Consider the following 53,342-nt stretch of genomic DNA (forward strand, 5'->3'; position numbering starts at 1 on the left):
GGTCATCCATATCAGACAAGTAACACTTAACCGAATATCTGGAAAGTCTCGTTTGTAAACGAGTATCTGGTGCTTCATTTATGAATGAGTTCAGAAATTCATATCCGAAAGGACGCCGCCATGCATGGTGCAACCGCCAATCCCGCAACCCGGTCCGCAATCGCGGAGGCGCATCAGGCGCGGGCGCGGGCGTTTCGCGCGATCCTCGCCCGGCTTATCCGCCCCGCCCGCCCTGATGCCGTCGCGACGGGCTGCCGGACCTGCCCGGCCTGACCGCGAAGAAAGGGCCGGCGCAGGCACCGGCCCTTTCCGAAAGGCGCCGAACCAGGTGTCAGGCGAAGAACTGCGCGCCGTTGGCGGAGATTGTTGAGCCGTTGATGAAGCTTGCGTCGTCGGCGGCGAGGAAGGTCACGCAGCGGGCGATCTCGTCGGCCTCGCCGAGGCGGCCGGCGGGGATCATCCCGATGATCGCCTCGCGCACCTTCTCGGGCACCGCCATGACCATTTCCGTGGCGATGTAGCCCGGACAGATCGCGTTGGCGGTGATGCCCTTGGCCGCGCCCTCCTGCGCCAGGCTCCTGACGATGCCCAGGTCGCCGGCCTTGGTGGCGGCATAGTTGGTCTGGCCGAACTGGCCCTTCTGCCCGTTGATCGACGAGATCACGATGACCCGGCCAAAGCCGCGGTCGCGCATGCCGGGCCAGACCGGGTGGACGGTGTTGAAGACGCCGGTGAGGTTGGTGTCGACCACCTCCTGCCATTGCTGGGGGGTCATCTTGTGGAACGGTGCGTCGCGGGTGATGCCGGCATTGGCGACCACCACTTCGACCGGGCCCAAATCGGCCTCGACCCTGGCGATGCCGGCCTTGCTGTCCTCGTAGTCGCCGACATTCCACTTGTAGGTCTTGATGCCGGTCTCCTCGGTGAATTTCGCGGCGGCCTCGTCATTGCCGGCATAGCTGGCGGCCACGCTGTAGCCCGCGGCCTGCAACGCCTTGGAAATCGCCGCGCCGATGCCGCGCGTGCCCCCGGTGACCAGTGCAACACGTCCCATATCTGTCTCCTCCTCATCGAATTACGTCTGTCCAGGTGATGAAAAAGGCGGGGTCAATGCCCCGCCCCGGTCTCGTCAGTCGCGCTCCAGGCACATGGCGACGCCCATGCCGCCGCCGATGCAGAGCGTGGCGAGGCCCTTCTTCGCGTCCCGCCGCTGCATCTCGAACAAAAGCGTGTTGAGGATGCGTGCGCCGCTGGCGCCGATCGGGTGGCCGATGGCGATCGCGCCGCCGTTCACGTTCACGATCGAAGGGTCCCAGCCCATGTCCTTGTTGACCGCGCAGGCCTGGGCCGCGAAGGCCTCGTTGGCCTCGACCAGGTCCAGGTCGTCGACCGTCCAGCCGGCCTTCTCCAGCGCCTTGCGGCTGGCATGGATCGGGCCGACGCCCATGATCGACGGGTCGACCCCGGCCGTGGCGTAGGCGGCGATGCGCGCCAGCGGGGCGATGCCCCGGCGCTCGGCCTCGGCGGCGCTCATCAGCAGGGCGCCGGCCGCGCCGTCATTGATGCCCGAGGCGTTGGCGGCGGTGACCGAGCCCTCCTTGTCGAAGGCCGGGCGCAGCTTGGCCATCGCGTCGAGCGTGGCGCCGTGGCGGATATACTCGTCCTGGTCGACCACGATGTCGCCCTTGCGGGTCTTGACGGTGAAGGCGACGATCTCGTCGGCGAAGCGGCCGGCCTTCTGCGCGGCCTCGGCCCTGTTCTGGCTGGCCACCGCGAATTCGTCCTGCTGGTCGCGGCCGATCTGCCATTGCCTGGCCACGTTCTCGGCCGTGTTGCCCATGTGATAGCCGTTGAACGCGTCCCACAGCCCGTCCCTGATCATCGAGTCGATGAATTTCATGTCGCCCATCTTGTGGCCCGCGCGCAGATTGGCGACATGCGGGCTCAGCGACATGTTCTCCTGCCCGCCGGCGCAGACGATATCCGCATCGCCAAGCTGGATGTGCTGCGCGGCGAGCGCGACCGCCCGCAGGCCCGAGCCGCAGACCTGGTTGATGCCCCAGGCCGCGCTCGTCAGAGGCAGCCCGGCATTTACATGCGCCTGCCGCGCCGGGTTCTGGCCCTGGCCGCCGGTCAGAACCTGGCCCAGGATGGTCTCCGACACTTCGGCCTTGTCGATCCCCGCACGCTCCACCAGCGCTTCGAGAACCGCCGAGCCCAGATCGTGGGCCGGCGTGTTGGCAAACGAGCCGCTGAAACTGCCCACAGCGGTGCGCGCGGCCGAGGCGATGACGACATTGGTCATGAGGGACTTCCTTTCACATGGCGTTCGGGCGATTCGACTGGGAAAAGGTTACGGTCTGGCGGACCGCATTGAAACCGGATCGAAGCGCCGTGCATTCTGCGAGTGCATAGAAAGATTTCTGCATTCGCGAAAGGGTCACGATGTCTCACATGGTCCGTGTGCGGCGCCGGGGCGCGGCGGCGAGGTGACGTTGTGTCGGCCTCAGGCCCGGAAAGGCGGGCGTTTCGATCCTGCCGCGGCCGGTCAGGCGCGCTGTTGCGCCGCCTGTTTCCAGGGCGGCAGGATCATCGGCGCACCGTGGTGGTAGCCTTGCAGGCAGTCGAAGCCCGCCGCGGCGAGCCAGGCGGATTCGGCCCCCGTCTCGACCGATTCGGCGACGGTCATCATGTCGAAATGCCGACCGATGGAAACCAGCGCGCTGGCCAGCACCTGATTGTTGGGGTCGCTGTCGATGCCGCGCACGAACTGGCCGTCGATCTTGAGAATGTCGAAATAGAAATCCTTGAAGTGACGGAAGGCGGTGAACCCGGCACCGAAATCGTCGAGCGCGAATGTGATGCCGCGGCGCGCCAGCCCCGCCATGAAGACCGAGACGATGTCGGGCATCACCATGGCCGAGGTTTCGGTGATTTCCAGGATCAGCCGTTCGGCCACCGTGGGGGCGCAGGCCAGGCCGCGCTCCAGCGTCTCCACCCAGGCGGGATAGCCGATGGAGCGCGCCGACATGTTGATCGAGAGCCGCAGGTCGGGCTGGTCGTGCAGATCCCGCAATCCCAGCCGAAGCGCGTGGCAGTCGATGATGCGACCCAACTCATGAGTTTCCGCCACGTCCATGAATTGCACGGCGGGGATTACCCGGCCGGTTTCGTCGGTGATACGGATCAGGGCCTCATGGAAGGCGGCCCGGTCGGGCTGGCGGGCGAGCACGACGGGCTGATAGGCGAGCATCACGTCCCCGCGGCGCAGCGCCTCCGCCACCATGCCGATCACGTTGCTGTCGCGCTGGGCCACGGCGGCGGAAAGCGGATCGGGCGATCCGTCGGCGACGTTGCTCTGGCTCATCATCGATATTCTGCCTTCCGCTGGGTCCTGGCCCGGTGAGCCTGCATCGGGAAGGCTTAAGACACTGTAAATGTTCCCATTTGGTTCCAATTCGACTAAACTCGCCACGAACCGGGTAAATTGTTGATATGGAGTGGATAATGTCCGAAAGATGCAGCTGGTGCGGGACTGATCCGCTCTATGTCGCGTATCACGACACGGAATGGGGCGTGCCCGAACGCGACAGCCGCGCATTGTGGGAAAAGCTGATTCTGGATGGGTTCCAGGCCGGGCTGTCCTGGATCACGATCCTGCGGAAGCGCGAGGCATTCCGCGCCGCTTTTGACGGGTTCGATCCCGCGCGCGTGGCGCGTTTCGGCGATGCGGACGTGGCGCGGCTGCTGGCCGATCCGGGCATCGTCCGGCACCGCGGCAAGATCGAGGCCACGATCGGCAACGCCCGCGCCTGGCTGGAGATCGAGGAACGCCAGGGCTTCGACCGGTTCCTGTGGGATTACGTGGACGGAACCCCGGTGCAGACCCGGCCCGGCTCGATGGCGGAGGTTCCGGCCTTTACGCCGCTTTCCGAGCAGATCTCCAAGGATCTCAAGCGCGCGGGGTTCCGCTTCTGCGGCCCGACGATCGTCTATGCCTTCATGCAGGCCACCGGCATGGTCAACGACCATGTCGTCACCTGTCCCCGACATGCCGAAGTCGCCGCGATGGCCTGACCGGGGCGGTCAGCCGCTGAAGCCGGGCGTGCCGCGGTCCTCGGGGTGCCTGACCAGATGCTTGCGCTTGATCGTCTCGGACGTGTCGCGGCTTCCGTCATGGCTCCAGCCCGGCGGCATGACGCAATACATCAGCCGTTCGCGCCAGGTCAGCCCCGGTTGGATCACGTCGCGGAAGATGCCCACCCATTCGTGGAAGGCCACGCGGAGCGGGTTGAACGTGCCCAGGTTGTGAACGAGCCCGTAATCGACCTTCTCGGCCTCGCGCTCGGGCACGAATGTGCCGAAGAGCTTGTCCCAGACGATGAACACACCCGCATAATTCGCATCCAGATAGCGCGGGTTGCGCCCGTGATGGACGCGATGATGCGACGGTGTGTTCATCACCGCCTCGAACCAGCGGGGCAGGCGGCCGATCGCCTCGGTGTGGATCCAGAACTGGTAGATCAGGTTCAGGCCGCCGCAAAAGAGCACCATCGCCGGGTGGAAGCCCAGCAGGATCAGTGGCGCACGCACGATCATCATGAAGGTGAAGGTCCCGGTCCAGGTCTGCCGGAGCGCGGTGGTCAGGTTGTAGTGCTGCGAGGAGTGGTGATTGACATGGCTGGCCCAGACCCAGCGGATGCGGTGTCCGAACCGGTGAACCCAGTAATACCGCAGGTCGTCGAGCACGAAGCACAGGACCACGACCCAGAGAGAGTGGCCCAGATCCAGCGGCGTGAGCGCCCAGAGCGTCATGAAGAACCCGTAGGCGACAAAGCCCAGAAGGATGCCCGAGGTGACGTTGCCCGCCCCCATGAGGAGCGAGGTCAGCGCGTCGCGCGTCTCGTAGCGCCCGCCGCGGCCCTTGAGCACGATCCACAGAAGTTCCGCCAGGATGGCGACGATGAAGAAGGGCACGGCGTAGTTGACGATATCGGGATAGGTCATCTGGTCGGTCATGCGGCGGCCCCATCGGCGGCGGCGCTCCAGCGGGCGCGGGACTCGGATGCGGCCAGACGCACATGCAGGCGGGGCGCGGCGAAATCGGGAAACCGGAAGATCAGGCCATCCTTGTCTTCGGTGATCCGGGCGCCGGCCAGAGGTCGCGCCGTGGTGTCGATGCCGATGGTCCAGGCCAGCCCCGGCCCGCTGCGCGCCAGGACCAGCGCCGCGCGGGCATCGTCGGAAAGCTGCACGTCCCGCACGCTATCCTCATCCTCCGGATACTGGCGCAGCCAGGCGGCCCTGGCGGCGGCCGCGTCCCGGAAGACGCGCGGCCGCGACAGGCCCATCAGATGGGTCAGAATGACGATGCCGGAGATGCCCAGCACCACCAATGGTATCAGCACATGGAGCGGCATGGCCGAATTTACTCATAGCCTGCCGGCGCGGACAAGACTGACCCTGCGTCGCGTGGTTTCCGGTCAGCTTCCCGCGGTGAGCGCGCCGATGATGGCGCGCGCGCTGTCGCTGTGCCAGTCGGCATCGCCCATGGCGCGGGCGATCTCCTGACCCTCGGGGTTCAGGATCATGGTGATTGGCAGGCCGAGCACCGACATCTCGCGCGCGAGCTGCTGTTTGGGGTCGAGATAGATGGTCAGGTTCTCCACACCCACCTCGTCGAAGAACTTGCGGATGCCGGTCAGCGAATTGCGTCCCGTGGCGACGATCACGACCTGGAAATCCTCGCTGCCGAATTCCGCCTCCAACGCGTCGAGGGTGGGCATTTCCTTGCGGCAGGGGGCGCACCATGTGGCCCAGAAATTCAGCACCACATGCTTGCCCCGGAAATCGGCGAGCGTGTGCGTCCCGCCTTCGGCATCGGTGAACTCGGCCTGCGAGACCTCGCGCGGCGCCTCGTGGAAGGAAAGCTTCTTCATGTCGCCTTCGCGCAGGGCTTCCAGCGCGGCGGTATCGGCCGCGGCGGTATTTGCACCGAATGCCAGAGCGACGTATAGGACGGCGAGGCGGAACCAACTCATTTTTTCGCGTCTCCTTTGCGAGGACAGCAGGCTATGACAGACGACACGGCATCGAACGCAATGTGGGGCGGGCGCTTCGCGTCCGGGCCGGATGCGATCATGGAGGCGATCAACGCCTCGATCGGCTTCGACAGGCGGCTCGCCCGGCAGGACATCGAAGGCTCCCGCGCCCACGCGCAGATGCTCGGCGCTCAAGCTATCGTGGATAGTGACGATGTCGAGGCCATTCGCAAAGGGCTCCTCACGGTCTTGTCAGAAATCGAGGCTGGAACATTTCAGTTTTCCGCCGCGCTGGAGGACATCCACATGAATGTGGAGGCCCGCCTGAAGGAGATCATCGGCGCGCCCGCGGGCCGTCTGCACACGGCCCGGTCGCGCAACGATCAGGTGGCCACCGATTTCCGGCTCTGGGTGCGCGAGCAATGCGATGCCGCGGTGACGGGGCTGGAGGCGCTGATGCGCGCGCTGCTGGCGCAGGCGGAGGCCGGGGCCGCCTGGGTGATGCCGGGCTTCACGCATCTGCAGACGGCGCAGCCGGTGACCTGGGGCCATCACATGATGGCCTATGTCGAGATGTTCGGCCGCGACGCCGGGCGCTTCCGCGACGCGCGGTCGCGGATGAACGAATGCCCGCTGGGGGCTGCGGCGCTGGCGGGCACGTCCTTTCCCATCGACCGGCACGCGACGGCCATCGCGCTGGGCTTCGACCGGCCCTGCGCCAACAGCCTCGACGCCGTGAGCGACCGGGATTTCGCGCTGGAATTCCTCGCCGCCGCGTCGATCTGCGCCATGCATCTGAGCCGCTTTGCCGAGGAGCTGGTGATCTGGTCCTCGGCGCAGTTCCGCTTCGTGGTGCTGAGTGACCGGTTCTCCACCGGTTCCTCGATCATGCCGCAAAAGAAGAACCCCGACGCGGCGGAGCTGATCCGCGCCAAGATCGGGCGTATCTTCGGCGCGAATGTCGCGCTGATGACGGTGATGAAGGGGCTGCCGCTGGCCTATTCCAAGGACATGCAGGAGGACAAGGAACAGGTCTTCGATGCCGCCGACAACCTGATGCTGGCGCTGGCGGCGATGGACGGCATGGTGCGCGACATGACCGCGAACCGCCCGGCGCTGGAAGCCGCCGCGGCGAGCGGATTTTCCACCGCCACCGACCTGGCCGACTGGCTGGTGCGCGAACTGAACCTGCCTTTCCGCGAGGCGCATCACGTCACCGGCGCGCTGGTCAAACTGGCCGAGGACAAGGGCTGCGATCTGCCAGATCTGTCGCTGGCGGACATGAAGTCGGGGCATGCGCGCATTGACGCAGGCGTATTCGACGTTCTTGGTGTACATAATTCGGTAGCGAGTCGCACGAGTTACGGCGGCACGGCGCCGGATCAGGTTCTGGCGCAGGTGGCGCGGTGGAAGGGGATACTGCGATGAGATACCTGTTCGCGGCAGCTTGCCTGCTGTCGCTTGCATCCTGCGGTGTGCCCGGCGAGCCGACGCATCCGGCGACGACCCGGCAGCTCGAGGTCGGCAGCAATAACTCCATTGTAATGGATAGCCGGCTCGGCAAGGCGGACGGCAAATACGGCGTCAGCGTCGGTTTCTGAAAGCGCCGCCGCGGCGCATCCGCCCACCCCTGCGGGTCTCCGGCCCCGACCGCGAATTGAAATTGCCGCGCAACCTGCTATGAGGCGGTCTGGCCGGGTTCCGGTCGGGGCGGATCGGGCGGAAAGGGCGCAATGGATCACTTCCTCTATCGCGATGGCGTGCTGCATGCCGAAGACGTCCCCCTGCCGGAGATTGCGGCGGCGGCGGGCACGCCCTTCTATGTCTATTCGACGGCCACGCTGACCCGGCATTTCCGGCTCTTCGACGAGGCGCTGGCGGGCATGGATCATCTGGTCTGCTATGCGATGAAGGCCAATTCCAACCTGGCAGTGCTGCGGGTTCTGGCCGATCTGGGCGCGGGCATGGACGTGGTTTCGGGGGGCGAGTACCGCCGGGCGCGCGCCGTTGGCGTGCCGGGCGACCGGATCGTGTTTTCAGGCGTCGGCAAGACCCGCGCGGAGATGCGTCTGGCGCTGGAGGGCGGCATCCGGCAGTTCAATGTCGAGAGCGAGCCGGAGCTTCTGGCACTGAGCGATGTGGCCTCCGGTCTGGGTCTGACCGCGCCCATCGCGCTGCGCGTCAACCCGGATGTGGACGCCCGCACCCATGCCAAGATCGCCACCGGCAAGTCCGAGAACAAGTTCGGCATCCCGATTGCCCGCGCCCGCGAAGTCTATGCCGAGGCCGCGGCGCTGCCGGGGATCGAGGTCGTGGGGATCGACGTGCATATCGGCAGCCAACTCACCGACCTGGCGCCGTTCGAGGCGGCCTATACCAAGGTCGCCGACCTGACCGCCGCGCTGCGCGCCGACGGCCACGACATAAGGCGGCTCGACCTGGGCGGGGGGCTGGGCATCCCCTATGCGCGCGACAATTCCGCGCCGCCGCTGCCCCTGGAATACGGCGAGGTGATCCGCCGCACCGTCGGCCATCTGGGCTGCGAGGTGGAGATCGAGCCGGGCCGGCTGATCGCCGGCAATGCCGGCCTGCTGGTGTCGGAAGTGATCTATCGCAAGGTGGGGGAGGGCCGCGATTTCCTGATCCTCGATGCGGCGATGAACGACCTGATCCGCCCGGCGATGTACGACGCCTGGCACGATATCGTTCCGGTCGCAGAGCCCGCGCCGGGGGCCGAGCGCGGGCCGGTCGATGTGGTCGGCCCGGTGTGCGAATCGGGCGATACATTCGCGGTGCAGCGTGACCTGCCGCATATGGTGGCGGGCGATCTGGTGGCCTTCCGATCCGCCGGGGCTTACGGCGCGGTCATGTCCTCGGAGTACAACTCGCGCCCACTGATCCCGGAAATTCTTGTCAAGGATGAGCAATTTGCCGTCATCCGCGCGCGGCCATCCTTTGACGAAATGCTCAAACGCGATACCATTCCGGAATGGCTCTAGGTCCGGCACAGTGCCGGACCGGGCCGGGATGGATGGATGAGACGCAAACCGGACACCGCCGGCGCAGGTAACAGCGATGCCGTCCTTGCACGGCTCAGGCGCCCGCTCGCGCTGACCCGCGCGGGCCTGGCGGCGGAGCGCGCGGCGCGCGCCTTCTGGCCGGTCTGGTCGCTGCTTTGCGTGGCAGCGGCGGCCTGGGCGACGGGGGTGCCGGGCGCAGTGCCGCTATCGGCCCTGATCGGACTGGCCCTGACCTGGGCCGCGCTGACGCTCTGGGGGCTTTACGCCGGGCTGCGCCGGTTCTCCTGGCCGGGGCGTGCCGCGGCGCTCGACCGGCTGGACCGCAGCCTCGATGGTCAGCCGATCGCCGCGCTGACCGACACACAGGCGATCGGGGCGGGCGACCCGGCCTCCGCCGCCGTCTGGCGCGCGCATCGCGAACGGATGGCGGCACGCGTGGCCGCAGTGCGCCCGGTCGCTCCCGATCTTCGGCTCGCCCGGCGCGACGCGTTCGGGCTGCGCTACATGGCGCTCGGGGCGCTGGCGGTGGGGCTGATCTTCGGCGGACCGTGGCGGCCGGAGGTTCTGCCAAGCGGTACCGGACCCGGCGCGGCAATCGCTGCCGGGCCGGCCTATGAGGGCTGGATCCAGCCGCCGGGCTATACCGGCAAACCCACGATCTATCTCAACGAGGCGGAAGGCCGTGACGACCTGACCGTGCCGCATGGCAGCCGCGTGACACTGCGCCTCTATGGCGCGGTGGGCGCGCTGACGCTGGAGGAAAGCGTCTCCGGCCGGCCAGCCGAGGGCCGCGACCCCACGGCGCCGGTGCAGGAATTCGACGTCACGCAGGACGGCCGAATCGCGATTGATGGCGCGCGTGAACAGGGCTGGGACATCGAGATGCTGCCCGACGCACCGCCCGAGGTCGCGCAGACCGAACCTGTCAACGGCGGGTTGCGCGGACAAATGACGCTGAAATTCCGCGCCGCCGACGATTACGGCGTGGAGACCGGCACGGTGCGCATCGCGCTCGATCTGGGTGCGGTGGACCGCCGCCACGGTCTCGCGGCCGCACCCGAGCCGCGCGCGCCGGTGGTGCTTGACCTGCCGATGCCCTTCGGCGGCGACCGCACCGAGTTCGAGGATCAGCTTGTCGAGGATCTCTCGCAGCATCCCTGGGCCGGGCTGCCGGTGCGCATGACGCTGGCGGCCGAGGACGCCGCCGGGCAGGAGGGCCGCTCGGCGCCGGTCGAGATGATCCTGCCCGCGCGCCGCTTTCTGGAGCCGATGGCGGCGGCCCTGGCCGAACAGCGGCGCGACCTGCTCTGGTCGCGGGAGAACGCGCGCCGCGTCGCGCAGGTGATCCGCGCGGTGACGCACCGGCCCGAGGGGGTGTTCGAGAACACGGCCGCATATCTGCTGGTGCGCATGGCGCTGCGCCGGCTCGAAGCCGCCACGCCCGGCGGTCTGGCGGAGGCCCCGCGCGACGAGGTGGCGGAGATGCTCTGGCACGCCGCGCTGATGATCGAGGAGGGCGATCTTTCGGACGCGCTGGAGCGTCTGCGTCGGGCGCAGGACCGGCTCTCCGAGGCCATCGAGCAAGGCGCCAGCGACGAGGAGATCGCCGAGCTGATGGACGAACTGCGCGAGGCCATGCAGGACTACATGGAGCAGATGGCGCGCGAGGCGCTGGAGAATCCCGACAGCCAGATGTCGGAAAACCAGCAGCAGGGCCAGCAGATTACCCAGGACCAGCTTCAGCAACTGCTCGACCGGATCGAGGAGTTGTCGCGGCAGGGCCGCACGGCCGAGGCGCAGGCGCTGCTCGACCAGCTTCGCCAGATGATGGAAAACATGCGCATGACGCAAGGCCAGGGCCAGAATCCGGGCGAACAGGCGATGCAGGGACTTCAGGACACGCTGCGTGAACAGCAGGGCCTGTCCGACGAAGCGTTCCGCGAGTTGCAGGAACAATTCAATCGCGGCGCGCAGGCGGGCGAGAGCCGCGAGAATGAGGGCCGCAGCGGCGGTCAGGGCCGCGGTCAGAGCCACGAAGGCCAGGGCGGCCGGCAGGGGCAGTCGGGCCCCGGCGAGGGCGGTGAGCCGGGTGCCGCGGAACTGGCCGAGCGCCAGCGCGCGTTGCGCGAGATGCTGCGCGAACAGCAGCAAGGGTTGCCCGGCGCGGGTACGCCGCAAGGCGACGCCGCGCGGGAGGAGCTGGACCGGGCGGGCCGCGCGATGGACCGCGCCGGCGACGATCTGGCCGAGGGCGATCTGAGCGGCGCGCTCGACAACCAGGCCGAAGCCATGCAGGCGCTGCGCGACGGCATGCAGGAACTGGGCGAGGCGATGGCCCGGCAGCAGCCCGGTCAGGGCCAGCAGGGCGAACGCTTCGGGTCCGGCAATCCGCGCGACCGTGACCCGCTGGGGCGGCGGTCGGGCAATACCGGCCGGATCGGCAGCGACCGCAACATGCTGCCCGGCAAAGACGTGTTCCAGCGTTCCCGCGAATTGCTGGACGAGATTCGCCGCCGCTCCGGCGACCGGACACGCCCGGAACTGGAACTCGACTACCTGGAACGCCTGCTCGACAGGTTCTGACCGGGCCGGTGCGGGTTCCGGTTCCGGGAGCGTGGCTTTCGCATGCCGTTTCGGCACAGGATTGCTTGGCGTGGTGCCCGATGCTCGACAAATCCGCAATCGCAAGCTAGCAGTTTTCGGACCAGATCCCTTGAGTACTGCCGAAGGTTGTCATGTTCTTCCGTAAAGTCCTCTCCGCGCTTGCACTTCTCGCGATGCTGACCGCGGCCGGCTGTGCCGCGAAAACCGGCCCCGAAGGTCCGCCGCCTGCAACGCAAAGCGATATTTCCGGGCTCGCGCAGGGCATTCGCGGGCTGGGCCCCGAGGTCGACCCGGAGGAGGCCGCCCGCGCCGCGCGCATCGCATACGAGTACACGCATCAACTCGCCCTGGAATACGAGATCACGGACCCGCCCATCGTCCACAACACCAAGGTCAATCTCGGGATGCGTCCGCGCGGGCTTTGCAAGGATTGGGCCGATGACATGGAGGCGCGCCTGCGGCAGGAGGATTTCGCCACGCTGGATCTGCACCGGGCGATCGGCAATGCCGGCATCCCGCTGCGGCTGGAACACAGCACCGTGGTCGTCAGCCGCCGTGGCGATTCGGTCTATGACGGGCTGGTGATCGACCCTTGGCGCAAGGGTGGCGTGCTGCACTGGACGCCGATCATGGAGGACGAGGATTACGTCTGGCGTGCGCGCCAGGAGGTCTTCCGCCAGAAAATCCGCCAGCGGCAGGCGCAGGCGATGGTCTCGCGCGACGGCTAGGCCCACGTCACGGAACCCTGGGCGGAAGCGGTGACGATGGCCTTGAGCGGTGCCTCGCCGGTCACCTCCGCGCGGCTCATCTCCGGACGTGCCGACGACCGCGCGGGCCGCATAGTGCAGATCGCAGGAAGGCCGCTCTTTAGCGTATCGCGCCAAGTCGGGTTCATGCACGCCCCGGCCCCCGAGCCGGGGCCCCGTTGCCGGATGGGCGAGGCCCCGGATCAAGTCTGGGGCAGGGGGCTCCGATCAAACGCGACAGGCTAACGCCCGCGGCGCTGGCGCACAGCCCGCAGGATGGCGCGGATGTCGAGCGCCATGACCATCAGGCCCAGCGGGATCATCCAGAACCCCAGCACCGGCAGCATTCCGAAAATGCCGCCGATCACCAGGACCACGCCCAGCAGCGTGCGCAGGCCCGGCGGCACCTTCCGGTCGATCCGCGCGAGCCAGCGCATGATCCATTGCCGCAGCCGCCTGGCGCGGCCGGGTTTGGGGGGCGGAGGGGGGCATCGGGTCATGCGCGCAGTCTCTGCCCGAAGGCGGGCGCGATCAAGTCCAGTCGAGCACCACCTTTCCGCTGGCCCCGCCGCGCATCTCCGCAAAGCCCTTCGCGAATTCGGCAGCGGGAAAGCGGTGGGTGATGACGGCCCGCACGTCGAGCCCGTTCTCCAGCATCGCGATCATCTTGTACCAGGTCTCGAATATCTCGCGCCCGTAGATGCCCTTGATGGTCAGCGCCTTGAAGACGATGCGCGTCCAGTCCACCGGGGCGGGTTTGGGCGGAATGCCCAGCATGGCGATGCGCCCGCCCATGACCATCGCCTCGACCATGCCGTCGAAGGCGCGCGGCGCGCCCGACATCTCCAGCCCCACATCGAAACCCTGCTTGAGCCCGAGGCGCGAGATCACCTCGGCCAGGTCGGTCTCGGCGGTGTTGACCGGCACCACGTCGGCAACCCGCGCGGCCAGTGCCAGCCGGTCGGGGTTCAGGTCGGTGATGACCACGTGGCGCGCGCCGATATGGCGGGCCACCGCGGCGGCCATGATCCCGATCGGCCCGGCGCCGGTGATCAGCACGTCCTCGCCCAGCAGATCGAAGCTGAGCGCGGTATGCACCGCGTTGCCCAGCGGGTCGAGGATGGCGCCGATCTCGTCGTCGATGCTGTCGGGCAGCGGCACGACGTTGAAGGCCGGCAGCCGCAGGTATTCCGCGAAGGCGCCGGGCTCGTTCACTCCGATGCCGCGGGTCTCCGGGTCCAGATGGAAGCGGCCGGCGCGCGATTGCCGGGAATGGTGGCCTATCAGGTGCCCCTCGCCCGAGCAGCGCTGGCCGATCCGCAGATCCTCCACGTCGCGGCCGATCCCGACGATCTCGCCGGCGAATTCATGGCCGGTGATCAGCGGCACCGGCACGGTGCGCTGCGCCCAGTCGTCCCAGTTCCAGATATGTACATCCGTGCCGCAGATGCCGGTCTTGCGGATTCGGATCAGCACGTCGTCGGGGCCGATCTCGGGCACCGGCTCGCGTTGCAGCCAGAGCCCTTCTTCCGCCTTGGCCTTGACCAGCGCCTGCATGGTGTTTGCGGTCATTGGATCATCCCCGTGGCTTTGCCCGCCGCCGCGAAGGCTGTCAGGGCCTGATCGAGATCGGCGCGGCTCAGCGCGGCATTCATCTGCGTGCGGATGCGCGCGGTGCCATGCGGCACCACCGGGTAGAAGAACCCGGCGACATAGACGCCCCGCTCGAACAGCGCCGCGGACATGTCCTGCGCGCAGCGCGCGTCGCCCAGCATGACGGGCACGATCGGATGTTCGCCGGGCAGAAGCTCGAAGCCCAGCCGTTCCAGCCCGGTCCGCCAATAGGCGGCATTGTCGAAAAGCGTGGCGCGCAGGTCGTCGCCCTCCTCCACCAGATCGAGCGCCCTCAGCCCCGCGGCGACCACCGCGGGCGGCAGGGCGTTGGAAAAGAGATAGGGCCGGGCGCGCTGGCGCAAAAGGTCGATCACCGGCTGCGGCCCGGCGACATAGCCGCCCATCGCGCCGCCGAGCGCCTTGCCCAGCGTGCCGGTCAGGATGTCCACATCGACGCCGTGATGGGCCGGGGTGCCGGCACCATTGGGGCCCATGAAGCCGGTGGCGTGGCAGTCGTCCACCATCACCAGCGCGTCGTGGCGTTGCGCCAGCGCGGTGATCTCCGGCAGCTTCGCCAGGTAGCCGTCCATGGAAAAGACGCCGTCGGTGGCGATCATCACGAAACGCGCGCCGTCGGCGCGGGCCTCCTTCAGCCGCGACTCCAGTTCGTCCATGTCGGAATTGGCGTAGCGCAGCCGACGCGCCTTGCAGAGCCTGATGCCGTCGATGATCGAGGCATGGTTGAGCGCGTCGGATATCACCGCATCCTCCGGCCCCAGAAGCGGCTCGAACAGCCCGCCATTGGCGTCGAAGCAGGCGGCGAAGAGAATCGCGTCGTCCTTGCCCAGAAAGGCGGCGAGGCGCTCTTCCAGCGCGCGGTGCAGATCCTGCGTGCCGCAGATGAAGCGCACACTGGCCATGCCATAGCCGTGATCGTCCATCGCCTGTTTCGCGGCGGCGATCAGTGCCGGGTGGTCGGCGAGCCCGAGATAGTTGTTGGCGCAGAGATTGATTACGCCCTCGCGCCCGCCCACCGCGACTCGGCCCGACTGCGGTGAGGTGATGAGCCGTTCGCGCTTCATCAGCCCCTCGGCGTCGATCCCGGCGAGGGTGTCGGTCAGATGGTCGAAGAATGCCTGGGTCATGGAGGTCTCCGTCGGTCTGGAGGTGCTGTACATCATAACGGATTACCCGGCAATATACAGGATTATGCTATGGCGGAATTTTTACCACCATAGCGGATTCTTGCCGCTTCAGCCGCCCCGCACGACCAAGAAGGCGCGCGCCGGGGCATCGCCTGCGCGTAGCTCATGCGGTACATCGGCGGGGTAGCGCAGCGTGTCGCCCTCCGCGGCGCTGCGGCTCTCGGTGCCCGATGTCACGTCCAGCGCGCCGGCGATCACGGTGAGCTGTTCGCGGCAGCCCGGCCCGTGCGGGTCGCTGACCAGGCTGCCGCCGGGCGCGAAGATCAACTCGTAAAGCTCGTGGCTGCCGGCGTCCTCGGGCGGGCTGAGGATGCGAATGCGGCAGCCGTCGCCGCGCGCGTCGATCGTGGGCACCGCCTCGGCGCGCAGATGTTCGATGGCGGGGCCGGCCTCGCCTTCCAGCAGACCCGCGAAATCCACATGCAGCGCCTGGGTCAGGTTCCAGAGTGTCGCCACGGTCGGGCTGGATGTGCCGCGCTCGATCTGGCTGACCATCGAGCGCGACACGCCCGAGAGCCTGGCCACGGCATCGAGGCTCAGCCCCTTGGCCTGGCGCGCGGCCTTCAGGCGGCTCGCGAGACGGTCGAGGATGTCGGGGCGCGGGGTGTTCATGCAGGGACGTTGCGCGGGGCGGCGGACCTTGTCAATGTGACGCGGCGGGCACGGCGGTCCGCGCAGTGACGGAGCGGCGCATGCCTATCGTTTTCATGATCGTCATCGGCGCGGCCGCGGGGTTCATCGCGACGCGGCTGATGAAGGTCGATGCCGGGATACCCGCAACCATCGCCATCGGCGTGCTGGGCGCCATCGTGGGCGGGCTGGTGCTGCACGCGGTGCTCCGCCTGGCCGGGTTCGGCGCGGGGTTCGTGGGCGCCGTTCTGGGCGCGATGCTGCTGATCTGGCTCTACCGGACCTATCTGGAACGCCGCTGATCAGTTGCGCGGCGGGCGCGGGCGGTAGACGGGAAGCCGCCAGCCGAATTGCAGGCTGCCCGCGCGCAGAAGGAACGTCACCGCCCCGCAGACCAGCAGCGCCGGCAGGTCCACCGCCGCGACATGCGCCGCGACCACGCCCGCCGTGGCGCCCGCGAAAGCGGCGGTCACGTAAAGCTCACCCTGCCTCAGCACCATCGGGACCTCGTTGCAGACCACGTCGCGCATCAGCCCGCCGAAACAGCCCGTGGCAATGCCCATGATGACGACGATCACCGCGGGCTGCGACATCATCATCGCCACGCCGACGCCCGCGGGCACCGCGACGGCCAGCGCGCAGGCGTCGAGCCAGAGCAGCATGCGATGACGCGATTCCATCAGATGCGCGGTGAAGAAGACCAGCACCGCCGCCGCCGCGGCCAGCAGCACGAAACCGGGCGTGCCGGTCCAGAAGACCGGGTTGCGATCCAGTACCACGTCGCGCACCGTTCCCCCGCCCACGGCGGTCAGGCTGGCAATGAAGACGAAGCCCACGATGTCGAGCTGCGCGCGGCTGGCCGCCAGTGCGCCGGTCAGTGCGAAGACGAAGACCGAGGCATAGTCGAGGGCGAGCAGCGCGGTCATGAAGACGGTTCCGGCTTGAAGGGCGCCATCCCGGCGCGGGCCAGTTCGTCGGCGCGTTCGTTCTCGGGGTGGCCGGCATGCCCGCGGACCCATTCCCAGCGCACGTCATGGCGCGCCTGCGCATCGTCGAGCCGCTGCCAGAGCTCGGCGTTCTTGACCGGCTTCTTCGCGGCGGTCTTCCAGCCGTTTCGCTTCCAGCCGTGGATCCATTTCGTTACCCCGTCCTTCACATAGGCGCTGTCGGTGACGATGGTGATCGCCGAGGGCCGCGTCAGGCTTTCCAGCGCCGAGATCGCGGCCATCAGCTCCATCCGGTTGTTGGTGGTCGCGGCCTCGCCGCCGGAAAGCTCGCGCTCGCGCAGGATGCGGCCGTTTTCCACCGCGCGCAGCAGCACGCCCCAGCCGCCGGGGCCGGGATTGCCGGAACAGGCGCCGTCGGTATAGGCGAAAAGCTCGGCCATCAGCCGGCCACCCCGGCCACGAGGCAGGCCAGCACGACCAGCGTGACCGGCAGGCGAAGGCGCATCCACCAGGACGGCGCGAGGCGCGCGCGCCAGAAACCCCAGTCGGCGGCCAGCAGGCCCAGGAAACCCACTGCGAGATAGACCATGTTCATGTGCTGCGCGCCGCCCAGCGTGAAGAACGCCCAGAGCGCGGGCACCACGCTGACGGCGTATCCCAGCGCGGCCTTAGACCCCGAGGCGCGCGCCGCGAAGCCCCAGTGGACACCGGCCATGAAGCACAGGATCACCAGCCCGTAGCGCGACAGGACGAACTCATCGCGCAGCGCGGCGGGCATCTCGCGGGCGAAGGGCAGGGCGGCCGGGTCGGGCGCCAGCGCCATCGCCGCGCCCCACAGGAATGGCAGCGCGCCCGCGGCGGTCAGCAGAAGGGCGGTACGGGGAATGCCGGTCATGTCGTTGCGGGCTCCGGTCGGCGGCGGCGGGGCGGGTTTTCCGCGTCATAGCCCGTTGCGGCGGGCTTGCCCAGCCCCCGGCTCAGGCCGGTTCGCGCAGCACGCGCGGTACCTTGAATTCCACGTTCTCCGTCGCGGTTTCCACGCGCTCGACCGACAGGGTGTAGCGTTCCGCGAAGGCGTCGGTGACTTCCCGGACCAGAAGTTCCGGCGCGGAGGCGCCTGCGGTCAGTCCCACGGCGCGGATACCCTCCAGCGCGCGCCAGTCGATATCGGTGGCCCGCTGCACGAGCTGGGCATAGCCGCAGCCCGCGGCGGCGGCGACCTCCACCAGCCGGCGCGAATTCGACGAGTTCGGCGCGCCGATCACCAGCAGCGCATCCACTTTGGGCGCGATCGCCTTGACGGCGGCCTGCCGGTTGGTGGTGGCGTAGCAGATGTCTTCCTTGTGCGGGCCGATGATAGCGGGAAACCGCGCCTTGAGCGCCGCCACGATATCCGCGGTGTCGTCCACCGACAGCGTCGTCTGGGTGATGAAGGCCAGCCTTTCGGGGTCGCGCGGTTCCAGCCGCGTCACGTCCTGCGGGGTTTCCACCAGCAGCACCTCTCCGGCGGGAAGCTGGCCCATCGTACCCTCGGTCTCGGGGTGGCCGGCATGGCCGATCATCACCATCTGCAAGCCGTTGGCGTGGTGGCGCTCGGCCTCGATATGCACCTTGCTGACCAGCGGGCAGGTGGCATCGACATAGAGCATCTCGCGCCGCGCGGCCTCGGCCGGTACGGCCTTGGGCACGCCATGCGCGGAAAAGATCACCGGGCGGTCGTCCGGGCAGTCGTCGAGTTCTTCCACGAAAACGGCGCCCTTTGCGCGCAGGTCGTCCACCACGTATCTGTTATGCACGATCTCGTGGCGCACATAGACCGGCGCGCCCCAACGTTCTAGCGCCAGTTCCACGATCTTGATGGCGCGGTCCACACCGGCGCAGAAGCCGCGTGGCGCGGCGAGGTAGAGCGTGAGATCGGGCTTGGTCATGGTCGGGCGGCCTCCTGCGGCATATCTAGGCGCCGTGACGGGAGGCGTCCAGCATGGATGCGGGTCTTGCGGGGGCGGAGGCAGAGGAGACCGGCGACAGAATGCGGCCCGCCCCGTCCGGGGCAGGTGTTGCCTGCATGACCGGCGCGGCGGGGCCGCGAGGCCCGCGTCAGTCCTGGTCGGAGCCTACGGCTTGCCGCCGATCCGCATGATTGCCATTGTCGCGTGGCGGGCGGCCGATGACGTCGCGCAGCTCTTCCAGCTCGATGAAATTGTCGGCCTGCCGGCGCAGTTCGTCGGCGATCATCGGCGGCTGGCTGCGGATCGTGGAGACGACCGAGACGCGCACGCCCTGGCGTTGCAGGCTTTCGACCAGCGGACGGAAGTCGCCGTCGCCGGAAAACAACACGATGTGATCGACCCGCGGCGCAAGTTCCATCGCGTCCACGGCCAATTCGATGTCCATGTTTCCCTTGACCTTTCGCCGCCCGGCGGAATCGGTAAATTCCTTGGCGGGCTTGGTCACCATCGAGTATCCGTTGTAATGCAGCCAGTCGACGAGCGGACGAATCGGGGAGTACTCGTCGTTTTCGAGCAACGCGGTGTAGTAGAATGCGCGCAGCAATTTCCCGCGCCGCATGAATTCCGCCCGGAGGAGTTTGTAGTCGATGTCGAAGCCCAATGCGCGAGCCGCGGCATACAAGTTTGAGCCGTCAATAAACAGCGCAAGCCGTTCATCCCTGTAGAACATGAAATGCCCTTCCGAAATAATGCTTTGGCCGGGGCTTCACCATGCGCAAGGAGTGGTTGAGTGTATGCGCGGAAACCTGACCGTTCGGTCTAGATAAGAGATTCTACAGATGCCGCAAGGGGAAACCGAAAACAATACCGTTACCAAAGCCTTACTCGCCCTAGGCGCGAATTTGTCTACAATCACAGGTAGAATTGACGCCACACTAGAACGCGCCTTGTCCGAAATTCAATGCGAATCGACGCAAATCTGCCGGACAAGTTCATTCTATCACAGCCCGGCCTTTCCCGCCGGCTCGGGCCCCGACTTCGTCAATGCCGCCGCTGAGATCGAGACTGAACTGGGACCCGAGGCGCTGCTCGACCGCCTGCACCGCATCGAGGCGGCGCTGGGCCGGGAACGGCGCAAGCGCTGGGGCGCGCGCGTGATCGACCTCGACCTGCTGGCCTATGGCGACATGGTCCTGCCCGACGCCACCACGCAGGCTCATTGGCGCGAGCTTGACCTCGAGACGCAGATGGTGCGCGCCCCCGAGCGGCTGATCCTTCCGCATCCCAGGATGCAGGATCGGGCCTTCGTGCTGATCCCGCTGGCCGAAATCGCCCCGGACTGGCGGCATCCGCTGCTGGGGCTCAGCGTCGCGGAAATGGCCGCGGCGCTGCCCGAGGAAGCGCGCACCGGCGTCAGCCCGATCGGCTCGTGACCCTGCGGTCGGAAGTCGGGGCGAGGCGCGCGGATCTCCCCCTTGTCATTCGCGTTCAAAGGCAATACATGCAGGGTTCTTCCGCCAAATTGATCCAAAACGGAGTTCCCCATGGCGCGCGTTACCGTTGAAGATTGCGTTGACAAGGTTCCGAACCGCTTCGAGCTGGTGATGCTGGCCGCCCACCGGGCGCGCGAGATCACGGCCGGCGCGCCGCTGACCGTGGACCGCGACAAGGACAAGAACCCGGTCGTGTCCCTGCGCGAGATCGCCGAGGAGGCCCAGTCCGCCGACGCGCTGCGCGAACGCATGATTGAAAGCCATCAGACCCAGATCGAGGTCGATGAGCCGGAGGACGACCAGATGGCGCTGCTCATGGGGCAGGAGCAGGACAAGCCCGAGGACGACATGTCCGAGGAGAATCTGCTGCGCGCCCTGATGGAAGCGCAGGGCGAGAAGTAACGGGCCCCGCCGGGGCCCGTATGGGATGCGGCCCGGATGATCGACGTAGAAGATCTTGTTGAACTGGTCCGCAACTACAATCCGCGCTCGAATTCGGACCTGATCCGCGGCGCCTATGCCTATGGCAAGGCGATGCATGAGGGCCAGTTCCGCCATTCCGGCGAACCCTATTTTACCCACCCGGTCGAGGTCGCCGCGCTGCTGACCGAGCAGCAGATGGACGATGCCACCATCGCCACCGCGCTGCTCCACGACACGATCGAGGACACGAAATCCACCTATGCCGAGGTCGCCGACCGCTTTGGCGAGGAGATCGCCGGGCTGGTCGATGGCGTGACCAAATTGACCAATCTGGAACTCAGCTCCACCGAGACCAGGCAGGCGGAAAATTTCCGCAAGCTGCTGATGGCGATGTCCAAGGATCTTCGGGTGCTGCTGGTCAAGCTGGCGGACCGGCTGCACAACATGCGCACCATCAAGCATATGCGGCCGGAAAAGCAGGTCCAGAAGGCGCACGAAACGATGGAGATCTACGCACCGCTCGCGGGCCGGATGGGGATGCAGTGGATGCGCGACGAACTGGAGGATCTGGCCTTCAGCGTCCTCAATTCCGAGGCCCGAAATTCCATCATGCGCCGTTTCCTGCGGCTCCAGAAGGACACCGGCGACGTGATCCCGCGCATCACCGGCGACATCCGCGACGTGCTGGAGAAACAGGGTGTGGAGGCGCAGGTCTTCGGCCGCGCCAAGAAGCCCTATTCGGTCTGGCGCAAGATGCAGGAGAAGGAGCTGAGCTTCTCGCGCCTCTCCGACATCTACGCCTTCCGCGTCATCACCCGGTCGGAGGATGACTGTTATGCCGTGCTGGGCGCGATCCACCGGCGCTGGCGCGCGGTGCCGGGGCGGTTCAAGGACTATATCAGCCAGCCCAAAACCAACGGCTACCGCTCGATCCACACCACGGTCTCGGGTCGCGACGGCAAGCGGGTGGAAATCCAGATCCGCACCCGCGAGATGCATGAGGTGGCCGAGGCGGGCGTCGCCGCCCACTGGTCCTACCGCGACGGCGAGCGGGTGGAGAACCCCTTTGCCGTGGACCCGGCGAAATGGCTGGAAAGCCTGACCGACCGCTTCCTGGCCAGTGACGATCACGACGAATTCCTGGAGCATGTGAAGCTGGAGATGTTCGCCGACCAGGTGTTCTGCTTCACGCCCAAGGGCGAGGTGGTGAAACTGCCGCGCGGTGCCACGCCGATCGACTTCGCCTATGCGATCCACACCCGGATTGGCGACAGTTGCGTGGGCTCTCGGGTGGACGGGCTGCGCGTGCCGCTCTGGACCCGGCTGAGGAACGGCCAGTCGGTGGAGATCACCACGGCCGAGGGCCAGCGCCCGCAGGCGACCTGGATGGATATCGCCGTCACCGGGCGCGCGCGTTCCGCCATCCGCCGCTCGCTGCGCGAGGAACATCGCGACCGGTTCGCCAAGCTGGGCCGCGAACTGGCCCGCGTGGCCTTCGAGCATGTCGGCAAGAAGGCGACCGACAAGGCGCTGCGCACTGCGGCCAAGGCGCTCGGGCTCAAGGACGCGGAGGAGCTGCTGGCGCGGCTCGGCAGCGCCGAGTTGAGCGGCAATGCGGTCGTCGCGGCGCTCTACCCGGAACTGAAGAAACAGGCCAAGCCGGAATCGGTGGAGCCCACCCGCGCGGTGATCGGCCTGCGCCAGGACCAGAATTCGCAGCGCGCGCGCTGCTGCCAGCCGGTGCCGGGCGAACGCATCGTGGGGATCACCTATCGCGGCCGCGGCGTTGTGGTCCATGCCATCGACTGCCCGGCGTTAGTGGAATTCGAGGACCAGCCGGATCGCTGGGTGGACCTGCACTGGCACGACGGCACCCATGCACCGGCCTATTCGGTGACGCTCGACGTCACCATGGTGAACGATGCCGGGGTGCTGGGCCGCATCTGCACGCTGATCGGCGAGCAGAAGGCGAATATTTCGGATATGCAGTTCACGGATCGGAAACCGGATTTTTACAGGATGAGCATTGATGTCGAGGTCCGGGACGTGGAGCATCTGCACAACGTCCTGACCGCATTGGAGGCCGATAGCGACGTGGCCGCGCTCGAACGCTTGAGAGATGTCGAACGCAAACCATAATGTTGTCATGGAAATGAGGTAACTCCGTGCCGTGGCGGGCGCGGGAGCAAGGGAAGACGGATGTTCAAGCGCCGGATAAAACGCAACTGGCCGACCATCGTCGCGCACTGGTTCTATCCGCGCGGCGGCTGGGCGCGCGCGCTCAGCTACATGGCGCATCGTCTGCGGCGCCTGCCCGACACGCCCTCGAAGATCGCGCGCGGCGTCGGGGCGGGCGTCTTTGTCAGCTTCACGCCCTTTTTCGGCTTCCACTTCGTCACCGCGGTGATCGTGGGCTTCGCGGTGCGCGGAAACATTCTTGCCGCGTTGCTGGCCACGTTCTTCGGCAATCCGCTGACCTTCCCGCTGATCGCGGCAACCAGCCTGGAGACCGGAAATTTCCTGCTCGGCCGGGACGTGATCTTCCCGTTCCGGGTAATCGTGAGCAGTTTCGGCGACGCTTCGGTGGAGCTGTGGCGCAATTTCGAGGCGATCTTCACGGATGCCAACGCCGAATGGCACCGGCTGGCGGAATTCTTCGACACCGTGTTCCTGCCCTATCTCGTCGGCGGGATGGTGCCCGGATTCGCCGCCGGGCTGGTCGCCTATTTCTTCAGCAAGCCGCTGATTGCGGCCTACCAGAAGCACCGGCGCAAGAAACTGCGCAAGAAATGGGCCGAGATGCGGGGTTCGGCGGCGGATGCGCCGGCAAAGGACAAGGGGGACGCGGCCTGATATGGACGCCGCGCCGCAAGGGGGAAGAACGGATATGACAGGGGCATTGGGCAAGCTGCGCCTTGGCGTGAACATCGACCACGTGGCCACGGTTCGCAACGCGCGCGGCGGCGCCTATCCCGATCCGCTGCGCGCCGCGCTGCTCGCGGAAGCCGCCGGGGCGGATGGGATCACCGCGCATCTGCGCGAGGATCGCCGCCACATCGGCGACGCCGATATCGAGGCGCTGACGGACGGGCTTTCGGTGCCGCTCAACTTCGAAATGGCCGCGACCGATGAGATGCAGGCCATCGCCCTGCGATACCGGCCGCATGCGGTCTGCATCGTCCCCGAGAAGCGCGAGGAACGAACCACCGAGGGCGGGCTGGAGGTCGCGCGGGAAGAGAATCGCCTGGCCCATTTCATCGGGCCCCTGCGCGAAGCCGGGTGCCGGGTGTCGATCTTCATTGCCGCCGACCGCCCGCAAGTCGAGGCCGCCGCGCGGATCGGTGGCCAGGTGATCGAGCTGCATACCGGCGCCTATTGCGATTTCCACGCCGAGGGCCGGACGCAGGAACGCGACGCCGAACTGGACCGCCTGCGCGACATGGCGGTCTATGCCCACGACCTGGGGCTGGAGGTCCATGCCGGCCACGGGCTGACCTATGACACGGTGCAGCCCGTCGCGGCCTTCCCGCAGGTGATGGAACTCAATATCGGCCATTTCCTGATTGGCGAGGCGATCTTCCGCGGCCTGAAGGACGCGATCCGGGAAATGCGCCGCCTGATGGACGCGGCGCGGGGGTGAGGGCGGATGTTGCGGGTCATCTGGCGTGTCGTGATCTTGCCGTTTCGGGTCGTGCGTCGCGGGTGGCTGTTTCTCGTGTCGCTGCTGATTGTCGCATCCGTAGCGCTAAACATCGCCCTGTTAGCGTTTCAGGGACTCTACATCGCCGCGGCCGGCGTCTTGAACTCGGCGGGGATCGTGACACCGGCGATCCGGCAGGTTTCGGCGAACTTGAGTCGGCAGAAGGTCGGGCGCCAGATGGTGCGAAAGACCCGGCGCCGTGTGACGCGCCGCCTGCAACGAGGCGCGGCGCGTAGCATAGGATCGGCGGCCGGCGAAGCGATTCCCTTCATCGGGGTTGGCGTCATCGCAGGGGCTTTGGCGCTCGATGTGAAGGATGCATGCGACACAGCGCGCGACATGGTGGGGCTGGAGGCCGCTATCGCAGCGGAGAATGATCCCGAAATTGCACGGCAGAACGCCGAGGCGGCGTTCGACTGCAAGGAAATGATCCGAGAGGATCTGCCAGACAGCGATGCGCTGTGGGCCGCAGTGAGGGCGTCGCCCCGCAAGGCGTGGGAGGCCGCCCGTGATGCAGGAGTGTCAGTTGCTGAAGTCGATTGGACGGGCAAGGGCACCAGTATGCTAACCTGGGTGATCGGATTGCGGGACAGGGTCTTCGGATCGGACCCGACAGACGAACCGGCGGCGCAGGAATGATCCTCGGCATCGGCACCGATCTGTGCAACATCGACCGGATCGCCGGCGTGCTGGAGCGCCATGGCGACCGTTTCCGCAACCGCGTCTTCACCGATACCGAACAGGCCAAGGCCGAACGCCGCGCCGACACCGCCGGCACCTATGCCAAGCGTTGGGCGGCCAAGGAGGCCTGTTCCAAGGCGCTCGGCACCGGGCTCAGGATGGGCATCGCCTGGAAGGACATGGGGGTCAGCAACCTTTCCTCCGGACAGCCGGTGATGCACCTGACCGGCTGGGCGGCCGACAAGCTGGCCGAGATGACGCCGGAGGGTTGCGAGGCGATCGTCCATGTCACCCTGACCGACGATCACCCCTGGGCGCAGGCCTTCGTGGTGATCGAGGCGCGTCCGCATCCCGGTACGCCCGGCGCGCGCGCTTGACACCCCGGCAAGCAGCGCTCATGTAGCGCGGAATGCGGAAATGAGGCGGGACCGATGATGGCAAGCAAGAAGACTGCGTCCGAGGGCGGGCTGTTCGAGACGTTCAAGACGATCGTCTACGCGCTGCTGCTTGCCGGCGTGATCCGCACGCTCTTCTTCCAGCCCTTCTGGATACCCTCGGGCTCGATGAAGGACACGCTGCTGATCGGCGATTTCCTCTTCGTAAACAAAATGGCCTATGGCTATTCGCGCCATTCCTGCCCGTTCTCCATCTGCCCGTTCTCGGGCCGCATCCTCGGCTCCGAGCCCGAGCGCGGCGACGTGATCGTGTTCCGCCACCCGGTGAACGGGACCGATTTCATCAAGCGGCTCGTGGGGCTGCCCGGCGACCGTGTGCAGATGCAGGAGGGCGTGCTCTATATCAACGGGCAGCGCATCCCGCAGGAACCCGCCGGCACCTTCACCGAGACCTTCCGCCAGCAGGGGCCGATGGGCCATCTGCCGCGCTGCGAGAACGGCCCGGTCGGCCTCGGCGCGGAGTGTACGAAGAGCCGCTTCATCGAGACCTTTCCCGATGGCAGCACACACGCGATCCTGAACATCACCGATGACAGGTTCGGCGATACGACCCCGGTCTTCGAGGTGCCGCAGGGCAACTATTTCTTCATGGGCGACAACCGCGACAACAGCCAGGACAGCCGTTTTGCGCGCAGCGTCGGCGGGGTCGGCTTCGTGCCCTTCGAGAACCTGATCGGCCGGGCCGACCGGGTGACCTTCTCCTCGGCCGGCTCCTCGATGCTGGCCTTCTGGACCTGGCGCAGCGACCGCTATTTCAAGAGGATAGATTGAAGCTGTCGGCAGAGCTCCGGGCCTTCGCGGGCCGCATCGGGCACGACTTCCGCCGGCCCGACCTGCTGGTCGAGGCAGTGACGCATTCCTCGCTCTCCACGCCCGCACGGCCCGACAACCAGCGGCTGGAGTTTCTGGGCGACCGGGTGCTCGGGCTGGTCATGGCACAGGCGCTGCTAGACCACGACCCCGCTGCGCCCGAAGGGCTTCTCGCGCCGCGCTTCAACGCGCTGGTGCGCAAGGAAACCTGCGCCGACGTGGCCAAGGCACTGGATCTTGGCGCGGTGCTCAAGCTCGGCCGGTCGGAAATGATGTCGGGCGGCCGGCGCAAGGACGCGCTGCTCGCCGACGCGCTGGAGGCGGTGATCGCCGCGGTCTATCTCGATGCCGGGTTCGAGGCCGCCCGCGACGCGGTGCTGCGGCTCTGGGGCGCCCGTATCGCGCAGGTGGAAGCCGACGCGCGCGACGCCAAGACGGCGCTTCAGGAATGGGCCCAGGCGCGCGGCCTGAACCCGCCGGACTATGTGGAACTCGGCCGCAGCGGCCCGGACCACGCGCCGCATTTCACCATCGAGGCGCGGCTCGACAGCGGCGAAGCCGCGCGCGCCGAGGCGCCGTCGAAGCGCCAGGCGCAGCAAGCGGCGGCGCGGGCGCTGCTCGATCGGGTGGAGGCGGAAAATGGCTGACCCAAAACTGACCCGCGCGGGCTTCATCGCCCTGATCGGGGAGCCCAATGCCGGCAAGTCCACGCTCCTCAACCGGATGGTGGGCGCCAAGGTCTCGATCGTCACCCACAAGGTGCAGACCACCCGCGCACGCATCCGCGGCGTTGCGATGGAAGGCGCCAGCCAGCTCGTCTTCGTGGACACGCCCGGCCTCTTCGCGCCCCGCCGCCGGCTCGACCGGGCGATGGTGGCGGCCGCCTGGGGGGGCGCCGCCGATGCCGATATCGTGGTCCTCCTGGTGGAGGCGCATCGCGGCCTGACCGAGGGCGTTGCGCGCATCCTCGACGGTCTGGCCGAGCGCGGTCAGCGGGCGACGGTGGTGCTGGCCATCAACAAGATCGACCGCGTGAAGGCGCCCGCGCTGCTGGCGCTCGCCAAGGAGATGAATGCCCGCTTCCCCTTCGCGCAGACCTTCATGATCTCCGCCGAGAGGGGGCATGGGGTCGGCGACCTGCGCGCCTGGCTGGCGGAGGCGCTGCCCGAGGGCCCCTGGCTCTACCCCGAGGACCAGATCGCCGATCTGCCGATGCGCATGATCGCCGCCGAGATCACGCGCGAGAAGCTGACGCTCCGGCTGCATCAGGAACTGCCCTATCAGTTGACGGTGGAAACCGAAGCCTGGGAGGATCGCAAGGACGGTTCAGTGCGCATCGACCAGGTGGTCTATGTCGCCCGCGACGGCCACAAGGGCATCCTGCTGGGGCACAAGGGCGAGACGATCAAGGCGGTCTCCAAGGCCGCGCGGGAGGAACTGGCGGAATTTCTGGGCCGCAAGGTGCATCTCTTCCTGCAGGTGAAAGTGCGCCCCGGCTGGCTGGAGGAGGCCGAACGCTACAGCGAGATGGGTCTCGATTTCGGTGACGGGGCCTGATCCGCGGCGCGCCCGTCTTCTTCTTGCTTCAAGTATCCCCGCCGGAGGCTCCCGCCCGCGCCAAAGACGCCCCGGCGGCAGGAAAGGGAGGACCGATTGGCCAGGCTGACCGCAGATTTCTGGGTGCGCGCCTATCTCGCCCGGCTGGGGCTTGCCGGCATTCCCGCCTTCGTGACGCAGCACGGCGATGCCACCGCCGGCGCCGTGCTGGTCAAGCTCAACACGCTGGACGGGCGGGCTCGCGCCTATCAGCGCAGCTTCGATCTGGCGACCGGCGACCGCGCCTGGGTGGTGCTGGCCGAGGGGCCGGAAGCCGAGGTGGACGCGGCACTTGCGCGCCAGAAGGGCTTCGACCCGGATCTCTGGGTCATCGAACTGGAAGACCGCGCCGGGCGGCATCTGCTGGACGAGCCGGGGCTGGCGGACTAGCGTCGCGGCCATGGAATGGCGCGACGAAGGCGTGCTTCTGAGCCTGCGCAAGCATGGCGAGACCGCCGCGATCATCGAGGTCTTCACCGAACGCCACGGCCGCCACGCCGGCGTCGTGCGCGGCGCCATGTCCCGCCGGCTGGCGCCACTCCTGCAACCCGGCGCGCAGCTCGCGCTGGAATGGCGCGCCCGGCTGGAGGATCACCTGGGCAGCTACCGGGTGGAGCCGGTGAAATCCCGCGCCGGCGCGGTGCTGGGCGACCGGCGCGCGCTGGCGGGGCTCAGCGCGGTCTGCGCGCTGCTCGACTTCACCCTGCCCGAACGCGAACCGCATCCGGACCTCTACCGCCGCTCGGTTGCGCTGCTCGACGCGCTGGGCGCGGGCCGCGACTGGCCGCTCGATTACCTGCGCTGGGAGATGCGCCTGCTGGAGGAGATGGGCTTCGGGCTCGATCTCTCCTGCTGCGCAGTGACCGGCGCGACCGAGGGCCTGGCCTATGTCTCACCGCGCACTGGCCGTGCGGTCAGCCGTGCGGGTGCGGGAGAATGGCAGGAACGCCTGCTGCCGCTGCCGCCGGAACTGGCCGGCGGTGGATCGGGCAGCCGGCAAAATCTGCTGGCCGGATTCGCGCTGACCGGGCATTTTCTGGAAAGCTGGCTCGCGCCGGCGCTGGGCGACCGGCCGCTTCCCGGTGCACGCGGGCGCCTGGTGGACCGGCTGGCGCGCGATCCGCCCGGAGGAAACCGATGAAGAGCTTTGCCGAGATCCGCGAGATGGCCGTGGCCCGCAAGGGTGCCGCCGCGCTGGCTGCGGCGCTGCCGCCGCCGCCCGAGACCCCATTGGCCGCGCAGTCCGACGACAGGTTGCTTGCGATCTTCACCCGCTGCGTCTTCAACGCGGGTTTCAGCTGGACCGTGATCGAGACGAAGTGGCCGGGGTTCGAGGCCGCCTTCCACGGCTTCGATCCGGGGCGCAACGCGTTGATGTCCGACGACGATCTCGACGCGCATCTGAAGAACCGCGCCATCGTGCGCAATGCGCAGAAAATCCTGACGGTGCGCGACAACGCGGTCTTCCTGTGCGACCTGGCCCGCGCGCATGGCTCCGCCGCAGCCTATCTGGGCGCCTGGCCGCAGAGCGACACGATCGGGCTCTTCGACCTGCTGAAGACGCGCGGCGCGCGGCTGGGCGGCACCACCGGGCAATATGCGCTGCGCATGGCGGGCTATGACAATTTCATTCTGTCGAAATCGGTCGTGGCCGGGCTGAACATGGCCGGCGTGATCGACGGCGCGGCCACGTCCAAGACAGCGCAGCGCGCCGCGCAATCGGCCTTTGACGCCTGGGTGGCGGAGAGCGGCGAAAGCTATGCCAGGGTCAGCCGGACGCTGGCGATGGCGGTGCCGGACTAGATCGGCCGCCGTCCGATCCGCAACATCTGGCCATCAAGCGGCTCGGCGGCGAATTTGAGAATCACCGCACGGGCCATCGTCACCACTTAGGTTCGGGTTTTGAGTCTGGGGACTAGTTGGCCGACTGGTCGGCACGGCGAAACACCATCATCCGGCCTTCGTCGTTGGACAGGATCAGCAAGCGCCCGGACACTTCGGCGAGCGTCATTTCCCCCAACGCCTCGAAGTACGCGGCCTCGGCATCGAGCGCGGGGCAGGCGCGCTTCGTCGCTGCGATCGCGCTTGCCTCGAACCAGGGATAGGGCACGGCCTGGGTGCCGCTGTAGCTGTTGCAGGGCGCCTCGCCCGCGATCCGGCCTTCCTCGGGGAAGTGCAGCGTCGCGCGGGCGGGAAAGGCGGTGCCGTCGATCTCGGCCAGGATCCAGCCCTGGTCCGTCCCGGCATAGCCCGACACGGTCTCGTCCCGGTCGCAGAAGGACAGCCCCAGCAGCAGCGGCAAGGCGAAACGCAGCATCATGGCGCGGAGCCTGCCACGGCGGCTGCAGACCGTCTAGCCCAGCAAGCGCCGGGCAATCACTTGCGCCTGAATTTCCGCGGCACCCTCGAAGATGTTGAGGATGCGCGAGTCGCAGAGGATGCGGCTGATCTGGTATTCCAGCGCGAATCCGTTGCCGCCGTGGATCTGCAGCGCGTTGTCCGCCGCCGCCCAGGCGACGCGGGCGCCCAGGAGCTTGGCCATGCCGGCCTCCAGGTCACAGCGCCGGTCGGCGTCCTTTTCGCGCGCCGAGAAATAGGTGAGTTGCCGGGCCACCATAATCTCCACCGCCATCATGGCCAGCTTGCCGGCGACGCGCGGGAAGGCGATGAGCGGCTTGCCGAACTGCCTGCGCTCCAGCGCATATTGCAGCCCCGTCTCCAGTGCCGATTGCGCGACGCCAATAGCCCGCGCGGCGGTCTGGATGCGGGCGGACTCGAAGGTCTGCATGAGCTGTTTGAACCCCTGGCCTTCCACACCGCCCAGCAGGGTCTCGCCCGCCACCCGGAACCCGTCGAAGGCCAGCTCGTATTCCTTCATGCCGCGATAACCCAGCACCTCGATCTCGCCGCCGGTCATGCCAGGGCTGGGGAAGGGATCGGCGTCGGTGCCCGGTTCCTTTTCGGCCAGGAACATGCTCAGCCCACGGTAATCCGTGCTCTCGGGGTCGGTACGCGCCAGGAGCGTCATGACATGGGTGCGCGCGGCGTGGGTGATCCAGGTCTTGTTGCCGGTGATCGTGTAATCCGCGCCGTCCTTCACCGCGCGGGTGCGCAGGCTGCCCAGGTCGGAGCCGGTATTGGGCTCGGTGAAAACGGCAGTCGGCAACGTCTCGCCGGAGGCCAGGCGCGGCAGCCACTTGGCCTTCTGCGCGTCGGTGCCGCCGCACAGGATCAGCTCCGCCGCAATCTCGGACCGCGTGCCCAGGCTGCCGACGCCGATATAGCCGCGGCTGAGTTCCTCGGAGACGACGACCATAGAGGCCTTGGACAGGCCGAAGCCGCCGAATTCCTCCGGTATGGTCAGGCCGAACACGCCCATTTCCGCCAGTTCCTCGATGATCTCCATCGGGATCAACTCGTCCCTGAGATGCCATTCATGGGCATGGGGGACGACGCGTTCCTCGGCATAGCGGCGGAACTGGTCGCGGATCATCTCAAGCTCGTCATCGAGTCCGCTGGCGCCGAAGGTCGCAACGCCCTGGCGTTCCTCGATGAGTTGCGCCAGCCGCCCACGGGCCGCGGCGGTGTTGCCCGCGGCGGTCAGGGTCACGACCGCGTCGGTCATCAGGCCGCGCTGGTCCTCCTGGCTGAGGCCGATGTCCTGAAGGCGCACGATCTCGCCCTGGCTCATCGGAATGCCGCCATAGATCTGCCAGAGATACTCGCCAAAGGCGATCTGGTGGAGGAGCTGTTCCAACTCGCCGAAGCCGCCTTCGGTCTGCAGCCTCTCGGCCCAGCCCTGCATCTGGCGCAGGCTCTCGACATAGGTTGCGAGCCAGGCCAGACCGTGCGCCGCAGTCTGATGCGCCTCCAGCTTCGCGGCGGAGAGGCGGCCTCCCTCGGTCACCTCGGCGCGCAGCCGTTCGGTCGCCAGCGCGAGGATATCGGCGGCGGGCTTCACGGCGTCGCCGGTCAGCTTCAGAAGATCGGGAAGGAGGATCATATCGCTTGTGATTGTGGCGCTCATCTGGTTGTCCTGTCCATCATGCGGCATATCTGATCCTCTGGTCCCGGAAATGCTGCATTGCGTATAGAGACTTTGCAGGTGCAGCGCAACAATACTACGGCAGATTGCCCGCCTGCGCACGGATGTGTCGCGGCGTCATGCCGCGTCAAGACCGAAAACGGGGAATTCGGGCGGCGGGATGGTGGATATCGGGACATTGGCGCTGCTGGCGGCCGCGGCGATCACCGTCGCGGGCGGCTTCGTGAAAGGCGCCGTGGGATTCGCGATGCCGATGATCATGATCAGCGGCATGGCGTCCTTCCTGAGCCCCGAGATCGCGCTGGCCGGGCTGATCCTGCCGACGCTGGCCACTAACCTGGCGCAGACCTTCCGCGACGGGGTCGCCCCGGCCTGGGCGGCGTTCCGCGGTTACTGGCGGCTCAACCTGATCCTCATGGGCGTCATATTGCTGAGCGCGCAACTGGTCGTGGTCCTGCCGCAGGCGGTGCTGCTGGCCTGCCTGGGCGTGCCGATGACGGCCTTTGCAGTGACGCAGCTTCTGGGCTGGCAGATCCGCTTCCGGCCCGGCCACCGGCGCCGGGCCGAGGTCGCGACCGGGCTGGTCGCGGGGTTCTTCGGCGGGCTCTCGGGGGTCTGGGGGCCGCCGATCATCGCCTTCCTGGTCTCGCTCGACCTGCCGAAGCGCGAACATGTGCGGGTGCAGGGTGTCTGCTACCTGGCCGGCTCGATCCTGCTGGTTGTGGCGCATCTGCGTTCGGGCGTGCTGAACGCCGACACATTGCCCTTCTCGGCGCTGCTGATCCTGCCGGCCTTCCTGGGCCTCTGGGGCGGATTCGCGGTGCAGGACCGCATCGCGCAGAAGACCTTCCGCCGGGCGACGCTGGTGGTGCTGATGCTGGCCGGGCTGAACCTGATCCGCCGGGCGCTGACCGGCGTTTGAGGGTGGCGCCAAACGAAAATGCCCCGGCGCGGGGGCCGGGGCATCGGTGATGGTGATCGGGTTCTGCCAACCGGGCGCGGGTCAGCCGATGGCCGCCGCTTTCACGTCCTCATCTATATAGGGCACATACTGTTCGAAGTTGTCGGCAAACATCTGCACCAGCTTGGCGGCCTGCCGGTCATAAGCCTCGCCGTCGTCCCAGGTGCGGCGCGGATCGAGCAACACTTCCGCCACGCCCGGCACGTCCACGGGCACCTCGAAGCCGAAATTCGGGTCCTTGCGGAATTCGGCATCGTTGAGCGAGCCGTCGAGCGCGGCGCTCAGCAGCGCGCGGGTGGCCTTGATCGGCATCCGCGAGCCGGTACCGAAGGCGCCGCCGGTCCAGCCGGTGTTGACCAGCCAGCAGGTCGCGCCGTGACGGGCGATCTTGTCGCGCAGCAGGTTGCCGTAGACCTCGGGCCGCCGCGGCATGAAGGGCGCGCCGAAACAGGTGGAGAATGTCGGGATCGGCTCGGTCACGCCGATCTCGGTGCCCGGTGTCTTGGAGGTGAAGCCGGAAAGGAAGTGATACATCGCCTGCGCCGGCGATAGCCGCGCGATCGGCGGCAGCACGCCATAGGCGTCGCAGGTCAGCATCACGACATTGCGCGGATGCCCCGCGACGGAGGTTTCCGAGGCGTTGGAGATGTAGTGCAGCGGATAGGCGCAGCGCATGTTGGCCGTGAGGCTGTCATCCTCGAAGTCGAGATCCTTGGTGTCCTCGTCATAGACCATGTTCTCGATCACCGTGCCGAACTTGGTCAGCGTCGCGTAGATCTCCGGCTCCGCTTCGGGGTCGAGGCTGATCGTCTTGGCGTAGCAGCCGCCCTCGAAGTTGAAGATGCCGTTGTCGGACCAGCCATGCTCGTCATCGCCGATCAGCGTGCGGGCGGGATCGGCCGAAAGCGTCGTCTTGCCGGTGCCCGAAAGTCCGAAGAAGACCGCCGCGCCCGACGGATCGCCGGTGGTGTGATTGGCCGAGCAGTGCATCGGCATCAGACCCTTGCCCGGCAGGATGTAGTTGAGCAGCGAGAAGACCGATTTCTTGTTCTCGCCGGCATAGGCGGTGCCGCCGATCAGGATCAGGTTCTTGGCGAAATTCATCGCGATCACGGTGCCGGTGCGGCAGCCGTGTTCGTTCGGGTCCGCGGTGAAGGAAGGGCAGTTGATGATCGTGAATTCGGGCGCGAAGCCGTCGAGCTCGGAACGGTCCGGGCGACGCAGCATGTGGCGGATGAAGAGTCCGTGCCAGGCCAGTTCGTTGATCAGCCGCACGTCGAGGCGCTGTTCGGGATCGGCCCCTGCATAGAGGTCCTGCACGAAGTAGTCGCGGCCCTTCATATGGCGCAGCATGTCGCGGTGCAGCCGGTCGAACGCATCCGGGTCCATCGGCTTGTTGTTTTCCCACCAGATCGTGTCCTTCACATCCGGGGTGCGGACCACGAACTTGTCCTTCGGTGAGCGGCCGGTGTGTTTGCCGGTGGTCACGAGCAGCGACCCGCCCTGTCCCAGATGGCCTTCGCCGCGCTTGAGCGCTTCCTCGACAAGATCGGATTCGATCAGGTTGTAATAGACATTTCCAAGCTCGGATATGCCCTGATCCTCCAACGTGTTGGTTGGATTCACGCGTCCTTTGATCATCTGCAAGCTCCTGTGGGCCGGCGCCGCGGGCATCGGCACTACGTTTGTCGTCCTGACGCGGAGGGCCATTCCGCGTCGCTCTCTCTGTGTCGTTCCGAAAATTTGGGAACGAAGTCCCTATAGCATGTCGGTCGGGAAGGAAAACAGGACGGTTTTCCACAAGAACGCCATATTTTTGCACCATGCCTGCGGCAAATTAGTCATACGTTACGGGTTTTCGCCTTGTTTGGTGCCGTGGTCACCCCATGATTCGCAACTTGCGTGTTGATTATTGGTGCCGGAAGACGGAAAATATCCGAAAAAATAGTGCATCGAGCAATATAAGGAAAAAATCATGGCCACGATTGCATTGGTCGACGACGACAGGAACATCCTGACGTCCGTCTCGATGACCCTGGAGGCGGAGGGATTCGACGTACAGACCTATAACGACGGCCAGTCGGCGCTGGAGGCGTTTTCGCGCGGGCTTCCCGACATGGCGGTGCTGGACATCAAGATGCCCCGGATGGACGGGATGGACCTGCTTCAGCGTCTGCGCCAGAAGACCACGATGCCGGTGATTTTCCTGACCTCCAAGGATGACGAGATTGACGAGGTTCTGGGCTTGCGGATGGGGGCGGACGATTACGTGCGCAAACCCTTTTCGCAGCGGCTTCTGGTGGAACGTATCCGCGCGCTCCTGCGTCGGCAGGAGGCGATCGCCAGTGATGACGGTCCGGAGCCGGAGGAAAGCAAGGCCATCGTGCGCGGCGATCTGGTGATGGACCCGCTGCGCCACACCGTGACCTGGAAGGGCAACAACGTGACGCTTACCGTGACGGAGTTCCTGCTGCTGCAGGCGCTGGCGCAGCGTCCCGGTTTCGTCAAGAGCCGCGATCAGCTCATGGACGTGGCCTATGACGATCAGGTCTATGTCGATGACCGCACGATCGACAGCCATATCAAGCGCCTGCGCAAGAAGATGCGCACGGCCGATCCCGACTTCTCGGCGATCGAGACGCTCTACGGGATCGGCTACAGGTACAACGAGGAATGACAGCGGCGGCCCGCATCGAAATGGAACGGGCGGAAAAACCGGACGATGCCGAGATCGTTCTCGGCGAAGACTGGGAGGGTAATGCCGACGGTATCGAACAGGAGATGCGGGAGCGGCGCGAGCAGCGCAGCCTCGTCTCGCTGAACCGCTCGCCCCTGGCTCGCAAGATCGTCGTATTCAACCTCCTGGCGCTGGTGGTGCTTGTCACCGGCGTGCTCTATCTCAATCCCTTCCGCGACAACCTGGTGCTCCAGCGCGAACAGGCCCTGGTGCGCGAGGCGCGCCTGATCGCCGATGTGTTCGAGGCACAGCTTCCCAGGGTCGGCCCGGTCTCCATGGCGGTGGCCGACGGGATCTCGCCGGAGGAAACGCTGGCAGGCCTGCAACTGCCCGAAGGCGCCGATGTCTTCGTCTACGACACCAACCAGACGCTCGTCTCCAGCTCGGTCGGCCTGCCGCGCAGCAATGTGGACGAGGAACTGGTGCGCCGCGGGGCGGAGCCGCAGAGCACGGTCATAACCGATTTCCTCAATTCGGTCTGGGAACTGATGTCCAAGGTCTTCGCGGGCAACGCGGTGCCGGGCGCCGAGGTCAGCGGCGAGGAGATGGCCCGTGACCTGGTCGCCGAGGCGCTTGGAGGGTTCACCCTGGTGCAGAGCCAGCGTGATGCGCAAGGCAACAGCGTTTTCAGCGTCGCCTCGCCGATTCTGCAGGGTGACCGCGTGGTGGGGGCCGTGGCGCTGACGACCATCGCCGGCGAGATCGACCATCTTGTGCGGCAGGAGCGCGAGCAGGTGCTCCAGATGTTCGTCATCGCGATCCTGGTCTCCGTGGGGCTTTCGCTGGTGCTGGCCTCGACCATCGCCAATCCGCTGAGCGACCTGGCCGCGGCGGCCGAGCTGGGCCGCGACAAGAACGCCCGAAAGATGAGCCCGAACCGTGTGCGCATCCCCGATCTGTCGGCCCGCCCGGACGAGATCGGGAGGCTCTCCAACGCGCTGCGCGGCATGGTGCGTGCGCTCTATGACCGGATCGAGGCGAACGACCAGTTCGCCGCCGATGTCAGCCATGAGCTGAAGAACCCGCTCTCGTCGCTGCGGTCTGCCGTCGACACGCTGCGGGTGGCCAAGAACGACGTGCAGCGCGGCCGGTTGCTCGATGTGATCGAGCATGACGTGCGGCGGCTGGACCGTCTGGTCACGGATATCTCCGCCGCCTCGCGGCTCGACGCCGATCTCGTCAAGGAGGAGATGGAGAGCTTCGATCTGATCCGGCTGATCCGCTCTCTGGCCAGCCACCACGCCAACGAGGCCCGCAAGTCGGGGGTGGAGTTCATCGCCGACCTGCCCGACCGCCCGGTGCCGATCCAGGGCCTGGAGGGGCGGCTGGCGCAGGTTTTCGTGAACCTGCTGACCAACGCGGTCTCCTTCTGCGAGGAGGGCGACGCGGTGCGCATCTGGGTGCGCCGGCGCGAGAACCGCGTGCTCGTGGTGGTCGAGGATACTGGCCCCGGCATTCCCGACAACGCGCTGGGCAAGATCTTCAAGCGTTTCTATTCGGAACGCCCGCAGCAGCAGTTCGGCAACAATTCCGGACTGGGCCTGTCGATCTCCAAGCAGATCGTCGAAGCGCATGGCGGCGTGATCTGGGCCGAGAATATCCGCCCGACCGACGCCGACCCGACCTCCGAACCACTGGGCGCGCGCTTCGTGGTGGGCCTTCCGGTGTGAGCGCGGGACCGGCGCCGCTGATTCTCCATGCCAGCGCGGTGGCGTTGGACGGGCGCGGGGCGCTGATCTTCGGCGCGGCGGGGTCCGGCAAATCGGGCCTTGCGCTGGAACTGATGGCACTGGGCGCCCGTCTGATTTCCGACGACCGGACCGAGATCGCCCTGCGCGACGGCGTGGCCGTGGCCCGCGCGCCCGCCGCGATCCGCGGGTTGATCGAGGCGCGCGGCGTCGGGCTGCTGCGCGCCGAGCCGGTGGCCGCCGCGCCGCTCTGCCTGGCCGTCGATCTGGACCGGACCGAGGATCACCGCTTGCCGCCGCCCCGGCGCCGCACCATCCTCGGGGTCGAGCTGGAGTTGATCCACGGCCGCGATGCCCCACATCTAGCAGCGGCAATCCGTCAGTATCTTCTCGGCGGAAGGAGCGATTGAAAATGGGCGAAGGGCCCGACACATATCCGGGCGGGCCGGCCGAGGCGCAGGAGATCGTGCTGGTGACCGGCCCCTCCGGCGGCGGCCGGACGAGCGCGATCCGCGCGCTCGAGGATCTCGGTTACGAGAGCATCGACAACCTGCCGCTCTCCTTCCTGCCGCGCCTGCTCTCGGGGCCACCGCTCGGCCGGCCGCTGGCCCTGGGCGTGGATGTGCGCAACCGTGACTTCTCCTCCGCCGGCGTGGTCGCGGCGATGGGCGCGCTGGAACGCGATCCGGCGGTGTCGGCGCAGCTTCTCTATCTCGACTGCACGGCCGACGTGATCGTGCAGCGCTATTCCGAGACCCGCCGCCGCCACCCGCTCGCGCCCTCGGAATCGCCACGCGACGGGATCGAGCGGGAGTTCGACATCCTCGCCCCGGTGCGGGCGCGGGCCGATCTGCTGATCGACACGTCCGAGTTGACGCCGCAGGCGCTGCGCGCCGAGATCGCGCGCTGGTTCGGCGGCGGCGACGCGCAGCGCCTGGCGATATCGGCGCAGTCCTTCTCCTACAAGCGCGGCGTGCCGCGCGGGGCCGACATGGTCTTCGACTGCCGCTTCCTGAAGAACCCGCATTGGGAACCGGACCTGCGTCCGATGACCGGCCTGGACGCCGCGGTGGTGGCCCATGTCGCGACCGATCCGCGGCTGGAACCGTTTTGCGCACAGACGCTCGAGCTGCTGGTTTTCCTGCTGCCCGCCTTCCGCGAGGAGGGCAAGTCGCATCTGACGGTCGCTTTCGGCTGCACCGGCGGCCAGCACCGGTCGGTTGCCGTGACGGAAAAACTGGCCAAGGGCCTTGCACAGAAAGGGTGGCAGGTGTCTATAAGGCACCGGGAACTGGAACGGCGTGCGGGGGGCGCGCAGCAGAGAGGACTGGGTGACGGCGCGTGATAGGGATTGTCATCGTTGCGCATGGGGGCTTGGCGCGGGAATATCTCTCAGCGGTGGAACATGTCGTAGGCCGCCAGCCCGGGATCACCGCGATCTCGATCGAGGAGGAACATGACCGCGCCCTCAAACAGGAAGAGATCTGCGCTGCCGCCGACGCCGTGGACAGCGGCGACGGCGTGATCGTGGTCACCGACATGTTCGGCGGCTCGCCTTCCAACCTGTCGCTGCGCGCCTGCCGGCCCGAGGACCGCAAGATCCTCTATGGCGCCAACCTGCCGATGCTGATCAAGCTCGCCAAGTCCCGCCATCTCGGCGTGCCGGAAGCCGTGGCCAGCGCGATGGAGGCTGGGCGCAAATATATAAACAGTTTCGACGGGATGACGGGTTAGGACATGGCGGCCGAGGCGCGCAGGTTTAAGATCGTGAACGAGAAAGGTTTGCATGCGCGGGCCTCCGCGAAGCTGGTCGAGACGGTGGAGAAATTCGATGCCAGGGCCGAGGTGTTCCGGGACGGCCTGTCAGCCTCGGGTGACTCGATCATGGGGCTTTTGATGTTGGCAGCGTCCAAGGGAACCTATATTGAGGTGCAAACCGAAGGACCCGAGGCCAGCGCCCTGGCCGACGCGCTGGAGAACCTGGTCGCGGGTTGCTTCGGGGAAGACCTCTGACCTCAAGCCGGATGGCCATGCGCGTCGAACAGAACTCCGAGATTTCCCGGAACGTGCCGGACCCGGCGATGGAAGCCGCCGGTTACGAGCCCTATGACGGCCGCAACCTGTCCTATGCCGGCACCTTCACCAACCCGCTGAAGGCGAACGCGATCCGGGTGATCGAATGGCTGACCGGCAAGATCACCCTGCTCAGCCTGGTGCGCAAGTTCGAGCGTACGGGCCGCAAGCCGGGGCAGAGCTTCTGGCGCAAGGCGATCGACCTGCTGGAGATCGAGCTTCTGACCCCTCAGGAGCAGATCCGCCGCATCCCCGAGACCGGGCCGGTCGTCGTCGTCGCCAACCACCCCCACGGTCTGGTGGATGGCATGATCCTGGCCGAACTGGTGGGAACGGTGCGCCAGGACTTCAAGATCCTCACCCGCTCGCTGCTGACCAATGTGCCCGAGATTCAGTATCACATGCTGCCGGTGAGCTTCCCGCACGAACCCGACGCGGTGCGCATGAATATCGAGATGCGCAAGCGGGCGATGGAGCACCTCGCCGATGGCGGGGTCATCATCCTCTTCCCGGCCGGCCAGGTTGCCACCTCGCCGGGCTGGTTCGACGACGCGGTGGAGCCCGATTGGCTGCCCTTCACCGCCAAGATGATCCTCAAGAGCGACGCGAAGATCGTGCCGATCTTCTTTCCCGGCCAGAACAGCCGCTGGTTCCAGATCGCCAACAAGCTGTCGCTGACCGTCCGCCAGGGCCTGCTGCTGCACGAGATCGTCCATGCGATGAAAAAGCCGCAAAAACCCGTGATCGGCGAGGCTCTCGACCGCGACTCGGTGAAGGCCTGGCAGGGCAATCCGCGCGGCTTCATGGCGCATCTGCGCGAGCATACGCTCGGCTTGCGAGAAACCGGCGGCTGACCGCGCCGCCTTCATCTTTCCCGAAATACTCCGGGGTGAGGCCCCGCAGGGGCCGGGGGGCAGCGCCCCCGAAAACGCCCCGCCGCCTCAGCGCGTGGGCACCGGCGTCTCGCCGCGGTAGTCGTAGAAGCCGCGCTGCGTCTTGCGGCCCAGCCAGCCGGCCTCGACATATTTCGTCAACAGCGGGCAGGGGCGGTACTTGGTGTCCGCCAGCCCGTCATGCAGCACGTTCATGATCGCGAGGCAGGTATCGAGCCCGATGAAATCGGCCAGTTCCAGCGGACCCATCGGATGGTTGGCGCCCAGCTTCATCGACGCGTCGATGGAGGAGACGGACCCGACCCCTTCATAGAGCGTATAGACCGCCTCGTTGATCATCGGCATCAGGATGCGGTTGACGATGAAGGCCGGGAAATCCTCCGATGAGGCGGAGGTCTTGCCGAGTTTCTCGACCACGGCCTCCAGCGTCTTGTAGGTGGGCTCGTCCGTGGCGATGCCGCGGATCAGTTCCACAAGCTGCATCACCGGCACCGGGTTCATGAAATGGAACCCCATGAAGCGTTCGGGCCGGTCGGTGCGGCTGGCCAACCGGGTGATCGAGATCGACGAGGTGTTGGAGGTCAGGATCGTGTCGGGTGTCAGATGGGGAACCAGATCCTCGAAAATCGCGGTCTTGACCGATTCGCGCTCGGTCGCGGATTCGATGATCAGGTCGCTCGGCCCGATCTCAGACAGGGTCGTGGTGGTCGAGATCCGCGCCAGCGCCGCGTCCTTGTCGGCCTCGGTCAGTTTACCGCGCTCCACCTGACGCCCGAGATTGTGCTCGATGAGCGCCAGCGCCTTGTCGAGATTCTCCTGCGCGATGTCGTGCATCAGCACGTCATAGCCCGCAACCGCGAAGACATGGGCGATCCCGTTGCCCATCTGCCCCGCTCCGACGATGCCGACCTTGCTGATCTCCATGATGCCCTCCGAGGCGCGCTGACTTGCAGCACAATAGAGACGGGTGGCCGCCGGGTTCAAGTCCGAAGGACGCGGAGAAATTGCGTCAAATTCACCCTTTAGAAGTTTGGCAACGGCTCTGCGCGACTCTCGCTTCCGGGTAGACGGAAAACAGAGTGGGTGGAACCATGTTTGAACGCTTCGGAAGAAGCGGGATCGACTATGTCCCGTTTCGGCTTGAAAACTCGCGGCTGCGCTTTCGCGGACCGCAACCGGATCTCTCCGGTCCCTATTGCGCCTTTCTGGGCTCGACGGAAACCTACGGCAAGTTCATCGCCAGGCCCTATCCGGCGCAGGTCGAGGCCTCGTTGGGCCTGGCCTGTGCGAATTTCGGCTGTCTCAATGCCGGGGTGGACCTGTTTCTGGGCGACAGCGCCCTGCGCGAGGTCTGCGCGCGGGCCCGCGTGACGGTGATCGCGGTCATGGGGGCGCATAATCTGTCCAACCGGTTCTATTCGGTTCATCCGCGCCGCAACGACCGCTTCATCCGCGCCTCGGCGGCACTCAAGGCGCTCTTTCCAGGCCTCGATTTCACCGATTTCAACTTCACGCGGCACCTGCTCACGGGGCTGCGCGACCATGCACCGGAGGCCTTTCCGGCGGTGGTCGAGGAAGTGCAGTCGGCCTGGCTGGCGCGAATGCGGCAGCTCCTGCGCGGCATCCCGTCGCGGACAATCCTGCTCAACCTTGCCGAACGCCCGGCACCGGAGACGGACCTTCCGCTGGGCCCGGAGCCGCTTTTCGTGACCGGCGCGATGATCGACAGGCTGCGCCCGGACGTGTCGCAGGTGGTGGAGTGCCGGGTCTGCGTGCCGGAAGGCGCGGCGCGCCTGCACGGCATGGTCTTCGACCGGCTGGAGGAGAGCGCCGCGCAGGGGATGATGCCGCCCGCCCTGCACGAGGCCGCGGCGAAGGCGCTGATCGGGCCGCTGCGCGCGCTGGCGGTCTGAGCCATGAGAAAGGCCCGCCTGTCGCCAGGCGGGCCCGTCCCTGATACCGGATTCCGGTGTGGTTCAGAGCTTTCCGGTCAGCTCCGGCACCGCGTCGAAGAGGTCCGCGACCAGGCCATAATCGGCGACCTGGAAGATCGGCGCTTCCTCGTCCTTGTTGATCGCCACGATCACCTTGCTGTCCTTCATCCCGGCCAGGTGCTGGATCGCGCCGGAGATGCCGCAGGCGATGTAGAGATCCGGGGCCACGACCTTGCCGGTCTGCCCCACCTGCCAGTCGTTCGGCGCGAAGCCCGAATCGACGGCGGCGCGGCTGGCGCCCACCGCGGCGCCCAGCTTGTCGGCCAGCGCCTCGATGATGTTGAAGCTCTCCTGCGAGCCCACGCCGCGGCCGCCAGACACGACGATCTTGGCAGAGGTCAGTTCGGGACGGTCGCTTTCGGCAACCTTGTCGGCGACCCATTCGCTGAGCGCGGGATCGGACCCGGCGCCGATCGTTTCGACGCTGGCCGAGCCGCCCGTGCCGGCGGCCTCGAAGGTCGAGGTGCGGATCGACACGACCTTCTTGGCGTCCGAGGACTTCACCGTCTGGATCGCGTTGCCGGCATAGATCGGCCGCTCGAACGTGTCGGCGTCCACGATGCCGGAGACGTCGGTGATCACCATCACGTCCAGCAGAGCCGCGACGCGGGGCAGAATGTTCTTGGCGTCGGTGGTGGCCGGCGCGACGACGTGGTCGTAATCGGCGGCCAGATCGGCGATCAGGGCGGAGACCGGCTCGGCCAGGCGGTGACCGTAGAGGTCATGCTCGGCGCAGAGCACCTTGGCCACGCCCTCGATCTTGGCGGCGGCCTGCGCGGCATCGGCGGCATGCGCCCCGGCGCACAGCACCGTGACATCGCCAAGCGCCTTGGCGGCGGTCACGGTCTTGGCGGTCGCGTCGACGGAGAGTTCGCCATCGGTCACTTCGGCAAGAAGAAGAACGGCCATCAGATCACCCCCGCTTCGTCTTTGAGTTTCGTGATGAGCTCGTCGACCGAACCGACGATTTCACCGGCCTTGCGGGCCTCGGGTTCGGAGGTCTTGACGATCTCCAGCCGCGGTGCGGCATCGACGCCCAGATCGGCCGGCGTCTTCTCGTCGAGCGGCTTTTTCTTGGCCTTCATGATGTTGGGAAGCGAGGCATAGCGCGGCTCGTTGAGGCGCAGGTCGGCCGAAATGATCGCGGGCATCTTGACCTTGATGGTCTGCAGGCCGCCATCGACCTCGCGCGTGACCACGGCATGGTCGTCCTCGATCTCGATCTTGTTGGCGTACATCGCCTGGCTCCAGCCCAGGAGCGCGGCCAGCATCTGGCCGGTGGCGTTCATGTCGTTGTCGATCGCCTGCTTGCCGCAGAGCACCAGTCCCGGCTGTTCCTCGTCGATCACCGCCTTGAGCAGCTTGGCCACGGCCAGCGGCTCGATATCCTGGTGCACGTCTTCGCTAGCCACGATCAGGATCGCGCGGTCCGCGCCCATCGCCAGCGCCGTGCGCAGCGTTTCCTGCGACTGCTTCACGCCGATCGACACCGCGATGACCTCCTCGGCCTTGCCGGCCTCCTTCAGTCGGATCGCCTCTTCCACCGCGATCTCGTCGAACGGGTTCATCGACATCTTGACGTTGGCGAGATCGACGCCCGATCCGTCCGCCTTCACGCGGACCTTCACGTTGTAGTCAATCACGCGCTTGACAGGTACAATCACCTTCATTCCGCGTCTCTCCCTTGGATGAGCGCCCCGCACGGGCGGGGCCGTCCTGTGATAACTCGGTCCCGTTTACTGAAATCGCCAGCCGGAAAACAGGGCAAAATCGACGCGCCGGGGGCTTCTCACGTCGCGTTCTTCGCAAATCCGTAGCCGATAGTGGACTTATCGGTTCGCGCCCGGAACCCAGAGCACGTCGGCCCGTCCGCAATCGTTTGCCATGCGCGCTGCGACGAAGAACCAGTCAGACAGGCGGTTGAGGTACTTCACCGCATCCGGGTTGACCGATTCCACCGTCGCCAGTTCCACCGCCAGCCGCTCGGCGCGGCGCGCGACCGTGCGGCACTGGTGCAGATAGCCCGCCAGCGCGGTGCCGCCGGGCAGGATGAAGCTGCGCAAGGGCTCCAATTGCCGGTTCATGGCGTCGATCTCGGCCTCCAGCCGGGCGACCTGGCCCGCGCTCATGCGCAGCGGCGGATATTCCGCCTCGGCGTCCTTTTCCATGTCGGGGCGGCAGAGATCGGCGCCCAGGTCGAAAAGGTCGTTCTGGATGCGCGCAAGTTGCTCGTCCAACTCACCCCCGGCATGGAGCCGCGCAAGCCCCACCACCGCGTTGGCCTCGTCCACGGTGCCATAGGCCGTCACCCGCATGGAATGCTTGGCCACGCGCGCGCCGTTGCCCAGCGCCGTCTCGCCGTGGTCACCGGTCTTGGTGTAGATCTTGTTGAGCACCACCATCGGTCAGCCTCCCATGCGGCGGATCAGCACGAAACCGATGATAAGCACGATCGCCACGGCCTGCGCAATGATGCGGTAGCGCATCAGACGGTTGGCGTGCTTGCGGTTGAAATCGCCGCCCTTGGCGAAACCGCCGATCCCGATCATCAGGATGACGAGCACCAGCAGGACGGCGCCTGCGACGACATAGAAAAGCGGGTCGTTGGCCATGCGGGCCTCCCTTTCGGCTCTGGGCTGCCATGTAGCGGAATGCGCCGGAAAAGCGAATGCGAAATCCGGCGGCCGGGTCAGCTTTTCGCCAGAACCCAGTCCATTGCGCGGGTCGGCAGCACGCGACGCAGCGTGCCGACGAAATAGGTCGGCGTCGTCACGTAATAGCGCGGCTGCGGGCGCGGATGTTCCAGCGCATGGACCAGTTTCTTCGTCACCGCTTCGGGTGGCAACTCGAAACTGTCCTTCTTCGACTTGTCCTTGTAGAGCCGCCGGAGCAGCGTCTCGCGGTATTGCTCGGCGCGGGCGGAGTTCGCCCAGTCGATCCACTTCTCGAAATGCGGCCGCGAGTTCTGGCGGATCTTCGATGTCACCGGGCCGGGCTCGATCAGGATCACCCGGATGCCGGTTTCGGCCATTTCCAGCCGCAGCGCATCGGTCAGCCCCTCGAGCGCGTACTTGGTCGAGACATAGGCGCCGCGCCATTTCAGCGCCGAGAAGCCCAGGACCGAGGAGCATTGCACGATCCGGCCCGAGCCCTGCGCGCGCATCGCCGGGATCACGCGGCGGGTCAGTTCGTGCCAGCCGAAGAAATTTGCCTCGAAGATCGCGCGCAGCGCGTCGGTGGGCAGATCCTCGGTCGCGCCGGGCACTGCATAGGCGCCGTTGTTGAAAAGCGCGTCGAGCCGTCCGTCGCAGCGTGTCAGCGCCTCCTCGGCGCCTTTGGCGATGCTCTCGGGGTCCTCGTAGTCGAGCCGAAAGCTTTCCAGCCCCTCGTCGCGCAGCCGTTCGCAATCGGCTTCCTTCCGGCAGGTCGCGAAGACACGCCAGCCGCGCTCTTGCAAGCCTTGGGCGGCGTTCCGTCCGATGCCCGACGAACAGCCGGTGATCAGGATGGTCTTGTCAGCCATGCGCGTGCCTTTCGATGGGGTGATGTCCTTGATTTCTTTCGTGCCTATTCGCTTCCGGTCAGAAACCGGGCCGCGACATAGCCTTCCTGCCCGGTTTCGGCCAGCCGGATATGGGCCCAGCCGCGTTCGTCGATCTCCATCACCTCGGCGGCGGCGCCCTCGTCAAGCCGTGCGACGACCGCGTGGCCGGTGCCCGGACCGGCGCGCAGATTGACATTGCTGGCCGAGACCCGCCGCAGATCGGCGGGTTCGGCAGCGGTCGGCGGTGCGGCGCCTTGGGTCTCCGCGGCGGGGCGGGGCACCGGCGCGGCGACAGGTTCCGGGACGGGGTCGGAGAGTGCGCGCGCCGGGCGCGGGCGCGGCGGCGGCACGGCCTCCGGCGTGGTCTCGGCCTTGCGCACCGCGCGGTTGAGCGCCGGGTCGAAATCCGCGCCGCCGCTGAGCTCATAAAAGGCCCATCCCATGAAGATCGTACTGACGACTACGAAACGCGACACGGTGGCGAGGCTTCCTTCGTGCTGACCGGACCCGGAGCCGGACCATACCCCAGCGCGCGGAAATATCCACGGGAATCGCGCCGGAAATTCGCCTCCGCGCTTTACGGGCATGGGGGCTGGGGGTATCAGATCAGGCATGACCGATCAGCTTGACGATCCCACACCGCCCGTACCGGACCTGTCGGAGCCGCTGCGCCGCGCCATCGGCGAGCGTTACCTGCAATATGCGCTCTCCACCATCATGGACCGCGCCCTTCCGGATGCGCGCGACGGGCTGAAGCCGGTGCACCGCCGCATCCTCTTTGCGATGCGGGAGCTGAAGCTGTCCTCCAGCGGGGGATTCCGCAAATCGGCCAAGATTTCCGGCGATGTGATGGGCAATTACCACCCGCATGGCGATGCCGCGATCTATGACGCGATGGCGCGCCTGGCGCAGGATTTCAACGTCCGCTACCCGCTGGTGGACGGGCAGGGCAATTTCGGCAATATCGACGGCGACAACCCCGCCGCCAGCCGTTACACGGAGGCCCGCCTCACCCAGGCGGCGGAAGCCCTGATGGAGGGGCTCTCGGAGAACGCGGTCGATTTCCGCCCCAATTACGACGGCACGCTGGAAGAACCCGTGGTGCTGCCCGCGAGCTTCCCCAACCTGCTGGCCAACGGGGCGAGCGGGATCGCGGTGGGCATGGCGACGAACATCCCGCCGCATAACATACATGAGTTGATCGACGCCTGCCTGCATCTGATCAAGGCGCCGAACGCGCGCGACGAGACGCTGGTGGAGCATATTCCGGGCCCCGATTTCCCGACCGGCGGTATTATCGTGGAGCCGCGCGAGAACATCCTGGAGGCCTATCGCACCGGGCGCGGCGCCTTCCGCCTGCGCGCCCGCTGGCAGATCGAGGATCTGGGCCGCGGCCAATGGCAGGTGGTCGTCAACGAGATCCCCTATCAGGTGCAGAAATCCCGCCTGATCGAGAAGATCGCGGAGCTGATCCAGACCAAGAAGGTCCCGATCCTGGCCGATATCCGGGACGAAAGCGCCGAGGATGTGCGCATCGTGCTGGAGCCGCGCTCGCGCAATGTCGAGCCCGAGGTGCTGATGAACATGCTCTACCGCAATTCCGATCTGGAAACGCGGTTCAGCCTTAACCTCAACGTGCTGATCGACGGGCGCACGCCCAAGGTCTGTTCGCTCAGGGAGGTGCTGCGCGCCTTCCTCGATCACCGCCGCGACGTACTCCTGCGCCGCTCCACCCACCGGCTGGAGAAGATCGACCACCGGCTTGAGGTGCTGGAAGGGCTGATCGTGGCCTTCCTGAACCTCGACCGGGTGATCGACATCATCCGCTACGACGACGACCCCAAGCGGGCGCTGATGTACGAGGACTGGGGGCGGAGCCATGTCCGCGCCGCCTCCGAGGCCGCCTATGTCTCGCCGCTGGACGGGCGCGAGATCGGCGCGGAGGAAGAGCCTTCGCTGACCGAGGTACAGACCGAGGCGATCCTCAACATGCGGTTGCGCAGCCTGCGGCGGCTCGAGGAGATCGAACTGGTGGCCGAGCGCGACCGGCTGATGGAGGAACGCGCCGCGCTGGAGGACCTGCTGGAGGACGAAGGTCTGCAATGGACGCGCATCTCCGAGGAGCTGCGCGAGACCCGCAAGCGGTTCGGCCGCGACGCGCCCGGCGGCGCCCGGCGCACCGATTTTGCCGAGGCCGGCGAGGTGGAGGAGGTGCCGCTCGAGGCGATGATCGAGCGCGAGCCCATCACTGTCGTCTGCTCGGGCATGGGCTGGGTCCGGGCGCTGAAGGGGCATGTGGCGCTCGACACCGTGCTGAAGTTCAAGGATGGCGACGAGGGCCGGTTCATCTTCCATGCCGAGACGACGGACAAGCTGCTGCTCTTCGGCTCCAACGGGCGGTTCTACACGCTGAGCTGTGCCAGCCTGCCCGGCGGCCGCGGCATGGGCGAGCCTTTGCGCCTGATGGTCGATCTGCCCAACGAGGCGGCGATTGTGACGCTGGGGCTTCATGTGCCGGGGCGCAAGCTTCTGGTGGCCTCGGATGCCGGCGACGGCTTCGTGGTGGCCGAGGAGGACGTGCTGGCGCAGACCCGCGCGGGCAAGCAGGTGCTCAATGTCCGTGACGGTGCGCGCGCGCAGGTCTGCCGCCCGGTGGAAGGCGACCACGTCGCCTGCGTGGGGGAGAATCGCAAGGTACTGATCTTCCCGCTGGAGGAACTGCCGGAAATGGCTCGCGGCAAGGGTGTGCGGTTGCAGAAATACAAGGATGGCGGCCTGTCGGATGCCCGCACATTCACCCTGTCGGAAGGGCTGAGCTGGTCCGATCCCGCGGGCCGCACCCGGACCGAAACCGACCTGGCCGAATGGACGGCGAAACGCGCCTCCGCCGGCCGAATGGCGCCGCGGGGTTTTCCGCGCGACAACCGGTTCACCTGACCCGTGCCCCTGCGCCCGCTGGAAATCGAGTTCGCAGGCACGCGCGGCCCCCTGATGCGGCTGGCTCTGGCGACTTCGGTCAAGACCGTGTTGACGCTCGGCATCTACCGGTTCTGGGCCAAGACCAGGCTGCGGCGCTGGTACTGGTCGGCGGTCCGTCCCGGCGGGGTGCCGCTGGAATATGCGGGCGAGCCGCTGGAAAAGCTCATGGGCTTCCTGATCGCGGTGGTCTTCCTAGCCTTCTATATCGGGGTCGTGAACCTGGTCCTGGTCTTCTTCAGCTTCTCGCTGCTGGCCGATAACGGTACGGCCTATGCGCTGTCTTTCGTGGGGCTGGTGCCGTTCTGGTTCTATGCCCGCTACCGTGCCCGGCGCTACCTCCTGGCGCGCACACGCTGGCGCGGGTTGCGTTTCGGGCAGGAGCCCGGCGCCTGGGCCTATGCCTGGCGCGCGCTGGGCCACTGGGCGGTGACGCTGCTGAGCCTGGGCCTGCTGCTGCCGCGCCAGACCTTCTGGCTGGAGAAGTTCCGCACCGACCGCACCTGGTACGGCGCGGCGCGGCTGGAACAGGGCGGCCGCTGGCAGATGCTCTGGCCCGCGATGCGGCACCTGCTGATGGGCGGCGCGCTGACGGCGCTGGGCCTGGCTGCCACGCTGGTCGCGAAGATGGCCTGGCTCATCGTGGTGCCGGGCGCGGTCTGGGCGCTGGCCGGGCTGGTCTATTACCGCGTGCATTCCTTCCGTATCCTCGCCGCGCACAAGCGCCTGGCCGGCGGTATCGGCTTCAACGCGCAGCCGCGGGCGGGCCGGGTGCTGCGCATCTATATCCTCGGCAACTTGCTGATCGCGATCCTTCTTGGGGTGCTGATTACTGCGGTGACCGTGCTTGCCGCCCTTGCCTTCGCGGCACTGGGCGGGCTGGCGGGACCGGAATTCTGGGCAGCCCTTGGAGGGGGCGGCATCCTGACCGGCGTCACCACAGCCGCCGGGGTCGTCTTCTATTTCGTGATCTTCATCCTCTGGGGCGTACTCGGGCATGCCTTCGTGACCATGCCGGTGCTGGCCCATTACGCCGAGACGCTGGAGATCGAGAACCCGCATCGCCTGGCCGAGGTCACGCAGCGGCCCCGTGATGCCTTCGCCGAGGCCGAGGGCTTCGCCGAGGCACTGGATGTGGGGGCGGCGATATGAGCGTCACGATCCATGTCGGCGCCGCGGCGCCGGGCTTTGCCGCATTCGCCGACTATCTGGATGGCGAGCGGTCGCTGGTGCAGCGCGCCGCGCTTTCGATCCTCGAGGATGCGCCGGGCGGTGCGGCGCTGCGAATCGAGCCGCCCGCGGGCGAGTCGGTGGTCTGGCCGCTTGCGGATGTGCGCGTGCTGCCCGATCAGGCGGGCGGTCCCGGCATCGTGCTGGGCCGCGACGGGCGCGACCCGGCCCGGCTGATCCTGCGCGACGAGGACGCGGCGGCGCGGCTTGCGGCGCGCTGCCCCGATCTGCGGCCGCCGCGTCCCGGACCGGGGCTTTGGCGGCGGCTCGGCCTGATGGCGGCGGGGGCGGCGGGATCGGTCATGGTCATCATCTTCGTCCTGGTGCCGCTGTTGGCCAACCAGCTTGCCACACTACTGCCGCCCGAGGGCGAGAAGGCACTCGGCGATGCCACGCTTTCCCAGATCCGCGAGGCGCTGTCGCAAAGCCGCGCGCCGCTCGCCGTCTGCGAGGACGCAGACGGGCAGGCGGCGCTTGATGCGATGGTCGCGCGGCTAGCCGCGGGGGCGGATCTGCCCTATCCGCTCCAGGTGCAGGTGCTCGATCACGGCATGGTCAACGCCTTCGCGCTGCCGGGCGGCCATGTCATCCTATTCGAGGGGCTGATCGACGCGGCCGAGGAACCCGAGGAGGTGGCGGCGGTCCTGGCCCATGAGATCGGCCATGTCGCGGCGCGCGATCCGGCGCGGATCGCGCTGCGCACGGCGGGCTCGATCGGGGTTCTGGGCCTGCTGCTGGGCGATTTCGCCGGCGGCTCGGTGGTCCTGCTGCTCACCGAACGGCTGATCCAGGCGAATTACACCCGTGCCGCGGAAACCGCCGCGGACGACTTCGCACACGGGCTGTTGAAGCGCGCCGGAATGCCGCCGGAGGCGCTGGGCGCGATGTTCCGCCGCCTGCGCGAGAAACATGGCGACGCGAAGGGGCTGGTCGCGCATTTCGCCTCGCATCCGCGGCTGGCCGACCGGATCGCCGCCGCCGAGCGCGCGGGGGACGCGGCGGCTCGGGAACCGGCGCTGACCGAGGCCCAGTGGCAGGCGTTCCGGGGCATCTGCGACTGAAACGCGCGCCGGGTCAGACCGGCTCGACCGTCAGCCAGACGCCGCCTTCGGGCCGCAGGGTCAGGATCAGAACCGGACGCGGGTCGCGGCCCGGCACGCGGGTGAAGCGGAAGCGCGAGATCAGCGTGGACAGGATGATCACCGCCTCCATGATCGCGAAATTCGCGCCGATGCAGATACGCGGCCCGGCGCCGAAGGGCAGATAGGCAAAGCGGTCATGCTTGGTGCCGGGCGCGAAGCGGTCGGGGTCGAACCGGTCCGGGTCGTCCCAGAGCAGGTGGTTGCGGTGCAGCGCGTAGATCGGGAGCATCACCGTGTCGCCGCGGCGGATCTCGCGCCCGCAGAGCTTGTCGTCGGCGCGCGCGCTGCGCGACAGGAAGGCCGCCGGCGGGTAGAGCCGCAGTGTTTCGTCAATGACCTGCCTTGTATAGGTCAGATGCTCCACGTCGTCGGCCGTGGCGGTGCGGGTGCCCAGTACCTCATGCGCCTCGGAGCGCAGCCGGTCCTGCACGCGCTGATCGAAGGCCATCAGGTAAAGCGCCCAGGAGAGCGCAAGCGCCGTCGTCTCGTGGCCCGCCACGATGAAGGTCAGCAGGTTGTCGCGCAACTCCGGCGTGGTCATCTTGCGCCCGGTTTCCGGATCCTGGCCCTCCATCAGCAGGTCCAGCAGATCGGGCACTTCGGGCGGGCCGGCCGCGCGGCGGGCCTCGATCGCGCCGTCCGCGACCCGTTTCATGGCCCGGTTGGCATTGGTGTTGAAGAGCCGCGCGGGCCGCGGCACCCAGGTCGGAACGCCCAGCACGTCGAAGAGAGAGACCTTCGCGGTCTGCGCGATATACTGGTCGATGGCCCGGTGCACCGCATCGCGGTCGAACGCGTCGCCGCCCGAGAACGTCACCTCGCCGATCACCTCGAACGTGGCGGCGACCATCTCGGCATGCATGTCGGCCGCGCGCCCGGCGGCCGCCCCCACCCGCGCGGCCGAGCGGTCCGCCGCCGCGGTCATGATCGGCGCGAGCCCGGCGATGTTGCGGGCCGAGAAGACCGGCGCCGCGGCACGCCGCTGCCAGCGCCAATGCGCACCCTCCGCGATGAAGAGGCTCTCGCCGATGGCCGGGCGCAGAATGTTCTTGGTCACGTCCGATTTCGGATAATCGTCGAGCTTGTCCTTCAGGATGTGCCGGTTGGCCTGCGGGTCCATGACCATGTGCCAGCGCTTGCCGGTCTTGCCGGACACTATGGGTTGGCGGGTGGCGATCTCGGGGATCAGCTCCAGCACGTTCTGCCGCGCGACCTGAAGCGATTTCAGCACGCCCCAGGGCTCTGTCACCAGCTTCACGCGCGGCGGAAGCTCCGTGGTCCGGGTTGCGGTCATGCGTTCCTCATGTCGGTCCCGCCACATTATATGGGCCTGCCGCGGGCATGGGCAAACCCGCTCGATTGCGCGGTGCGCGGGGCTGGGCTAGGACGGAGCGCTGTTTTGCAATCGCGAGGGATGCCGATGCGCCTGCCCGGATTTATGCTGATTTGCATCGGTCTCGGTCTCGGGGCCTGCGCGGGCAGGGAAGACCTGACCCGCCCTCCCGAGCCGATGGGGGATTTCCTGCTGGGACATGCCATCGTCGTGGACCGGCATGCGCGGTTCCTGCCGCCCTCGCGCTATGCCGAGGACGGGGAATGGAAGGCCGCGCTGACCGAGGCGCTGCGGGCGCGTCTGGGGCGGTATGACGGGACGCGCTACTACCATGTCGCGGTCAACGTCGTGGGCTATGCGCTGGCCGTGCCCGGCGTGCCGCTGATCCTGTCGCCGAAATCGGCGCTGGTGGTCGAGGCGACGGTCTGGGACGATGCGAGGAAGGTCAAGCTCAACCCGGAGCCCAGGCAGTTCACGGTGCTCGAAAGTATTTCGCCGCGTACCGTCATCGGCTCCGGCCTGACACAGTCCAGGGAAGCGCAGATGGAGGGGCTGTCGCAGAACGCCGCGCGGCAGATCCACAAATGGATGCTCCAGCAGAAGGCCGACTGGTTCGGCGCTCCGCTCGGGACGGGAGAGCCGGCCGCGGCGTCTGTGGTTGAAGCCTGAGTGGCCAGTGCCCAAGAGACCGCTGTGAGCCGCGCGGCACGGGCGCCGCGCCCGCGGCCAAGTGGTGCTTGATTTCTGCGTGGAACCTGATTACCCAGCGCGCGGAGCGAAACCGGCCCCGCAGCGGGCCATAACGAACAGAG

At 67.1% G+C, this 53,342-nt stretch carries 61 protein-coding genes (1 of these 61 cut by a window edge); 34 read left to right on the top strand and 27 right to left on the bottom strand.

Translation table 11 applies throughout. The features are described 5' to 3' along the window. A protein-coding gene (gcvA, locus tag DDZ14_RS10425; RefSeq protein WP_109424903.1) for a transcriptional regulator GcvA crosses the window boundary here: on the bottom strand, positions 1 to 10 show its beginning. 929 nt of this gene lie to the left of the window's left edge; 10 of the gene's 939 nt are visible here — the first part of the coding sequence; the start codon lies at positions 8 to 10; its stop codon lies off the left edge, out of view. 110 nt (positions 11 to 120) lie between these two features. On the opposite strand from gcvA, the gene DDZ14_RS19675 reads away from it, so the two are divergent. Next, positions 121 to 273: a hypothetical protein gene (locus DDZ14_RS19675; RefSeq protein ID WP_158275502.1), complete on the top strand. Its 153-nt coding sequence runs from the start codon at positions 121 to 123 to the stop codon at positions 271 to 273. Positions 274 to 331: 58 nt separating this feature from the next. Here DDZ14_RS19675 and phbB read toward each other — a convergent pair whose 3' ends face one another. The 3 genes from phbB to DDZ14_RS10440 all read right to left on the bottom strand — a co-directional run bounded on the left by phbB (position 332) and on the right by DDZ14_RS10440 (position 3,367). Further along, positions 332 to 1,054: an acetoacetyl-CoA reductase gene (phbB, locus tag DDZ14_RS10430; protein WP_109424904.1), complete on the bottom strand. Its 723-nt coding sequence runs from the start codon at positions 1,052 to 1,054 to the stop codon at positions 332 to 334. Positions 1,055 to 1,129: 75 nt separating this feature from the next. Next, positions 1,130 to 2,305 (bottom strand): acetyl-CoA C-acetyltransferase, encoded by a 1,176-nt coding sequence (locus tag DDZ14_RS10435; protein ID WP_109424905.1) that lies wholly within the window; start codon positions 2,303 to 2,305, stop codon positions 1,130 to 1,132. A 243-nt stretch (positions 2,306 to 2,548) separates the two neighbouring features. After that, positions 2,549 to 3,367 carry an EAL domain-containing protein gene (locus DDZ14_RS10440; protein ID WP_233252544.1) on the bottom strand — a complete coding sequence of 273 codons (819 nt, stop codon included), beginning with the start codon at positions 3,365 to 3,367 and terminating at the stop codon, positions 2,549 to 2,551. 140 nt (positions 3,368 to 3,507) lie between these two features. On the opposite strand from DDZ14_RS10440, the gene DDZ14_RS10445 reads away from it, so the two are divergent. Then, positions 3,508 to 4,077 (top strand): DNA-3-methyladenine glycosylase I, encoded by a 570-nt coding sequence (locus DDZ14_RS10445; protein WP_109424968.1) that lies wholly within the window; start codon positions 3,508 to 3,510, stop codon positions 4,075 to 4,077. 9 nt (positions 4,078 to 4,086) lie between these two features. On the opposite strand, the gene DDZ14_RS10450 is transcribed toward DDZ14_RS10445, so the two are convergent. The 3 genes from DDZ14_RS10450 to DDZ14_RS10460 form a co-directional block, all read right to left on the bottom strand. Next, positions 4,087 to 5,019: a sterol desaturase family protein gene (locus DDZ14_RS10450; RefSeq protein WP_109424907.1), complete on the bottom strand. Its 933-nt coding sequence runs from the start codon at positions 5,017 to 5,019 to the stop codon at positions 4,087 to 4,089. Then, on the bottom strand, positions 5,016 to 5,420 hold the full coding sequence (locus DDZ14_RS10455) for a hypothetical protein (RefSeq protein WP_109424908.1): 405 nt from the start codon (positions 5,418 to 5,420) through the stop codon (positions 5,016 to 5,018). Before DDZ14_RS10455 ends, DDZ14_RS10450 begins: the two co-directional genes overlap by 4 nt. 63 nt (positions 5,421 to 5,483) lie before the next feature. After that, positions 5,484 to 6,041 (bottom strand): TlpA disulfide reductase family protein, encoded by a 558-nt coding sequence (locus DDZ14_RS10460; RefSeq protein WP_109424909.1) that lies wholly within the window; start codon positions 6,039 to 6,041, stop codon positions 5,484 to 5,486. Positions 6,042 to 6,074: 33 nt separating this feature from the next. On the opposite strand from DDZ14_RS10460, the gene argH reads away from it, so the two are divergent. From argH to DDZ14_RS10480, 5 genes are all read left to right on the top strand, one after another. Then, positions 6,075 to 7,469 carry an argininosuccinate lyase gene (gene argH, locus DDZ14_RS10465; protein ID WP_109424910.1) on the top strand — a complete coding sequence of 465 codons (1,395 nt, stop codon included), beginning with the start codon at positions 6,075 to 6,077 and terminating at the stop codon, positions 7,467 to 7,469. Beyond that, complete coding sequence (locus DDZ14_RS19680) at positions 7,466 to 7,642, top strand: hypothetical protein (protein WP_158275503.1); 177 nt, start codon at positions 7,466 to 7,468, stop codon at positions 7,640 to 7,642. Before argH ends, DDZ14_RS19680 begins: the two co-directional genes overlap by 4 nt. A 132-nt stretch (positions 7,643 to 7,774) precedes the next feature. Beyond that, complete coding sequence (gene lysA / locus DDZ14_RS10470) at positions 7,775 to 9,040, top strand: diaminopimelate decarboxylase (protein WP_109424911.1); 1,266 nt, start codon at positions 7,775 to 7,777, stop codon at positions 9,038 to 9,040. Between the two features lie 36 nt (positions 9,041 to 9,076). Then, positions 9,077 to 11,644, top strand: a complete 2,568-nt coding sequence (locus DDZ14_RS10475) for a TIGR02302 family protein (protein ID WP_109424912.1) — start codon at positions 9,077 to 9,079, stop codon at positions 11,642 to 11,644. A gap of 152 nt (positions 11,645 to 11,796) precedes the next feature. After that, a complete protein-coding gene (locus DDZ14_RS10480; RefSeq protein WP_109424913.1) occupies positions 11,797 to 12,393 on the top strand; it encodes a hypothetical protein in 597 nt (198 codons plus the stop codon). 260 nt (positions 12,394 to 12,653) lie between these two features. Here DDZ14_RS10480 and DDZ14_RS10485 read toward each other — a convergent pair whose 3' ends face one another. From DDZ14_RS10485 to DDZ14_RS10500, 4 genes are all read right to left on the bottom strand, one after another. After that, positions 12,654 to 12,848, bottom strand: coding sequence for a hypothetical protein (locus tag DDZ14_RS10485; RefSeq protein WP_109424914.1), 195 nt, complete (start codon positions 12,846 to 12,848; stop codon positions 12,654 to 12,656). 94 nt (positions 12,849 to 12,942) lie between these two features. Then, positions 12,943 to 13,968, bottom strand: a complete 1,026-nt coding sequence (tdh, locus tag DDZ14_RS10490; RefSeq protein WP_109424969.1) for an L-threonine 3-dehydrogenase — start codon at positions 13,966 to 13,968, stop codon at positions 12,943 to 12,945. A gap of 11 nt (positions 13,969 to 13,979) precedes the next feature. Next, complete coding sequence (locus DDZ14_RS10495) at positions 13,980 to 15,170, bottom strand: glycine C-acetyltransferase (RefSeq protein WP_109424915.1); 1,191 nt, start codon at positions 15,168 to 15,170, stop codon at positions 13,980 to 13,982. Between the two features lie 108 nt (positions 15,171 to 15,278). Continuing rightward, positions 15,279 to 15,842, bottom strand: coding sequence for a helix-turn-helix domain-containing protein (locus tag DDZ14_RS10500; protein WP_109424916.1), 564 nt, complete (start codon positions 15,840 to 15,842; stop codon positions 15,279 to 15,281). An 80-nt stretch (positions 15,843 to 15,922) separates the two neighbouring features. On the opposite strand from DDZ14_RS10500, the gene DDZ14_RS10505 reads away from it, so the two are divergent. Beyond that, a complete protein-coding gene (locus DDZ14_RS10505; protein ID WP_109424970.1) occupies positions 15,923 to 16,162 on the top strand; it encodes a GlsB/YeaQ/YmgE family stress response membrane protein in 240 nt (79 codons plus the stop codon). Here DDZ14_RS10505 and DDZ14_RS10510 read toward each other — a convergent pair whose 3' ends face one another. From DDZ14_RS10510 to DDZ14_RS10530, 5 genes are all read right to left on the bottom strand, one after another. After that, positions 16,163 to 16,786 carry a trimeric intracellular cation channel family protein gene (locus DDZ14_RS10510; RefSeq protein WP_109424917.1) on the bottom strand — a complete coding sequence of 208 codons (624 nt, stop codon included), beginning with the start codon at positions 16,784 to 16,786 and terminating at the stop codon, positions 16,163 to 16,165. After that, positions 16,783 to 17,247, bottom strand: coding sequence for a ribonuclease HI (gene rnhA / locus DDZ14_RS10515; RefSeq protein WP_109424918.1), 465 nt, complete (start codon positions 17,245 to 17,247; stop codon positions 16,783 to 16,785). The genes DDZ14_RS10510 and rnhA overlap by 4 nt, the downstream gene beginning before the upstream one ends. Next, a complete protein-coding gene (locus DDZ14_RS10520; RefSeq protein WP_109424919.1) occupies positions 17,247 to 17,702 on the bottom strand; it encodes a DUF3429 domain-containing protein in 456 nt (151 codons plus the stop codon). Before DDZ14_RS10520 ends, rnhA begins: the two co-directional genes overlap by 1 nt. An 82-nt stretch (positions 17,703 to 17,784) precedes the next feature. Beyond that, positions 17,785 to 18,735, bottom strand: coding sequence for a 4-hydroxy-3-methylbut-2-enyl diphosphate reductase (ispH, locus tag DDZ14_RS10525; RefSeq protein WP_109424920.1), 951 nt, complete (start codon positions 18,733 to 18,735; stop codon positions 17,785 to 17,787). 169 nt (positions 18,736 to 18,904) lie between these two features. Then, positions 18,905 to 19,486 carry an NYN domain-containing protein gene (locus DDZ14_RS10530; protein WP_109424921.1) on the bottom strand — a complete coding sequence of 194 codons (582 nt, stop codon included), beginning with the start codon at positions 19,484 to 19,486 and terminating at the stop codon, positions 18,905 to 18,907. 109 nt (positions 19,487 to 19,595) lie between these two features. Here DDZ14_RS10530 and folK point away from each other — a divergent pair, with 109 nt between their 5' ends. From folK to DDZ14_RS10595, 13 genes are all read left to right on the top strand, one after another. Beyond that, positions 19,596 to 20,189: a 2-amino-4-hydroxy-6-hydroxymethyldihydropteridine diphosphokinase gene (gene folK / locus DDZ14_RS10535; RefSeq protein WP_109424922.1), complete on the top strand. Its 594-nt coding sequence runs from the start codon at positions 19,596 to 19,598 to the stop codon at positions 20,187 to 20,189. A 111-nt stretch (positions 20,190 to 20,300) separates the two neighbouring features. Beyond that, positions 20,301 to 20,651 carry a DNA-directed RNA polymerase subunit omega gene (gene rpoZ / locus DDZ14_RS10540; RefSeq protein WP_109424923.1) on the top strand — a complete coding sequence of 117 codons (351 nt, stop codon included), beginning with the start codon at positions 20,301 to 20,303 and terminating at the stop codon, positions 20,649 to 20,651. A gap of 36 nt (positions 20,652 to 20,687) precedes the next feature. Then, the gene (locus tag DDZ14_RS10545; RefSeq protein ID WP_109424924.1) at positions 20,688 to 22,811 is read left to right on the top strand and encodes a bifunctional (p)ppGpp synthetase/guanosine-3',5'-bis(diphosphate) 3'-pyrophosphohydrolase; all 2,124 of its coding nucleotides are present in this window, start codon (positions 20,688 to 20,690) and stop codon (positions 22,809 to 22,811) included. Positions 22,812 to 22,871: 60 nt separating this feature from the next. After that, positions 22,872 to 23,525: a DUF2062 domain-containing protein gene (locus tag DDZ14_RS10550; protein WP_109424925.1), complete on the top strand. Its 654-nt coding sequence runs from the start codon at positions 22,872 to 22,874 to the stop codon at positions 23,523 to 23,525. Positions 23,526 to 23,559: 34 nt separating this feature from the next. Continuing rightward, a complete protein-coding gene (locus tag DDZ14_RS10555) occupies positions 23,560 to 24,312 on the top strand; it encodes a pyridoxine 5'-phosphate synthase (RefSeq protein ID WP_109424971.1) in 753 nt (250 codons plus the stop codon). A 6-nt stretch (positions 24,313 to 24,318) separates the two neighbouring features. After that, positions 24,319 to 25,011, top strand: coding sequence for a hypothetical protein (locus tag DDZ14_RS10560; protein WP_109424926.1), 693 nt, complete (start codon positions 24,319 to 24,321; stop codon positions 25,009 to 25,011). Next, entirely contained in the window at positions 25,008 to 25,430 is a 423-nt protein-coding gene (gene acpS, locus DDZ14_RS10565) for a holo-ACP synthase (RefSeq protein ID WP_109424927.1), read from the top strand. The genes DDZ14_RS10560 and acpS overlap by 4 nt, the downstream gene beginning before the upstream one ends. Positions 25,431 to 25,487: 57 nt before the next feature. Continuing rightward, positions 25,488 to 26,279: a signal peptidase I gene (lepB, locus tag DDZ14_RS10570; protein WP_109424972.1), complete on the top strand. Its 792-nt coding sequence runs from the start codon at positions 25,488 to 25,490 to the stop codon at positions 26,277 to 26,279. Beyond that, complete coding sequence (gene rnc / locus DDZ14_RS10575) at positions 26,276 to 26,965, top strand: ribonuclease III (RefSeq protein WP_109424928.1); 690 nt, start codon at positions 26,276 to 26,278, stop codon at positions 26,963 to 26,965. Before lepB ends, rnc begins: the two co-directional genes overlap by 4 nt. Then, entirely contained in the window at positions 26,958 to 27,875 is a 918-nt protein-coding gene (era, locus tag DDZ14_RS10580) for a GTPase Era (RefSeq protein WP_109424929.1), read from the top strand. Before rnc ends, era begins: the two co-directional genes overlap by 8 nt. 96 nt (positions 27,876 to 27,971) lie before the next feature. Next, the gene (locus DDZ14_RS10585; protein WP_109424930.1) at positions 27,972 to 28,304 is read left to right on the top strand and encodes a DUF1491 family protein; all 333 of its coding nucleotides are present in this window, start codon (positions 27,972 to 27,974) and stop codon (positions 28,302 to 28,304) included. A 10-nt stretch (positions 28,305 to 28,314) separates the two neighbouring features. Further along, entirely contained in the window at positions 28,315 to 29,055 is a 741-nt protein-coding gene (gene recO, locus DDZ14_RS10590; protein ID WP_109424931.1) for a DNA repair protein RecO, read from the top strand. Further along, the gene (locus DDZ14_RS10595; RefSeq protein ID WP_109424932.1) at positions 29,052 to 29,717 is read left to right on the top strand and encodes a DNA-3-methyladenine glycosylase I; all 666 of its coding nucleotides are present in this window, start codon (positions 29,052 to 29,054) and stop codon (positions 29,715 to 29,717) included. Before recO ends, DDZ14_RS10595 begins: the two co-directional genes overlap by 4 nt. A 112-nt stretch (positions 29,718 to 29,829) precedes the next feature. Here the strand turns inward: DDZ14_RS10595 and DDZ14_RS10600 are convergent, their stop codons facing one another. Together DDZ14_RS10600 and DDZ14_RS10605 are read right to left on the bottom strand one after the other, a co-directional pair. Next, complete coding sequence (locus tag DDZ14_RS10600) at positions 29,830 to 30,234, bottom strand: META domain-containing protein (RefSeq protein WP_369914849.1); 405 nt, start codon at positions 30,232 to 30,234, stop codon at positions 29,830 to 29,832. A gap of 33 nt (positions 30,235 to 30,267) precedes the next feature. Next, complete coding sequence (locus DDZ14_RS10605; protein ID WP_109424933.1) at positions 30,268 to 31,968, bottom strand: acyl-CoA dehydrogenase family protein; 1,701 nt, start codon at positions 31,966 to 31,968, stop codon at positions 30,268 to 30,270. A gap of 151 nt (positions 31,969 to 32,119) precedes the next feature. Here DDZ14_RS10605 and DDZ14_RS10610 point away from each other — a divergent pair, with 151 nt between their 5' ends. Then, positions 32,120 to 32,881: a sulfite exporter TauE/SafE family protein gene (locus tag DDZ14_RS10610; protein ID WP_109424934.1), complete on the top strand. Its 762-nt coding sequence runs from the start codon at positions 32,120 to 32,122 to the stop codon at positions 32,879 to 32,881. 81 nt (positions 32,882 to 32,962) lie between these two features. On the opposite strand, the gene DDZ14_RS10615 is transcribed toward DDZ14_RS10610, so the two are convergent. Beyond that, complete coding sequence (locus tag DDZ14_RS10615; protein WP_109424935.1) at positions 32,963 to 34,561, bottom strand: phosphoenolpyruvate carboxykinase; 1,599 nt, start codon at positions 34,559 to 34,561, stop codon at positions 32,963 to 32,965. Between the two features lie 334 nt (positions 34,562 to 34,895). Between DDZ14_RS10615 and DDZ14_RS10620 the strand changes: the two genes are divergently transcribed. Genes DDZ14_RS10620 through DDZ14_RS10650 form a run of 7 tightly spaced genes read left to right on the top strand, consistent with a single transcriptional unit; the run spans position 34,896 to position 40,272 of the window. After that, positions 34,896 to 35,597: a response regulator transcription factor gene (locus tag DDZ14_RS10620; protein WP_109424936.1), complete on the top strand. Its 702-nt coding sequence runs from the start codon at positions 34,896 to 34,898 to the stop codon at positions 35,595 to 35,597. Continuing rightward, positions 35,594 to 37,327 (top strand): sensor histidine kinase, encoded by a 1,734-nt coding sequence (locus DDZ14_RS10625; RefSeq protein WP_109424937.1) that lies wholly within the window; start codon positions 35,594 to 35,596, stop codon positions 37,325 to 37,327. Before DDZ14_RS10620 ends, DDZ14_RS10625 begins: the two co-directional genes overlap by 4 nt. Further along, positions 37,324 to 37,755 carry an HPr kinase/phosphorylase gene (locus tag DDZ14_RS10630; protein ID WP_233252545.1) on the top strand — a complete coding sequence of 144 codons (432 nt, stop codon included), beginning with the start codon at positions 37,324 to 37,326 and terminating at the stop codon, positions 37,753 to 37,755. The genes DDZ14_RS10625 and DDZ14_RS10630 overlap by 4 nt, the downstream gene beginning before the upstream one ends. 2 nt (positions 37,756 to 37,757) lie before the next feature. After that, complete coding sequence (rapZ, locus tag DDZ14_RS10635) at positions 37,758 to 38,690, top strand: RNase adapter RapZ (protein WP_109424938.1); 933 nt, start codon at positions 37,758 to 37,760, stop codon at positions 38,688 to 38,690. Then, positions 38,687 to 39,079, top strand: a complete 393-nt coding sequence (locus DDZ14_RS10640) for a PTS sugar transporter subunit IIA (RefSeq protein ID WP_109424939.1) — start codon at positions 38,687 to 38,689, stop codon at positions 39,077 to 39,079. The genes rapZ and DDZ14_RS10640 overlap by 4 nt, the downstream gene beginning before the upstream one ends. 3 nt (positions 39,080 to 39,082) lie before the next feature. Further along, positions 39,083 to 39,358, top strand: coding sequence for an HPr family phosphocarrier protein (locus DDZ14_RS10645; RefSeq protein ID WP_109424940.1), 276 nt, complete (start codon positions 39,083 to 39,085; stop codon positions 39,356 to 39,358). A gap of 11 nt (positions 39,359 to 39,369) precedes the next feature. Next, positions 39,370 to 40,272: a lysophospholipid acyltransferase family protein gene (locus DDZ14_RS10650; protein WP_369914852.1), complete on the top strand. Its 903-nt coding sequence runs from the start codon at positions 39,370 to 39,372 to the stop codon at positions 40,270 to 40,272. Positions 40,273 to 40,359: 87 nt separating this feature from the next. On the opposite strand, the gene DDZ14_RS10655 is transcribed toward DDZ14_RS10650, so the two are convergent. Beyond that, positions 40,360 to 41,235, bottom strand: a complete 876-nt coding sequence (locus tag DDZ14_RS10655; protein WP_109424941.1) for a 3-hydroxybutyryl-CoA dehydrogenase — start codon at positions 41,233 to 41,235, stop codon at positions 40,360 to 40,362. A gap of 167 nt (positions 41,236 to 41,402) precedes the next feature. Between DDZ14_RS10655 and DDZ14_RS10660 the strand changes: the two genes are divergently transcribed. Then, a complete protein-coding gene (locus DDZ14_RS10660) occupies positions 41,403 to 42,224 on the top strand; it encodes a DUF6473 family protein (protein ID WP_109424942.1) in 822 nt (273 codons plus the stop codon). A 63-nt stretch (positions 42,225 to 42,287) separates the two neighbouring features. On the opposite strand, the gene DDZ14_RS10665 is transcribed toward DDZ14_RS10660, so the two are convergent. The 6 genes from DDZ14_RS10665 to DDZ14_RS10690 form a co-directional block, all read right to left on the bottom strand. Beyond that, positions 42,288 to 43,214 (bottom strand): electron transfer flavoprotein subunit alpha/FixB family protein, encoded by a 927-nt coding sequence (locus tag DDZ14_RS10665; protein ID WP_109424943.1) that lies wholly within the window; start codon positions 43,212 to 43,214, stop codon positions 42,288 to 42,290. Continuing rightward, entirely contained in the window at positions 43,214 to 43,975 is a 762-nt protein-coding gene (locus tag DDZ14_RS10670; protein WP_109424944.1) for an electron transfer flavoprotein subunit beta/FixA family protein, read from the bottom strand. Before DDZ14_RS10670 ends, DDZ14_RS10665 begins: the two co-directional genes overlap by 1 nt. A 159-nt stretch (positions 43,976 to 44,134) precedes the next feature. Next, on the bottom strand, positions 44,135 to 44,707 hold the full coding sequence (locus DDZ14_RS10675; RefSeq protein ID WP_109424945.1) for a cob(I)yrinic acid a,c-diamide adenosyltransferase: 573 nt from the start codon (positions 44,705 to 44,707) through the stop codon (positions 44,135 to 44,137). 3 nt (positions 44,708 to 44,710) lie between these two features. Then, positions 44,711 to 44,917, bottom strand: coding sequence for a twin transmembrane helix small protein (locus tag DDZ14_RS10680; RefSeq protein ID WP_109424946.1), 207 nt, complete (start codon positions 44,915 to 44,917; stop codon positions 44,711 to 44,713). 77 nt (positions 44,918 to 44,994) lie between these two features. Beyond that, positions 44,995 to 45,828 (bottom strand): SDR family oxidoreductase, encoded by an 834-nt coding sequence (locus DDZ14_RS10685; RefSeq protein ID WP_109424947.1) that lies wholly within the window; start codon positions 45,826 to 45,828, stop codon positions 44,995 to 44,997. A 44-nt stretch (positions 45,829 to 45,872) separates the two neighbouring features. Continuing rightward, on the bottom strand, positions 45,873 to 46,325 hold the full coding sequence (locus tag DDZ14_RS10690) for an SH3 domain-containing protein (RefSeq protein ID WP_158275504.1): 453 nt from the start codon (positions 46,323 to 46,325) through the stop codon (positions 45,873 to 45,875). A 136-nt stretch (positions 46,326 to 46,461) separates the two neighbouring features. Here DDZ14_RS10690 and DDZ14_RS10695 point away from each other — a divergent pair, with 136 nt between their 5' ends. From DDZ14_RS10695 to DDZ14_RS10705, 3 genes are read left to right on the top strand one after another with little or no spacing between them, the layout of a single operon-like run. Beyond that, entirely contained in the window at positions 46,462 to 48,786 is a 2,325-nt protein-coding gene (locus DDZ14_RS10695) for a DNA topoisomerase IV subunit A (protein WP_109424949.1), read from the top strand. Positions 48,787 to 48,789: 3 nt separating this feature from the next. Continuing rightward, positions 48,790 to 49,977 (top strand): DUF898 domain-containing protein, encoded by a 1,188-nt coding sequence (locus DDZ14_RS10700; protein WP_233252546.1) that lies wholly within the window; start codon positions 48,790 to 48,792, stop codon positions 49,975 to 49,977. Continuing rightward, the gene (locus DDZ14_RS10705; protein ID WP_233252547.1) at positions 49,974 to 51,116 is read left to right on the top strand and encodes a M48 family metallopeptidase; all 1,143 of its coding nucleotides are present in this window, start codon (positions 49,974 to 49,976) and stop codon (positions 51,114 to 51,116) included. The genes DDZ14_RS10700 and DDZ14_RS10705 overlap by 4 nt, the downstream gene beginning before the upstream one ends. A 13-nt stretch (positions 51,117 to 51,129) precedes the next feature. On the opposite strand, the gene DDZ14_RS10710 is transcribed toward DDZ14_RS10705, so the two are convergent. Continuing rightward, complete coding sequence (locus DDZ14_RS10710; protein WP_109424978.1) at positions 51,130 to 52,491, bottom strand: cytochrome P450; 1,362 nt, start codon at positions 52,489 to 52,491, stop codon at positions 51,130 to 51,132. A gap of 126 nt (positions 52,492 to 52,617) precedes the next feature. On the opposite strand from DDZ14_RS10710, the gene DDZ14_RS10715 reads away from it, so the two are divergent. Further along, positions 52,618 to 53,199 carry a hypothetical protein gene (locus DDZ14_RS10715; RefSeq protein WP_109424979.1) on the top strand — a complete coding sequence of 194 codons (582 nt, stop codon included), beginning with the start codon at positions 52,618 to 52,620 and terminating at the stop codon, positions 53,197 to 53,199. Positions 53,200 to 53,342 lie beyond the last annotated feature (143 nt).

The organism is Maritimibacter sp. 55A14, from assembly GCF_003122205.1.
Lineage (GTDB): Bacteria > Pseudomonadota > Alphaproteobacteria > Rhodobacterales > Rhodobacteraceae > QEYE01.

What these genes read in the sequence shown, in the direction of transcription:
- DDZ14_RS19675 (WP_158275502.1), top strand. Translation starts at nt 121, where the DNA reads ATGCATGGTGCAACCGCCAATCCCGCAACCCGGTCCGCAATCGCGGAG.
- phbB (WP_109424904.1), bottom strand. Translation starts at nt 1,054, where the DNA reads ATGGGACGTGTTGCACTGGTCACCGGGGGCACGCGCGGCATCGGCGCG.
- DDZ14_RS10435 (WP_109424905.1), bottom strand. Translation starts at nt 2,305, where the DNA reads ATGACCAATGTCGTCATCGCCTCGGCCGCGCGCACCGCTGTGGGCAGT.
- DDZ14_RS10440 (WP_233252544.1), bottom strand. Translation starts at nt 3,367, where the DNA reads ATGAGCCAGAGCAACGTCGCCGACGGATCGCCCGATCCGCTTTCCGCC.
- DDZ14_RS10445 (WP_109424968.1), top strand. Translation starts at nt 3,508, where the DNA reads ATGTCCGAAAGATGCAGCTGGTGCGGGACTGATCCGCTCTATGTCGCG.
- DDZ14_RS10450 (WP_109424907.1), bottom strand. Translation starts at nt 5,019, where the DNA reads ATGACCGACCAGATGACCTATCCCGATATCGTCAACTACGCCGTGCCC.
- DDZ14_RS10455 (WP_109424908.1), bottom strand. Translation starts at nt 5,420, where the DNA reads ATGCCGCTCCATGTGCTGATACCATTGGTGGTGCTGGGCATCTCCGGC.
- DDZ14_RS10460 (WP_109424909.1), bottom strand. Translation starts at nt 6,041, where the DNA reads ATGAGTTGGTTCCGCCTCGCCGTCCTATACGTCGCTCTGGCATTCGGT.
- argH (WP_109424910.1), top strand. Translation starts at nt 6,075, where the DNA reads ATGACAGACGACACGGCATCGAACGCAATGTGGGGCGGGCGCTTCGCG.
- DDZ14_RS19680 (WP_158275503.1), top strand. Translation starts at nt 7,466, where the DNA reads ATGAGATACCTGTTCGCGGCAGCTTGCCTGCTGTCGCTTGCATCCTGC.
- lysA (WP_109424911.1), top strand. Translation starts at nt 7,775, where the DNA reads ATGGATCACTTCCTCTATCGCGATGGCGTGCTGCATGCCGAAGACGTC.
- DDZ14_RS10475 (WP_109424912.1), top strand. Translation starts at nt 9,077, where the DNA reads ATGAGACGCAAACCGGACACCGCCGGCGCAGGTAACAGCGATGCCGTC.
- DDZ14_RS10480 (WP_109424913.1), top strand. Translation starts at nt 11,797, where the DNA reads ATGTTCTTCCGTAAAGTCCTCTCCGCGCTTGCACTTCTCGCGATGCTG.
- DDZ14_RS10485 (WP_109424914.1), bottom strand. Translation starts at nt 12,848, where the DNA reads ATGCGCTGGCTCGCGCGGATCGACCGGAAGGTGCCGCCGGGCCTGCGC.
- tdh (WP_109424969.1), bottom strand. Translation starts at nt 13,968, where the DNA reads ATGCAGGCGCTGGTCAAGGCCAAGGCGGAAGAAGGGCTCTGGCTGCAA.
- DDZ14_RS10495 (WP_109424915.1), bottom strand. Translation starts at nt 15,170, where the DNA reads ATGACCCAGGCATTCTTCGACCATCTGACCGACACCCTCGCCGGGATC.
- DDZ14_RS10500 (WP_109424916.1), bottom strand. Translation starts at nt 15,842, where the DNA reads ATGAACACCCCGCGCCCCGACATCCTCGACCGTCTCGCGAGCCGCCTG.
- DDZ14_RS10505 (WP_109424970.1), top strand. Translation starts at nt 15,923, where the DNA reads ATGCCTATCGTTTTCATGATCGTCATCGGCGCGGCCGCGGGGTTCATC.
- DDZ14_RS10510 (WP_109424917.1), bottom strand. Translation starts at nt 16,786, where the DNA reads ATGACCGCGCTGCTCGCCCTCGACTATGCCTCGGTCTTCGTCTTCGCA.
- rnhA (WP_109424918.1), bottom strand. Translation starts at nt 17,247, where the DNA reads ATGGCCGAGCTTTTCGCCTATACCGACGGCGCCTGTTCCGGCAATCCC.
- DDZ14_RS10520 (WP_109424919.1), bottom strand. Translation starts at nt 17,702, where the DNA reads ATGACCGGCATTCCCCGTACCGCCCTTCTGCTGACCGCCGCGGGCGCG.
- ispH (WP_109424920.1), bottom strand. Translation starts at nt 18,735, where the DNA reads ATGACCAAGCCCGATCTCACGCTCTACCTCGCCGCGCCACGCGGCTTC.
- DDZ14_RS10530 (WP_109424921.1), bottom strand. Translation starts at nt 19,486, where the DNA reads ATGTTCTACAGGGATGAACGGCTTGCGCTGTTTATTGACGGCTCAAAC.
- folK (WP_109424922.1), top strand. Translation starts at nt 19,596, where the DNA reads ATGCCGCAAGGGGAAACCGAAAACAATACCGTTACCAAAGCCTTACTC.
- rpoZ (WP_109424923.1), top strand. Translation starts at nt 20,301, where the DNA reads ATGGCGCGCGTTACCGTTGAAGATTGCGTTGACAAGGTTCCGAACCGC.
- DDZ14_RS10545 (WP_109424924.1), top strand. Translation starts at nt 20,688, where the DNA reads ATGATCGACGTAGAAGATCTTGTTGAACTGGTCCGCAACTACAATCCG.
- DDZ14_RS10550 (WP_109424925.1), top strand. Translation starts at nt 22,872, where the DNA reads ATGTTCAAGCGCCGGATAAAACGCAACTGGCCGACCATCGTCGCGCAC.
- DDZ14_RS10555 (WP_109424971.1), top strand. Translation starts at nt 23,560, where the DNA reads ATGACAGGGGCATTGGGCAAGCTGCGCCTTGGCGTGAACATCGACCAC.
- DDZ14_RS10560 (WP_109424926.1), top strand. Translation starts at nt 24,319, where the DNA reads ATGTTGCGGGTCATCTGGCGTGTCGTGATCTTGCCGTTTCGGGTCGTG.
- acpS (WP_109424927.1), top strand. Translation starts at nt 25,008, where the DNA reads ATGATCCTCGGCATCGGCACCGATCTGTGCAACATCGACCGGATCGCC.
- lepB (WP_109424972.1), top strand. Translation starts at nt 25,488, where the DNA reads ATGGCAAGCAAGAAGACTGCGTCCGAGGGCGGGCTGTTCGAGACGTTC.
- era (WP_109424929.1), top strand. Translation starts at nt 26,958, where the DNA reads ATGGCTGACCCAAAACTGACCCGCGCGGGCTTCATCGCCCTGATCGGG.
- recO (WP_109424931.1), top strand. Translation starts at nt 28,315, where the DNA reads ATGGAATGGCGCGACGAAGGCGTGCTTCTGAGCCTGCGCAAGCATGGC.
- DDZ14_RS10595 (WP_109424932.1), top strand. Translation starts at nt 29,052, where the DNA reads ATGAAGAGCTTTGCCGAGATCCGCGAGATGGCCGTGGCCCGCAAGGGT.
- DDZ14_RS10600 (WP_369914849.1), bottom strand. Translation starts at nt 30,234, where the DNA reads ATGATGCTGCGTTTCGCCTTGCCGCTGCTGCTGGGGCTGTCCTTCTGC.
- DDZ14_RS10605 (WP_109424933.1), bottom strand. Translation starts at nt 31,968, where the DNA reads ATGCCGCATGATGGACAGGACAACCAGATGAGCGCCACAATCACAAGC.
- DDZ14_RS10610 (WP_109424934.1), top strand. Translation starts at nt 32,120, where the DNA reads ATGGTGGATATCGGGACATTGGCGCTGCTGGCGGCCGCGGCGATCACC.
- DDZ14_RS10615 (WP_109424935.1), bottom strand. Translation starts at nt 34,561, where the DNA reads ATGATCAAAGGACGCGTGAATCCAACCAACACGTTGGAGGATCAGGGC.
- DDZ14_RS10620 (WP_109424936.1), top strand. Translation starts at nt 34,896, where the DNA reads ATGGCCACGATTGCATTGGTCGACGACGACAGGAACATCCTGACGTCC.
- DDZ14_RS10625 (WP_109424937.1), top strand. Translation starts at nt 35,594, where the DNA reads ATGACAGCGGCGGCCCGCATCGAAATGGAACGGGCGGAAAAACCGGAC.
- rapZ (WP_109424938.1), top strand. Translation starts at nt 37,758, where the DNA reads ATGGGCGAAGGGCCCGACACATATCCGGGCGGGCCGGCCGAGGCGCAG.
- DDZ14_RS10645 (WP_109424940.1), top strand. Translation starts at nt 39,083, where the DNA reads ATGGCGGCCGAGGCGCGCAGGTTTAAGATCGTGAACGAGAAAGGTTTG.
- DDZ14_RS10650 (WP_369914852.1), top strand. Translation starts at nt 39,370, where the DNA reads ATGGCCATGCGCGTCGAACAGAACTCCGAGATTTCCCGGAACGTGCCG.
- DDZ14_RS10655 (WP_109424941.1), bottom strand. Translation starts at nt 41,235, where the DNA reads ATGGAGATCAGCAAGGTCGGCATCGTCGGAGCGGGGCAGATGGGCAAC.
- DDZ14_RS10660 (WP_109424942.1), top strand. Translation starts at nt 41,403, where the DNA reads ATGTTTGAACGCTTCGGAAGAAGCGGGATCGACTATGTCCCGTTTCGG.
- DDZ14_RS10665 (WP_109424943.1), bottom strand. Translation starts at nt 43,214, where the DNA reads ATGGCCGTTCTTCTTCTTGCCGAAGTGACCGATGGCGAACTCTCCGTC.
- DDZ14_RS10670 (WP_109424944.1), bottom strand. Translation starts at nt 43,975, where the DNA reads ATGAAGGTGATTGTACCTGTCAAGCGCGTGATTGACTACAACGTGAAG.
- DDZ14_RS10675 (WP_109424945.1), bottom strand. Translation starts at nt 44,707, where the DNA reads ATGGTGGTGCTCAACAAGATCTACACCAAGACCGGTGACCACGGCGAG.
- DDZ14_RS10680 (WP_109424946.1), bottom strand. Translation starts at nt 44,917, where the DNA reads ATGGCCAACGACCCGCTTTTCTATGTCGTCGCAGGCGCCGTCCTGCTG.
- DDZ14_RS10685 (WP_109424947.1), bottom strand. Translation starts at nt 45,828, where the DNA reads ATGGCTGACAAGACCATCCTGATCACCGGCTGTTCGTCGGGCATCGGA.
- DDZ14_RS10695 (WP_109424949.1), top strand. Translation starts at nt 46,462, where the DNA reads ATGACCGATCAGCTTGACGATCCCACACCGCCCGTACCGGACCTGTCG.
- DDZ14_RS10705 (WP_233252547.1), top strand. Translation starts at nt 49,974, where the DNA reads ATGAGCGTCACGATCCATGTCGGCGCCGCGGCGCCGGGCTTTGCCGCA.
- DDZ14_RS10710 (WP_109424978.1), bottom strand. Translation starts at nt 52,491, where the DNA reads ATGACCGCAACCCGGACCACGGAGCTTCCGCCGCGCGTGAAGCTGGTG.
- DDZ14_RS10715 (WP_109424979.1), top strand. Translation starts at nt 52,618, where the DNA reads ATGCGCCTGCCCGGATTTATGCTGATTTGCATCGGTCTCGGTCTCGGG.